This window comes from Flavobacterium sp. HBTb2-11-1 (assembly GCF_009826975.1).
GTDB lineage: Bacteria > Bacteroidota > Bacteroidia > Flavobacteriales > Flavobacteriaceae > Flavobacterium.
The window spans coordinates 1-40,643 of record NZ_WUMO01000014.1 but is presented as its reverse complement, the minus strand read 5'-3'; the positions used below and the strand labels follow the sequence as shown (position 1 = coordinate 40,643).

General features: G+C 32.7%; 40 protein-coding genes and 2 tRNA genes. 17 read left to right on the top strand and 25 right to left on the bottom strand.

Annotated elements, in window-relative coordinates:
* Positions 1-165 precede the first annotated feature (165 nt).
* Positions 166-795: an MCP four helix bundle domain-containing protein gene (locus GR162_RS21760; RefSeq protein ID WP_160783849.1), complete on the top strand. Its 630-nt coding sequence runs from the start codon at positions 166-168 to the stop codon at positions 793-795.
* 9 nt (positions 796-804) lie between these two features.
* On the opposite strand, the gene GR162_RS21755 is transcribed toward GR162_RS21760, so the two are convergent.
* The 7 genes from GR162_RS21755 to GR162_RS21725 form a co-directional block, all read right to left on the bottom strand.
* On the bottom strand, positions 805-1,218 hold the full coding sequence (locus GR162_RS21755; protein ID WP_160783848.1) for a nuclear transport factor 2 family protein: 414 nt from the start codon (positions 1,216-1,218) through the stop codon (positions 805-807).
* A gap of 5 nt (positions 1,219-1,223) precedes the next feature.
* Positions 1,224-1,745 (bottom strand): TetR/AcrR family transcriptional regulator, encoded by a 522-nt coding sequence (locus GR162_RS21750; RefSeq protein WP_160783847.1) that lies wholly within the window; start codon positions 1,743-1,745, stop codon positions 1,224-1,226.
* Between the two features lie 179 nt (positions 1,746-1,924).
* On the bottom strand, positions 1,925-2,767 hold the full coding sequence (locus GR162_RS21745; protein WP_160783846.1) for a DUF2911 domain-containing protein: 843 nt from the start codon (positions 2,765-2,767) through the stop codon (positions 1,925-1,927).
* A gap of 69 nt (positions 2,768-2,836) precedes the next feature.
* Positions 2,837-3,499, bottom strand: coding sequence for an HAD family phosphatase (locus GR162_RS21740; RefSeq protein WP_111376344.1), 663 nt, complete (start codon positions 3,497-3,499; stop codon positions 2,837-2,839).
* A gap of 167 nt (positions 3,500-3,666) precedes the next feature.
* Positions 3,667-4,380 carry a ThiF family adenylyltransferase gene (locus GR162_RS21735; RefSeq protein ID WP_160783845.1) on the bottom strand — a complete coding sequence of 238 codons (714 nt, stop codon included), beginning with the start codon at positions 4,378-4,380 and terminating at the stop codon, positions 3,667-3,669.
* Positions 4,381-4,515: 135 nt separating this feature from the next.
* Positions 4,516-5,160: a TatD family hydrolase gene (locus GR162_RS21730; RefSeq protein WP_160783844.1), complete on the bottom strand. Its 645-nt coding sequence runs from the start codon at positions 5,158-5,160 to the stop codon at positions 4,516-4,518.
* A complete protein-coding gene (locus GR162_RS21725) occupies positions 5,160-5,759 on the bottom strand; it encodes a DUF1684 domain-containing protein (RefSeq protein WP_160783843.1) in 600 nt (199 codons plus the stop codon). Before GR162_RS21725 ends, GR162_RS21730 begins: the two co-directional genes overlap by 1 nt.
* A gap of 99 nt (positions 5,760-5,858) precedes the next feature.
* On the opposite strand from GR162_RS21725, the gene GR162_RS21720 reads away from it, so the two are divergent.
* The 7 genes from GR162_RS21720 to GR162_RS21690 all read left to right on the top strand — a co-directional run bounded on the left by GR162_RS21720 (position 5,859) and on the right by GR162_RS21690 (position 12,754).
* Positions 5,859-7,076: an MFS transporter gene (locus GR162_RS21720; RefSeq protein WP_160783842.1), complete on the top strand. Its 1,218-nt coding sequence runs from the start codon at positions 5,859-5,861 to the stop codon at positions 7,074-7,076.
* Between the two features lie 166 nt (positions 7,077-7,242).
* Positions 7,243-7,611 (top strand): BlaI/MecI/CopY family transcriptional regulator, encoded by a 369-nt coding sequence (locus tag GR162_RS21715; protein WP_066034576.1) that lies wholly within the window; start codon positions 7,243-7,245, stop codon positions 7,609-7,611.
* 8 nt (positions 7,612-7,619) lie between these two features.
* Complete coding sequence (locus GR162_RS21710; protein WP_160783841.1) at positions 7,620-9,227, top strand: M56 family metallopeptidase; 1,608 nt, start codon at positions 7,620-7,622, stop codon at positions 9,225-9,227.
* Between the two features lie 30 nt (positions 9,228-9,257).
* Complete coding sequence (locus tag GR162_RS21705) at positions 9,258-9,626, top strand: BlaI/MecI/CopY family transcriptional regulator (protein ID WP_008468912.1); 369 nt, start codon at positions 9,258-9,260, stop codon at positions 9,624-9,626.
* A gap of 10 nt (positions 9,627-9,636) precedes the next feature.
* Positions 9,637-11,508 carry a M56 family metallopeptidase gene (locus tag GR162_RS21700; protein WP_160783840.1) on the top strand — a complete coding sequence of 624 codons (1,872 nt, stop codon included), beginning with the start codon at positions 9,637-9,639 and terminating at the stop codon, positions 11,506-11,508.
* Positions 11,509-11,704: 196 nt separating this feature from the next.
* Positions 11,705-11,848, top strand: coding sequence for a hypothetical protein (locus GR162_RS21695; protein WP_008468909.1), 144 nt, complete (start codon positions 11,705-11,707; stop codon positions 11,846-11,848).
* A gap of 60 nt (positions 11,849-11,908) precedes the next feature.
* On the top strand, positions 11,909-12,754 hold the full coding sequence (locus GR162_RS21690) for a DMT family transporter (RefSeq protein ID WP_160783839.1): 846 nt from the start codon (positions 11,909-11,911) through the stop codon (positions 12,752-12,754).
* A 79-nt stretch (positions 12,755-12,833) separates the two neighbouring features.
* Here the strand turns inward: GR162_RS21690 and GR162_RS21685 are convergent, their stop codons facing one another.
* Positions 12,834-13,388 carry a fasciclin domain-containing protein gene (locus GR162_RS21685; protein WP_160783838.1) on the bottom strand — a complete coding sequence of 185 codons (555 nt, stop codon included), beginning with the start codon at positions 13,386-13,388 and terminating at the stop codon, positions 12,834-12,836.
* Between the two features lie 213 nt (positions 13,389-13,601).
* Between GR162_RS21685 and GR162_RS21680 the strand changes: the two genes are divergently transcribed.
* Genes GR162_RS21680 through GR162_RS21670 form a run of 3 tightly spaced genes read left to right on the top strand, consistent with a single transcriptional unit; the run spans position 13,602 to position 15,205 of the window.
* Entirely contained in the window at positions 13,602-14,126 is a 525-nt protein-coding gene (locus tag GR162_RS21680) for a biopolymer transporter ExbD (RefSeq protein WP_160783837.1), read from the top strand.
* A 15-nt stretch (positions 14,127-14,141) separates the two neighbouring features.
* Complete coding sequence (locus tag GR162_RS21675) at positions 14,142-14,669, top strand: biopolymer transporter ExbD (RefSeq protein ID WP_066034570.1); 528 nt, start codon at positions 14,142-14,144, stop codon at positions 14,667-14,669.
* Between the two features lie 11 nt (positions 14,670-14,680).
* Complete coding sequence (locus GR162_RS21670) at positions 14,681-15,205, top strand: biopolymer transporter ExbD (RefSeq protein ID WP_160783836.1); 525 nt, start codon at positions 14,681-14,683, stop codon at positions 15,203-15,205.
* A gap of 145 nt (positions 15,206-15,350) precedes the next feature.
* On the opposite strand, the gene rpsA is transcribed toward GR162_RS21670, so the two are convergent.
* From rpsA to GR162_RS21635, 7 genes are all read right to left on the bottom strand, one after another.
* A complete protein-coding gene (gene rpsA, locus GR162_RS21665) occupies positions 15,351-17,126 on the bottom strand; it encodes a 30S ribosomal protein S1 (protein WP_008468903.1) in 1,776 nt (591 codons plus the stop codon).
* A gap of 424 nt (positions 17,127-17,550) precedes the next feature.
* Positions 17,551-18,927 (bottom strand): nucleoside permease, encoded by a 1,377-nt coding sequence (locus GR162_RS21660; protein WP_160783835.1) that lies wholly within the window; start codon positions 18,925-18,927, stop codon positions 17,551-17,553.
* Positions 18,928-18,996: 69 nt separating this feature from the next.
* On the bottom strand, positions 18,997-19,689 hold the full coding sequence (cmk, locus tag GR162_RS21655; RefSeq protein ID WP_160783834.1) for a (d)CMP kinase: 693 nt from the start codon (positions 19,687-19,689) through the stop codon (positions 18,997-18,999).
* A gap of 43 nt (positions 19,690-19,732) precedes the next feature.
* On the bottom strand, positions 19,733-20,338 hold the full coding sequence (locus tag GR162_RS21650) for a murein L,D-transpeptidase catalytic domain-containing protein (RefSeq protein ID WP_160783833.1): 606 nt from the start codon (positions 20,336-20,338) through the stop codon (positions 19,733-19,735).
* Between the two features lie 69 nt (positions 20,339-20,407).
* Positions 20,408-21,427 carry a type IX secretion system protein PorQ gene (gene porQ / locus GR162_RS21645; RefSeq protein ID WP_160783832.1) on the bottom strand — a complete coding sequence of 340 codons (1,020 nt, stop codon included), beginning with the start codon at positions 21,425-21,427 and terminating at the stop codon, positions 20,408-20,410.
* A gap of 140 nt (positions 21,428-21,567) precedes the next feature.
* Positions 21,568-24,021: an endopeptidase La gene (lon, locus tag GR162_RS21640; RefSeq protein ID WP_160783831.1), complete on the bottom strand. Its 2,454-nt coding sequence runs from the start codon at positions 24,019-24,021 to the stop codon at positions 21,568-21,570.
* Positions 24,022-24,282: 261 nt separating this feature from the next.
* Entirely contained in the window at positions 24,283-24,963 is a 681-nt protein-coding gene (locus GR162_RS21635; protein WP_160783830.1) for a hypothetical protein, read from the bottom strand.
* 163 nt (positions 24,964-25,126) lie between these two features.
* On the opposite strand from GR162_RS21635, the gene GR162_RS21630 reads away from it, so the two are divergent.
* From GR162_RS21630 to GR162_RS21615, 4 genes are read left to right on the top strand one after another with little or no spacing between them, the layout of a single operon-like run.
* Positions 25,127-25,681, top strand: coding sequence for an RNA polymerase sigma factor (locus GR162_RS21630; protein ID WP_160783829.1), 555 nt, complete (start codon positions 25,127-25,129; stop codon positions 25,679-25,681).
* A 14-nt stretch (positions 25,682-25,695) separates the two neighbouring features.
* Positions 25,696-26,229 (top strand): anti-sigma factor, encoded by a 534-nt coding sequence (locus GR162_RS21625; RefSeq protein ID WP_160783828.1) that lies wholly within the window; start codon positions 25,696-25,698, stop codon positions 26,227-26,229.
* On the top strand, positions 26,213-27,271 hold the full coding sequence (locus GR162_RS21620) for a hypothetical protein (RefSeq protein ID WP_160783827.1): 1,059 nt from the start codon (positions 26,213-26,215) through the stop codon (positions 27,269-27,271). Before GR162_RS21625 ends, GR162_RS21620 begins: the two co-directional genes overlap by 17 nt.
* 19 nt (positions 27,272-27,290) lie before the next feature.
* Positions 27,291-28,016 (top strand): head GIN domain-containing protein, encoded by a 726-nt coding sequence (locus GR162_RS21615; protein WP_160783826.1) that lies wholly within the window; start codon positions 27,291-27,293, stop codon positions 28,014-28,016.
* Between the two features lie 88 nt (positions 28,017-28,104).
* Here the strand turns inward: GR162_RS21615 and GR162_RS21610 are convergent, their stop codons facing one another.
* From GR162_RS21610 to GR162_RS21585, 6 genes are all read right to left on the bottom strand, one after another.
* Positions 28,105-29,430 (bottom strand): MFS transporter, encoded by a 1,326-nt coding sequence (locus tag GR162_RS21610; RefSeq protein WP_160783825.1) that lies wholly within the window; start codon positions 29,428-29,430, stop codon positions 28,105-28,107.
* A gap of 144 nt (positions 29,431-29,574) precedes the next feature.
* On the bottom strand, positions 29,575-30,384 hold the full coding sequence (locus GR162_RS21605; protein WP_160783824.1) for a M48 family metallopeptidase: 810 nt from the start codon (positions 30,382-30,384) through the stop codon (positions 29,575-29,577).
* A gap of 84 nt (positions 30,385-30,468) precedes the next feature.
* Positions 30,469-32,868, bottom strand: a complete 2,400-nt coding sequence (locus GR162_RS21600; RefSeq protein WP_066034561.1) for a glycoside hydrolase family 31 protein — start codon at positions 32,866-32,868, stop codon at positions 30,469-30,471.
* A 187-nt stretch (positions 32,869-33,055) separates the two neighbouring features.
* A complete protein-coding gene (glgB, locus tag GR162_RS21595) occupies positions 33,056-34,963 on the bottom strand; it encodes a 1,4-alpha-glucan branching protein GlgB (RefSeq protein ID WP_160783823.1) in 1,908 nt (635 codons plus the stop codon).
* Between the two features lie 75 nt (positions 34,964-35,038).
* Complete coding sequence (locus tag GR162_RS21590) at positions 35,039-36,319, bottom strand: glucose-1-phosphate adenylyltransferase (protein WP_160783822.1); 1,281 nt, start codon at positions 36,317-36,319, stop codon at positions 35,039-35,041.
* Positions 36,309-37,736 carry a glycogen synthase gene (locus GR162_RS21585; protein WP_160783821.1) on the bottom strand — a complete coding sequence of 476 codons (1,428 nt, stop codon included), beginning with the start codon at positions 37,734-37,736 and terminating at the stop codon, positions 36,309-36,311. The genes GR162_RS21590 and GR162_RS21585 overlap by 11 nt, the downstream gene beginning before the upstream one ends.
* Positions 37,737-37,852: 116 nt before the next feature.
* On the opposite strand from GR162_RS21585, the gene GR162_RS21580 reads away from it, so the two are divergent.
* A complete protein-coding gene (locus GR162_RS21580; protein ID WP_160783820.1) occupies positions 37,853-38,719 on the top strand; it encodes an alpha/beta hydrolase in 867 nt (288 codons plus the stop codon).
* A 45-nt stretch (positions 38,720-38,764) separates the two neighbouring features.
* Complete coding sequence (gene nth, locus GR162_RS21575) at positions 38,765-39,415, top strand: endonuclease III (RefSeq protein ID WP_160783819.1); 651 nt, start codon at positions 38,765-38,767, stop codon at positions 39,413-39,415.
* Here nth and GR162_RS21570 read toward each other — a convergent pair whose 3' ends face one another.
* From GR162_RS21570 to GR162_RS21555, 4 genes are all read right to left on the bottom strand, one after another.
* Positions 39,416-39,850 carry a nuclear transport factor 2 family protein gene (locus GR162_RS21570; RefSeq protein ID WP_160783818.1) on the bottom strand — a complete coding sequence of 145 codons (435 nt, stop codon included), beginning with the start codon at positions 39,848-39,850 and terminating at the stop codon, positions 39,416-39,418.
* Between the two features lie 14 nt (positions 39,851-39,864).
* Positions 39,865-40,317 carry a DUF1569 domain-containing protein gene (locus GR162_RS21565; protein ID WP_160783817.1) on the bottom strand — a complete coding sequence of 151 codons (453 nt, stop codon included), beginning with the start codon at positions 40,315-40,317 and terminating at the stop codon, positions 39,865-39,867.
* Between the two features lie 101 nt (positions 40,318-40,418).
* A tRNA-Leu gene (locus GR162_RS21560) sits at positions 40,419-40,507 on the bottom strand.
* A 6-nt stretch (positions 40,508-40,513) separates the two neighbouring features.
* Positions 40,514-40,586: transfer RNA gene (locus tag GR162_RS21555), tRNA-Phe, on the bottom strand.
* Between the last annotated feature and the right edge of the window lie 57 nt (positions 40,587-40,643).

Sequence of the window (40,643 nt, the reverse complement as noted above, 5' to 3'; positions counted from 1 at the left end):
GCGGGGTTCGCCACAAAAGATATAGCGGACAGCAGGTATCAGCTCCTAATTTTTCTTGATTTATAAAACTTTTCTTTATTAATAATTAAAAAACACTATTTTAGTAAACGGTAAAACTTCCAAAACAATAAATATTTTCTGTTTTTAATACTAAAAATCATCATCATGAAAGATTCAAAAAAATACAGCAACAAAACCAAAGCTGCTTTTATTCTGCTAATCGTGATGCTGATTATTTTGCTTGGAAATTTTAATACGCTTCGAAATTCCAAAAATGTAAATGATAATATCAATGCAATCTACAAAGACCGATTGGTTGTGGCACATTACATTTTTCAATATTCAAAAGAACTTCATTTTATAAAAGCTGAAGCTGAAAAATTAAATCTAAGCGATAATATTAAAAAAAATGAAATTATTCATACACTTGATATTATTCATGATATCGATGATTTATATGCTAAAACAGTTTTAACAAACAAAGAGAAACAGTATTTTGATATTTTTTTGCTTTCATGCAAAGAAATAAACAGACTAGTTGAAAACAAAAACTGGGATAAAATTGCCATTTCTAGCGAGAAAGCTTTAAAAACGCTCGAATCTCTTTCAGAAATTCAAATTGAAGAAGGAAAAGCAAAACTTGCGGCTGCAAATGCAATGTATAACAGAAACAATGTACTAGGCCAGCTCCAGATTGCGCTTCTTATTATTTTAGGAGGAATTACGTTTTATCTTTTGATTGTAAAGAAAATCAAGCAAAAAATAAAGATTCCAGAACCGCCTAGCATGAATTAGTTTGAGTTATTATTTAAATTTTCTGGTTTCTTCTGAGATTAAAAGATCATTTATACTGGCAAATCTTTTCTGCATCAATCCATTTGCATCAAACTCCCAGTTTTCATTTCCGTAGGCTCTAAACCACTTTCCATCAATATCCTGATATTCGTACTCAAATCGAACAGCAATTCGGTTTTCAGTATGAGCCCAATACTCTTTTTTTAATTTGTAATTTCTCTCTTTTTTCCATTTTTCAGTTAAAAAAAGAATGATTTCATCACGCCCGTTTACAAATTTATCTCTATTTCTCCATTCGCTATCTATAGTGTACGCTTTTGAAACCCTTTCAGGATCCTGGCTATTCCATGCATCTTCTGCCAATTGAATTTTTTCTATTGCTGTTTCGTACGTGAAAGGTGGCAATGGCAATTTCTGTTCCATAATAATTAGATTAAAGTTTGAATAATTTTCTTAGTTTGCTCAATAAGCTGATTTGATTTAAAAAGTTGACTTTCTATAATGCAACTCTCAAAAAGCAGATATACATGATCTGATAAAAGATTATCATCTAAAATTTCAGTGAAATAAACACGTAGATCAGCTTTATGGTTCTGAATTACATCTAAAATTTTAATATTATCTGGTTGAATTTCTGATAGAATATTTAAAAAACTGCAACCCCTAAAATTTTCCTTTTTATTCATATAAATTAGAAAATCGAAAGAAGCTAAAATTTTTAGTTTCTTATCCTCTTCTTTTGATGTAAACTTTTGTAATTCTTCAAACCAAAAAAGATGACGCTGATTTAAAAAGGCCACACACAAATCTTCTTTAGACTTAAAGTGCTGATAAAAACTTGCCTTTGCAACTTTTGCCTCTTCAATAATTTGATTGATGCCTGTCGCATTATAACCTTGCGTGTGAAATAAAGTAAAAGTCTTTTCTAAAATTCGTTCTTTAGGCTGCATCTTAAAATGTATTATTTTTTATATATCGCTCTAAACTAAAGCTAAACAATTACAAATGTAATAAAAACTCGAAACAAACAGACAAGTCTGTCTATATTTATTTTAAAAAAAATTCCAAAACCCGAAAGCTTTGGAATTTGTAATTTTTATAATTGGAATTTAATAATTCAAAAGAATTATTATCTGCTCCACTCAGCGATACTGTCTTTATTCAATTTTACGTAATCAGCATTGTTTGCCGCTTCTGCAGATGCTAAAGAAGCTTTTGCAGTTTCAATAGCTCCTTTTTTATCACCTTGTTTTGCTTGGATTAAAGATTTTAATCTTGACACATAATATGGTTTATCTGAACTCATGTCAAGAGCTTTGTCTATATAATTTCTAGCAGTTTCAATATTTCCATTTGATTGAAATAAATACTGAGATGCCGCAAAATAATCATTCCAAGTTGGACCAGCCAAAGCTTTATCAATACTTGCTGTAGCAATTTTAGCCGTCGGAACTTCAAACTTTAAAGCAACATGAGAGTTTTCCCAAGAAATATCTAAATAACCAAAGTTTGGATCTAAACCATTAATCCCGATTGTAAAAGTTTCAACAGGAGTTGGCAATGCATCTTCTTTTACTGTAGTTTTTAAAGCTACATAAGCATCGCTCCAGTTCTCTGGCAATCCCCAGTTGTCTGTAGAAAGATAAAAAATGATATCCCAGCTTTCTATTCTAGGAACTGTATAGATTGCATATTTTCCTTTCTTTAGCGTTTTTCCGTCAATGATAACATCATCGCTAAAGTTAATGATTGTATTTTCGTTAGCTCCAGTTCTCCATAGTTTTCCAAATGGAACTAAATTTCCGAACACGGCTCTTCCTCTTGCTCCCGGTCTTGAATAGGTAACTTCAACATCGGTTAAACCAACAGTCTGTTTGATATATCCTTTTGGACTTGCTTGCGGTGTTTTTACTTGTGCTTCTGATACTAATGGTCCTAAGATCAGGGCTAAAGCAATAAGTAGTTTTTTCATTATTTTAAGTTTTATTTTTATTCAAATTTACAAATTCAATTAGGTAACAAATGTTAAATTTTATATAATTCACCCCTTTAGCTGTGATATTTTTTCAGCATTTAATTCATTAAAATGCTCTATAACTAGATCAGCTTCAGACAAATCTTGAAGATGAGAATGTTCGCTTTTGTATCCTACACAATAAATTCCGGCACCTTTTGCTGCTTTTACACCATTTGTGCTGTCTTCAATAATGATACATTCTTCTTTTGGCGCAACCGACAATGAAGCCGCATGAATAAATATGGCTGGATTTGGCTTTGATTGCGGAAAATCTTCTCCGCTTACAATATGTGTAAAATATTGATGCAGATTAAATCTCGTAAAAACACGATCAATAGTAACTTTTGATGCCGAAGAAGCCAAAATCAATTGTATTCCATTATTGTACAAATCTTTAATCAGATCTTCAACACCTTCTAAAAGATATAAATCTTCTTTAGTATCAAAAGCATCATTAAAAATTGTTCTTTTTCTCTGGATCAAATCTTCAACTTCCTGCTCTACAGTTGGAAAATAGCTTTTTAAAGTCTGAAATGTATTTCGAGTAGAAAATCCTGTAAATGTGGTATACATTTCTTCAGGAACTTCGATATTCAATTCTGAAAATTGCAAATAGTATGCATAACGATGAACGGGTTCCGTGTCAACAATTACACCATCCATATCAAAAATTACTGTTTTAATCATTTTTTTTAAAGTTTCTGAGATTCTGAGATGCTAAGATTCTAAGGTTTCTCTCTTGTGTGTTTAACTTTGTCAAAGTTACTTTACGTTTTATTTATAAGTTCAAAAGAATTAAGATTAAGCGCTTCAGAAAAAAACTTAGCACCTTAGAATCTTAGTCCCTTAGAACCTTACTTTTTAAGCAAATATCTAATCACCGTTTCTGCAGCATGCAAACCAAATAATCCTGGCATATAGCTATTTGTTCCGTAAAAAGATTTTTTAAAGTTTTTACCGTCTGTTAATTTTAAGCTTTTTTCATCTTGAATTTCAGAAGAGAAAACTACTTTTAGCTTATTGATTTTAGCTTCTTTTAAACGCTTGCGAATAGTTTTAGAGAAATAGCAATTGATCGTTTTTGAAATATCGCTAACTTTTACTTTTGACGCTAACATTTTTCCGCCAGCTCCCATACTGCTAATGATTTTTACTCTTTTGCGTTTTGCTGCAATAATCAGATTTAATTTTGGAGTAATACTATCAATACAATCCAAAACATAATCAAATTCTGGAGAAACAATCTCAAAAGCACGTTCTGGAGAAAGAAATTCTTGAACACGTGTTAAATTCAATTCTGGATTAATATCCATCAAACGATCGCCTACAATTTTAATTTTTGGCTGACCAACTGTTGAATGTAAAGCTGGCAATTGACGGTTGATATTTGTGATATCTACAACATCTCCATCTACAATTGTCATGTTACCTACTCCTGCTCTCGCTAAAAATTCAGCTGCAAAAGATCCAACTCCTCCTAGTCCTACAACTAAAACATTAGATTTTTGTAAATTTTCTAATCCTTCTTTAGTAAACAAAAGCTCAGCTCTTTCTGTCCATTCTGCCATATATTCTATTTTTTATTCTTTTTGTTTCAAGTTTAATGTTTCAAGTTTTTTCTCGTTGTCACCCTGAGCGGAGTCGAAGGGCGTTCCAATTGAAATGAGGCTTCGACTCCGCTCAGCCTGACATTTCACATTTCATTATTCAAATACACTTCTATAATTACTTGAAATAATATCTTTTAATTCTTTTAAATTTAGTTCTTTATACTCAGAAGCCAATTCATAAACCTGCTTAATTGATTCTTCCATAATATCAGTTTCTAAGAAAAAACGATCATTCGGAACATTTTGAAAAACCGATTTCAAATCTGGATTTTTCACTAAATATTTTCCAAACGAAAGATAAAATCCTGCCGAAATTAATTGTTCCGCCAATTGATTATTTTTTGAAAAACCATGAATAATCATAGGAACATTTATCTTCATTTTTTTCTTAATCGCCATTACTTCTTGAAAAGCGGCAACGCAATGAATTACTACAGGTTTTTTAAATTTTTCTGCTAATACTAATTGCTTTTCAAAAACAGAAATCTGCAAGTCAAACGGAACTTCTATTCTTTTATCTAAACCGCATTCGCCTATTGCTAGACAATTTTTGGTTTGCAATTTATCTTCTATAATTTTCAACTCTTCATCAAGCCAATTTTCATCAATATACCACGGATGAATTCCTATCGAATAAAATGGAATTGACTCATCAAAATCTTTTGGATATTGATTGACCAACTCTAAAACAGATTCTTGATTGGTAAATTGATGCGTATGAAAATTAAAATATTCCATTAATGAAAAGTCTTTACACCAGCTTTAATTTCGATTTTTAAATCGTTTTCCTGCGGTACAAGCGGACAAGAATACTTGTAGTTATAAGCACAATACGGATTATATGCCTGATTAAAGTCTACTGCAATCGTATTTCCTTTTGGAATCTCTAAATCAATATAACGGCCACCGATATAACTTTCTTTACCAGTTGTTAAATCTGAAAAAGGCAGAAAGAGATGGTTCTTATATTTTTCCTGAACTATAAGATCCAGACTCTGATAAACTGCAAGCTGAAAAGCTTTTCCGTTTATTTTAAAATGCAAAGTTCCATACTTAGTATATTTTGGGGTACGAGTTCCTGAGGTTTTCATTTCAAAAACTTTTCCGCCTTTAGCTTTTACCAAAGTTGCGTTCACAAAATAAGTTTCAGAAATAGGAAAAAAATCTAAGCTTTTAAAAGTTTTTAAATCTTCTGCCATTAACGGACTTGTCTTAGGATCAGCATATTCGGAGTTGATTTTCTTTTGAAATTTTTGCGCATCACTTTTATTAAACTTTTTTTGTGCAAAACCAAAATTAAATACCAACAATAAAGCTAGGGCGTTTATAGTTTTCATCTTAGAAATTTTCTGCAAAAATAGTTCAAAAGTAACAAAACAACAACCACTTAACGAGACAAAGTTTGCTAACTTTGTGACGATAATCTATCACACAAAATGCTTAAAACTGCCCTAACCCACTACATCAATAACTTTCGAGGTTTTACCAGAGAAGTTTGGATCCTTGCCATCATTACTTTTATCAACCGCGCCGGAACAATGGTTCTTCCTTTTTTATCAAAATATTTAAAAGAAGATCTTCATTTTACCTACAATCAAGTTGGATGGATTATGGTCGCATTTGGTTTTGGGTCAATGCTCGGCTCTTGGTTGGGAGGTAAACTATCAGATAAAATAGGATTCTATAAAATCATGATTTTTAGTTTATTTACCAGTGGAGTTTCTCTTTTCTTTGTACAATATATCACTACTTTCTGGGCGCTTTGCGTTGCAATGTTTATCCTTATGACCATTGCAGATATGTTTCGTCCTGCCATGTTTGTATCCTTAGGAGCCTACGCTAAACCAGAAAATAGAACTCGTGCCTTAACATTGGTGCGTCTTGCCGTAAATTTAGGTTTTGCCGCTGGTCCGGCACTTGGAGGTTTAATTATTATGGGAATGGGATATTCTGGCCTTTTCTGGGTTGACGGAGCTTCATGTATTATTTCGATCTCGATTTTCGCTTTATTGGTAAAAGAAAAGAAAAAAGCCACTCATGACGATAAAACAGAAAGTGCTTCTGATGTAAAATCGGTTTTTCATGATAAGATTTTTTGGGTTTTCTTATTCGTAAGTTTTATTACGGCTATGATTTTCTTCCAGCTTTTTACCACTCTACCTTTATATCATAATGAAAAGTTTGGTTTAAGCGAATTCCAAACTGGTCTTTTAATGACTCTAAACGGTCTTTTAATATTCTCTCTCGAAATGCCAACTGTTGGGTTTTTAGAACGAAAAGCTTTTCCTAAAATTAGAATTATAATTGTGGGCTCTTTTGTAATGGCTTCAAGCTTCTTTTTGCTTCTTATTAATTTCTGGGCAGGAATATTGGTTGTCAGTATGATTTGCATTTCTATTGGTGAAGTGCTTACTTTTCCTTTTTCAAACGCATTTGCATTGAGCCGTGCGCCGCGCGGACAAGAAGGGCGCTATATGGCGCTTTATACCATGAGTTTTAGTCTTGCTCATATTGTAAGTTCTAAACTTGGCTTTGAGATTATTACCCGATTTGGCTACCAAATCAACTGGCTTTTTATGGCTTGCATTGGAGTTGTTGCAACGGGATGCTGCATTTGGATAAAAAATGCTTTAATCAACAAAAAAGCTTCATAAATAACTTTTAACTTTTTAAAACCTTATAATTCAATTTATTACCATTAAATTTGAATAGCTTTTCTGCGTCTAAAATCGAAAATAAACTTAATTTTTAGTTAAATAACTATTTTTATAGTTGTGTAACTAAAAAAATAGTTGTAGGTTTGAATTAAAATTAGAGAAGATGCAGAAGTTAACAAACAAAGAAGAAGAAATTATGATGATTTTATGGAAGCTGAAAAAAGCTTTTGTAAAAGAAATTCAAGCTGAAATCACAGAAGATCAGCCACATTACAACACATTATCTACTATTGTGCGTAATCTGGAAGAAAAGGGATATGTTGGCCATAATGCTTTTGGAAATACACATCAGTACTTTCCGATTGTACCGATTGAAGATTACAGAAAAGGATTTATGAAAACCGCAATCGATAATTACTTTAACAGTTCTTATAAAAGCATGGTTTCCTTTTTTGCTAAAGAAGAAAAGATTTCAGCTGACGAATTGCGTGAAATTTTATCGATGATCGAAAATAAAAAAGAAGATAAATAATTCAGATTATGGAAGCACTTTTCATCTACATTATCAAATCAAGTGGCTTAATGCTTTTGTTTTATTGCGCTTACTTTTTCTTATTGCGCAAAGAAACATTCTTTAACAGCAACAGATGGTTTCTTTTGTCAGGTTTAATTGTATCAGCAATTTTACCATTAGTGACTTATACGAAGGTGATATGGATAAATGCTGCTCCCCAGTTTAATACCGATTTTCAGAATTTTGTATCAAACGCATCTCAAGATGAATCTTCAGAATTTAATTGGAATTATGTTATTCTTGGTCTTTACACCGTTGGTCTTTTGATATTCTTGATAAAACTGGCTATTGATTTTTACAGTTTAAATTCCATTATTAAAGGAAAAAAAATCAAACAGCAAGCCGATTTCAAATTTATTGATATAAACGAAAACATTGCTCCTTTCTCCTATTTTGAATATATAGTTTACAACTCATCACTGTATACGCCTTCAGAATTAGAGAGCATTCTTGAACATGAAAAAGTGCACAGCGATCAAAATCACACGTTAGATGTGCTAGTTTCAAGAATATTCAGCATTATTTTCTGGTTCAATCCGATTGTTTGGCTTTATAAAAAAGCCATAATGCAAAATCTGGAGTTTATTGCCGATAGCGAAGCGGCAAAAAAAATTCAAGATAAAAAAGCATATCAGTACACTCTTTTAAAAATAACAACACACGAAAATTGTGTTGCCATCACCAATCATTTTTATCAATCATTAATCAAAAAACGAATCGTCATGTTAAACAAAAATCAATCAAAAAGAAGGAATTACTGGAAGTATTATGCTGTAATTCCTGCTCTTGTTGCATTTGTATTATTATTTCAGATTGAAGTAGTTGCAAAAGAAAGACAACCAAACGCAAAAGTAGTTTCAACAGAAATTGAGTCTGTAGATGTGTACAAAATCTTGAAAAATTCAACAGATGCAGAACTAAAAGAGATAAAAGAAAAGTTAAAGAAACTGCACAACATCAACTTTGAAGTTTCTCAAATCAAAAGAAACTCAGAAAACGAGTTAACTTCAATTAAAGTTGACATAATTAATGGAAGTGACAAATCTCAATCTATACAAACGGGAGGAGATAAAACCATTAAAGATTTTGGGATAATTGTCATAACAGACAAAAATGGAAAGAAAAAAGCTGGCATTCAAACTTCTGATGAGAAAATCACTATCAGCAAAAAAGTTTCTATGGATGGCAAAACTAATAAAAATTCGGAAAGAAAAACTATAACTACTAATACAGAAAGCAATGTTAACACTAATTCTATTACTAGTACAAAAACTAACAGTGATACTAATACAAATATTAGCACTACTGTAATAATAAACAAAGACAACAACACTAAAGTTATTACGACTGGCACAAGTACAGCGGTCGCTGTTTCTAATGGCGCAAAAACTAATGTAAAAATAAGCTCTTCACTTGTAATTGTAAACGGAGAAGAAATGCCTGCTGGTTTTGATGTAAAAAGTATTCCAAATGACAATATCGAATCTGTAAGTATTTTTACAGGAGTTAATGCAACTGAAAAATACGGAAGCAAAGCCGCAAATGGAGTAATTGAAATTGAAACTAAAAACTAAATCGTTTTATATTTTTTTAAATAGAAAAAAATGCAAAAACTAACCAACAAAGAAGAAGAAATCATGCATATTTTATGGAAGCTGAAAAAGGCTTTTGTAAAAGAAATCCAAGCAGAGATTTTAGAAGATCAGCCGCATTACAACACTTTGTCTACTATTGTTCGTAATCTGGAAGAGAAAGGTTATGTCGCACACAATGCTTTTGGAAATACGCATCAGTATTATCCAGCTGTAAGCATAGAAGATTATAGAAAAGGTTTTATGAGTACGGCTATTGACAATTATTTCAATAGTTCTTATAAAAGTATGGTTTCATTTTTTGCCAAAGAAGAAAAAATTTCGGCAGATGAACTACGTGAAATCTTAGATATGATCGAAAATCCAAAAGAAGGTAAATAATCAAAATAGTATGGAAGCACTTTTCATTTTTATCCTAAAATCAAGCGGGTTGCTAGCAATGTTTTATTTTGCTTACATTTTTTTACTTCGCAAAGAGACTTTTTTCAACAGCAGTCGCTGGTTTTTAATTGCTGGTTTAATTACTTCTGTTGTACTGCCTTTTGTAGTTTACACAAAAGTGATTTGGGTCGAAGCCCCGCCTGCGCTTGCTCCTGCTCCAATTATTACAACTACTGAAAATGCTGTAAAAAACATTCCGACTTCAACTCAAGAGGCCATTGTTTATACACCTCAATACAAACCGACAACTGTTACAGTTGTTGAAGAGGAAAATTTTGAAGTCAACTGGAGTTTATTCCTAGCTGCAGTGTACGGAATTGGTTTCCTAGCATTTCTAATCAAATTTGCTCTTGATTTTTATAGTTTAAACTCTGTTTTGAAAGGAAGAAAAATTGAACAGCAAAATGATTTTAAATTTATTGATGTGGATGAAAACATTGCTCCCTTCTCCTATTTTGACTACATTGTATATAACTCATCACTATATACAGCTGCAGAATTAGAGAATATTTTAGAACATGAAAAGGTCCACAGTGATCAAAAACACACCATAGATGTTTTAATTTCTAGAATTTTCTGTATCCTATTTTGGTTTAATCCAATTGTCTGGCTTTACAAAAAAGCAATTTTGCAAAATCTTGAATTTATTGCAGACAGCGAAGCTTCCAAGAAAATTGCAGACAAAAAAGCTTATCAGTACACGCTTTTAAAAATAACAACGCACGATACGTGTGTTGCCATCACCAATCATTTTTATCAATCATTAATCAAAAAACGAATTGTCATGTTAAACAAAAATCAATCAAACAAAAGGAATTATTGGAAATATTCAGCAGTAATTCCGGCCCTTGGAGCATTTGTTCTTTTATTTCAGATAAGGACTATTGCCCAAGAAAAGAAACAAGATGAAGTTGCAGTTGTGAAAAGAGACACTGTTAAAGATTCTGATGAAACTATCAAGATAACAAAAAATACGACCGACAAGGAATTAAACGAACTTCCTGGAAAGTTAAAAGCGAATCATAATCTTGACGTTGAAATTTCAGATGTAAAAAGAAATACCAAAGAAGAACTAACTGCTATTCAAATCAAAGTAAAATCAGATTCTGGCAAAAAGCAGACTATCAAAATTGACGGAGATAAAGCCATAAAAGATTGCGAGCTGGCAATTGGGACAGATGAAAATGGGGCAAAATCAATAAACATTAACACAGACAAAAACTTTAAAGCGCCTGTAATAATTCGAAACGAAAGAGTTATTGTCCGCAATCATGGAGAATCAGATGTTGCCGCTCCTGTACCTCCGACGCCGCCAGCATTTCCTGCCGGGCCACTGCCTCCTGCACCTGCAGTTGACATGTCAAAAATGCCAAAACCTCCAGTTGCTCCTAGGAATCCAAAAGATAAAGTAGCGATGCAGAAGTTTGAGAAAGAAATGGAAGAATTTGAAAAGAAAATGGAAAAATTCCAGCCAAACCTTGATGCTATGTCTGCTTACGGAGATGCTGTCAACGAAATCATGTCTAAACGTGAAGCGATTTATGAGAAAGAAATGGCTAAATACGAGATTGCAATGGAAAAGTTCAATGCTCAAATGGAAAAATTCAACTACGACTTTAAATTTAGCTTTGGAGACGATTCTCAAGACTATGAAAATAGTATGAAACAGTACGAACAAGATATGAAGCAATATGAGCTTGATATGAAACAGCATAAAGAAAATATGAAGCAGCATGCTAAAAACATGAAGCAACATGAAAAGGAGATGAAACAGCATGAAAAGGAGATGAAAGAAATGGAAAAGCAAAACAAAAAAGCTTAGTTGTTTCATTTTAAAATAAAGAAAAACCAGTGTTTAAAGCATTGGTTTTTCTATTTAAAATTCCAATAGAACTAAATAACTCATAGAGATGAAAACCTGATTCTCAGAATTTAAATACTCATTTCATTTTATTGCTGAAAGACTTTGTTTTAAAGACAAAGTCTTTTTTTTATATCTTTGACAAAACAAATCTACCATGTATAAATTATTAGCTAAACTAAATAAACTACTTTTGCCAAGCTTTACCAAACAAGGTCTGGATATTTCGAAAGCAAAGAAATGGCAGATGGCAATTATTGGTTATCGCGCCTATGTTACCAAAAGAGCATTAGGCAATTAATTTAGAATACAATTTATTTATCCGGCAGAAATAAGCCTATTATTTTCTGTCTCACTTTTTATGAAAAACAGAGAAATAAGCCTTCCTCCTGTTCCAGCAGTATTATTAGCGATTATTAGTGTGCAATGTGGCGCAGCAATTGCAAAAACACTTTTCCCAACAATTGGCGCAGCTGGTACGGCATCTATACGTATTGGCGTTTCGGCATTAATTTTATTATTGGCATACAGACCCAATCTAAAAGCAATAACCTCACAACAGTGGAAAATTGTAATTCCATATGGCTTGTCTCTAGGCGCTATGAATTTAATTTTTTACATTGCAATAGAAAGAATTCCAATTGGTGTAGCGGTAACTTTAGAATTTGTTGGACCATTATTACTTGCAATTGCAGGTTCAAAACGTCTAGTAGATTATTGTTGGGTTTTACTTGCGGCAATTGGCATCTTATTAATTGCGCCTTGGACAAATGATCGTTTAGATCCAATCGGAATTATATGTGCTCTCTTGGCAGGAGCTTTTTGGAGCGGATATATTGTTTTAGGAGGCAGAATTTCAAGAATAATGAACGACGGTTATGCAGTAACGACAGGAATGCTGTTTGCGGCGCTTTTAGTTTTACCCTTTGGACTTTTAGACGGCGGATTAAGCAATCTAACACCAAAATTATTCGGAATGGGTGTTGCTCTCGCCCTATTATCAAGCGCAATTCCGTTTACCTTAGAAATGAAAGCTTTAGGAAAACTTCCTCCACGCACTTTTAGCATTTTGATGAGTTTAGAACCAGCTGCCGCTTCTATCTGTGCTTTTATTTTTCTTAATGAAAGTTTGAATCTTTATGAAATTTTAGCTGTAATTTGTGTTGTAATCGCCTCAGCAGGAAGTACTTTGACTGCTAAAAAATAATTTTAAAAAATCTTAAAGTAAAAATTCCAAATCCCAATATACTTGAGATTTGGAATTTTTAAGTTGGAATTTGAACCTATTATTTTTTAGGAAGCAGTACTGCATCAACAACGTGAATTACTCCATTTGATTGATTTACATCTGCGATAGTAACTTTTGCTTTATTACCATTTTCATCCGTAATGTATAAGTCTTTCCCTTTCATCCAAGCTGTCAGCGTTCCACCATTTACCGCTTTTATAGTTGCTTTTCCTTTACCTTCTTTTATTGCTTTTGCAATATCAGAAGCATTCCATTTTCCAGTAGCAACATGATAAGTCAAAATGTTTCGAAGTTGCTTTTTATTCTCTGGTTTTAATAATGTTTCTACGGTTCCTTTTGGCAATTTATCAAAAGCTTCGTTTGTAGGAGCAAAAACAGTAAAAGGGCCTTTTCCTTTTAAAGTCTCAACTAAATCAGCGGCTTTAACAGCTGCAACCAATGTTGTATGATCTTTTGAATTTACAGCGTTTTCAATAATATTTTTGTTTGGATACATAGCTGCACCACCAACCATCACTGATTTTTGTGCATTTGATGTAAATGCAAATCCTAAAGCTAAAACTGCAAGGGCTAAAAATTTTCTAGTTTTCATATTTAAATGATTTTAAGTTATAAGCTCATTTACGGTTATAAACTTGTTTTGGTTTTCACATGAAACTAATCTTATGTAAAAAAGCGCAGATTCTCTTTTAAATTTCCAGCAAAACAAGGCGTTAACTTAATTTAATTTTTCTTTAAAAAATTTAAAAATATTTGATTTTTGCATTTCTTTTATTGTTAAATTTAAAAACAAAAATCAGCAATTATGAAAAATTTAGCTCAAAAATTCAGAGATAGAAAATTAAAATCAGGAGTTGATTTAACTGCAATGGTTAGTATTTCTTTTTTACTTATTTCATTTTTTATGATTGTTAACGAATTATCAAAACCTCCAAAAATGAATTTGTATTTGCCAGAGAAATATGCTTGTCTAGAAAATATTGGATGTGTCAAAGCTGATCAAATGTTTACAATATTATTAGATAAAAATGGTAAAATGATTACTTATTCTGGTCTATTGGAATTTCCATTGGAGAAACCAAAAGAGTTTAAATTTCAAAAAAATGATATAAGACGAGAAGTTTTTCGCAAAAAGAAAGAAATTAAAGATTATATGATTTCTGAAGGAAAGCCAATGAGTGGTGTTGTCGTTATTATAAAACCAAGCAAGTATTCAAACTATGGCAGTTTAGTAAATATAGTGAATGAAATGAAAATTGCCAATATTGAAACCTATTCAATAGTTGACGATTTTACTGAAGAAGAATCGAAATTACTAGCCTCTAATTAAACAAACATAAAGTCTATGAAAAATTTACCTCAAAAAATCAGAAGTAGAAAGTTAAATTCAAGAGTAGATTTAACTGCAATGGTTAGCGTTTCTTTTCTACTAATTATATTTTTTATGGTTGTTGGAGAATTATCGAAACCAAAACTTATGCAACTGTATTCTGGAAGAGGAGGTTGCGGTCCTGAGCCTGAATGTAATAAACCTGATGAAAATATTGTTTTAACTTTATTGCTTGATAAAAACGACAAAATAATAACTTACCATGGCTTACTAGCATTTCCTATACAAGCCCCTAAAGAAGTTAATTATCAGAAAAATGGAATACGAAAAGAGCTAATGGAGAAAAATAAAATGGTTTTAGAATATTCAGCAAGACTTGGCAAGCCAGGAAGAGGAGTTACAGTAATTATAAAACCAACAGAAAAATCTAATTATGGAAATCTTGTTGATATATTAGATGAGATAAAAATGGCTAATATAACTTCTTATGCAATTGTCCCTCAGTTTACACCAGAAGAATCAAAATTACTAGCCTCAAATTAAATATAAAGTCTATGAAAAATTTGCCTCAAAAAGTCAGAAGCAGAAAGTTAAATTCAAGAGTAGATTTAACTGCAATGGTTAGTGTTTCTTTTTTGCTGATTATATTTTTTATGGTTGTTGGGGAATTATCGAAACCAAAAGCGATGAATATAGATTTTCCTGATAAGGATTGTGATGATTGCCTTCCAACTTACGTTGAAGAAAATCTATCTCTCACAATTTTATTAGATAAAAACAATAGAATAATTTCTTATTCAGGAATAATCCCTGTTCCTTCTAATACTTCTAAAAACATTGAGTATGGAAAAAATGGGATCAGAAAAGAATTGCTTAAAAGAAATAAAATAGCTTTAGAATATTCCGCTAAACAAGGTAAACCAGGAAGAGGAATTGTGGTAATGATTAAACCAAGCAGAAATTCAAATTATGGAAATCTCATAGAAATTCTTGATGAATTAAAAATAGCAAAAATAAATACTTATAATATTGATCCAGAATTTACTTCCGAAGAATCAAAATTATTAGCCTCAAATTAAAATCTTCAAATATTATTTTCAAAAAAAAAAAGATTCTCGACTCTACTCAAACTGACAGTGAAGAAATAACTTGAAGTTAAAATATTACAAACAAAAAAAAGTCCCGCATTTCTGCGGGACTTTCTATTTTAGATGAAACTAAGAATTATTTTTTCTCAGTTTTTTCCATTTTAGCTTTAAGAGCAGCTAATACATCATTGTTATCACCTAAAGTCGCAGCTGGTGCGTTTGTAGATGCAGATGCAGTAGTTTCAGCAGCAGCTTTCACGTTTTTCTCTTCTTCTTCTCTGAAGATAGCAGTGTGAGAAGCAACTACTCTTTTAAATTCTTTGTTGAACTCGATTACTTTGAAATCAGCTGTATCACCTTTTTTCAATTTCTTTCCGTCTTCTTTTTCAAGGTGACGAGTAGGAATGAAAGCAACGATATCATCTCCGAATTCTACAGTAGCTCCTTTGTCAACGATTTCAGAAATTTCACCTGTGTGGATAGTTCCTACAGCGAAAGAATCTTCGTATTGATCCCAAGGATTAGCAGTAGTTTGTTTGTGACCTAAAGATAATTTACGTCCTTCAACATCTAATTCTAATACTACAACATCAAGTTTCTCTCCAACGTTTACAAACTCAGATGGGTGTTTGATTTTCTTAGTCCAAGATAAGTCAGAGATGTAGATTAATCCATCAATTCCTTCTTCTAATTCTACGAAAATACCAAAGTTTGTGAAGTTTCTAACGATACCTGTATGTTTAGAACCTACTGGGTATTTAGAAGTAATGTCAGTCCATGGATCTTGAGTCAATTGTTTGATACCTAATGACATCTTACGATCTTCTCTGTCAAGAGTTAAGATAACTGCTTCAACAACATCTCCAACTTTCACGAAGTCCTGAGCAGAACGTAAGTGAGTTGACCATGACATTTCAGAAACGTGAATTAAACCTTCAACACCTTCAGCAACTTCGATAAATGCACCGTAATCAGCGATTACAACTACTTTACCTTTCACTTTGTCACCAACAGTTAAGTTAGCATCTAAAGCATCCCAAGGGTGAGCGTTTAATTGTTTCAATCCTAATTGAATTCTTGTTTTCTCATCATCGAAATCAAGGATTACAACGTTTAATTTTTGGTCTAATTCAAGAACTTCACTTGGGTGGTTGATTCTGCTCCAAGAAAGGTCAGTAATGTGAATTAATCCGTCAACACCACCTAAGTCAATGAACACACCATAAGAAGTAATGTTTTTAACAACACCTTCTAATACTTGTCCTTTTTGTAATTGACCGATGATCTCTTTTTTCTGTACTTCAATATCAGCCTCGATAAGAGCTTTATGAGATACAACAACGTTTTTGAATTCGTGGTTGATTTTTACCACTTTGAATTCCATCATTTTGTTTACATATACATCGTAGTCTCTAATTGGCTTAACGTCAATTTGAGATCCAGGTAAGAACGCTTCGATTCCGAATACGTCAACAATCATACCTCCTTTAGTTCTGCATTTAACAAAACCGTTAACGATTTCTCCAGTTTCATTAGCTGCAATAACTCTATCCCAAGATTTGATAGTACGTGCTTTTCTGTGAGATAATACTAATTGACCTGTTTTATCCTCACGGATGTCGATTAATACTTCTACTTTGTCACCTACTTTTAAATTTGGGTTGTAACGAAATTCGTTTAAAGAAATAACACCTTCAGATTTAGCATTGATATCAACGATAACGTCTCTATCTGTAATTCTAACTACAACTCCTTCAACTACTTCTTCTTGATCTGTAGCGATGAAAGTTTTTGATACTAGTTCTTCAAACTCTTGCAAGTTTTTCTCATCTACTGCATCGATTCCTTCTTGGAAGTTGTGCCAGTTAAAATTTGCTAAAAACTCTTCTTGTGATTTTGTTTGTTCAGACATGCTGATAAAAAAATTTGTATTCTGTTTTTCTCGAGTTTCTCCATGCGATAGAAAATACAGAAGTTGTTTTACATAAATGGTTGATCCCTAATAGAAACTCTTCTCTGCCAAAAGGTCTGCAAAATTAATACATTTTTCTGAATTAACAAAACAAAACCGATATGATTATCAGCCATTTATTTAAGAAGCACAAGATTTAATGTTTTTATGACGTTTAGTCCCGCTATCCGTTGCAATCTTTTGTGTCTCGTTAAAGAAACAAAACACAAAAGGATTTCCACTTCTGTCGGGGCTAGATTAGAAAGTCTCGTTTTCATAAGAACCTTAAAAAACGAAACCCGACAGGTTTTAAAAACCTGTCGGGCTTACTATGTGCAACTATCTTTGTTGTAGTTTTAAAATTCAACAAAGATTATTTCTAATATTAATGACTCAAATTCTCAATCTCTTTCGGATCATGTTTGTGTTTAAACAAAACAGCAAAAGCAATTGCAATTACCAAAGCATAAAGTGCAAACGAAAGCCAGATAGTATGCCAATCTTTCATTAAAACTGGATTTGTAAAAATTCCATCTGCAGAAATTGAATTTCCTTGACTCCTTACAAATTCTACCATCTTTTCATTAGAAGCATCTGTTTGTAAAAATCCTGCTAATTCTGTAGTATTAGCAAACGATTTTGTAAAGAAACGATCAATTGCCCAACCTGAAGTTAAACTTCCTAAAACCGCACCTACTCCATTGGTCATCATCATAAATAAACCTTGCGCAGAAGAACGAATTTTAGAATCGGTATTGCTTTCAACAAATAAAGAACCTGAAATATTAAAGAAATCAAACGCCATTCCGTAAACAATACAAGAAAGGATAATCATCCATAAACCATTTACGGGATCTCCAAAAGCAAATAATCCGAAACGTAAAACCCAAGCTAGCATACTAATCAACATTACTTGTTTGATTCCGAAACGTCTTAAGAAAAATGGAATCGCCAAAATAAACAATGTCTCAGAAACCTGAGAAATTGACATAATAATAGTCGAATATTGAATCACAAACGAATCTGCATATTTAGGAAAATGTTTAAATTCATCCAAAAACACATCTCCATAGGCATTTGTTAATTGAAGCGCTCCTCCCAAAAACATAGAAAAAACAAAAAACAAAGCCATTTTGTAGTTTGCAAACAATTTGAAAGACTCTAAGCCAAAAGTTTCAATCCAAGTTGCATTTTCTTTAATCAAACGCTGTGGTTCACATTTTGGCAACGTAAAAGCATAAATTCCAAGAATTAAAGCGCCTGCTCCAGCAATATAAAACTGATATTCAGTTGCTTTGCTACCACTCAAATTTGTAATCCACATGGCAACAATAAAACCAATTGTGCCCCAAACACGAATTGGCGGAAAATCTTTTACAATATTTTTATTGTTTAACTTAAGCGAAGTGTAAGATATAGAGTTACTCAAGGCAATAGTTGGCATATAGCAGCACATTGCCAAAAGCATAACTATAATAAAAGTATCTGGTGTAGTAACTTGTGCAATTCCAAATAAAACTGCTGCGTATAAAATATGAAGAATTCCGTAAAGCTTTTCAGCATTTACCCATCTGTCGGCAATAATACCTGTTAGAGTTGGCATAAAAAGAGAAGCGATTCCCATAGTTCCGAAAACTAGTCCAAATTGAGTTCCTTCCCAGTTTTTTGTGCCAAACCAATAATTTCCAATTGTTATAAGCCAGGCTCCCCAAACAAAAAATTGAAGAAAGCTCATTAAAATCAATCTGTTTTTAATCCCCATATAATTAAAATTGTTCTTTAGTAAAAATGAAGCGGTAAAACTACCATTTAAAATAATATCTGCAAAAAATTATGCTGTTTTAACAACATCATTCACTAATTCAAGAACTGCAGCAAATTGTTCTTCTCTACTTAAGTAAGAATTATCAATCTCTATTGCATCATCAGCAATGACTAAAGGAGAATCTGCACGGTGTGTATCCATATCGTCTCTTTCGATAACATTTTTCAAAACATCTTCATAAGACACATTATCTCCTTTTGCTTGTAATTCGTCAAAACGTCTTTGTGCGCGAGTTTCAGCGCTTGCTGTCATGAAAATTTTAAGTTCTGCATTTGGAAAAACAACCGTTCCAATATCACGACCATCCATAACAATAGCTTTGTTGGTTCCCATTTCTTGCTGCTGCTCTACTAACTTGGCACGAACCTCTGAAACTGCTGCTACTTTACTGACATAGTTAGAAACTTCAATAGTTCTAATCTGCTTTTCTACATTTTCACCATTTAAATACATTTCTGCAAAACCTAAATCAGCATTAAATCTAAATTCAAGTTTAATATCAGCTAATGCTTCAATCAAAGCTTCTTTCTTAAAAAAATCAGCTCCAATCAGATTATGCTGCATGGCAAAATAAGCAACAGCACGATACATCGCTCCTGTATCTACATAGACATATTCCAGCTCTTTTGCTAATTGTTTGGCAAGAGTACTTTTGCCTGTAGATGAAAATCCGTCGATGGCAATGGTAATTTTTTTCAATTTTATATTTTTAAATTTTTTATTCTTTTAAATACAATTGGTTTTAATAATAAATACTCATTAAAATATCCGATTCAGAACTATCAATTAATCGTGATATTCTATCAAAGTATTTTTTATTAACCATAGGACAGCCAAAACTATTGCAAATGTAGCCATCTTTCTCTTCATATGGAACATCATAATAGTAATGAAAAACGATATCTCGTTTAAAAGCATTACTATTGGTTGTATCTAGTCCATACAGTTTATATGCTTTGCCAAACTTTCCGTAATAATGCTTTCCAATATAATATTTTCCTAATGAAGTGCTTAATGAATTGGGAACGTTGCTAAAACGAAGTTTTCCTTTAACTCCAGTTTCAGAACCAGAACCGTGAGCAACCAAACCTTTATCAATAATTTTATTTGCTTTTAAATCATAAACAAAAAAACGATTCTTTCCCGAGCTAATCTTCATATCAATAAAAAAAGCAATTTTATTATTGTATTGAGGATTTTTACTAATCAGCTTTTTCACATCAGCAATTTGACATTCAATTCTTTTATTTTCAGAAGTCAATGAAGCAATTTCTTTACTATCAGATAACAGCAAATACCCCACAAAAAATGCGAGAATAAAAAGGAATGCGATAATTAGTTTTTTCATTGATAATGGGATTCACAAAAAACTTTTTATTATTGGATACCAAATATATTCAATAAAAGTCTCATGTACTTATTGAAAATTTAAGGTCAAACCAAAAAGACTTGTATTAGCCGCCAATGTATATCTGGAATATGAATAATTAAATTTCAACTTATTCATTCTTAAACCAAAACCTAATGAGACACCCGAAAAATTACGTTGTTCTTCAACTCGTAACTCTTCGCCTCTTCTAAAATTATATCCGATACGGAAATTGAATGCTTTTTTAGGAAAAAGCTCCACGCCAAAAGCCACGTGTCTCAAAGCATTATTCACAAAAGAAACTTTCTCAGCACTTGTAGATCCGTCGATTTTAGTTTCTCCTCGATTAGGATTCGAAAAAGAGATATTCCATTGCTGCAAATTTTCTAACGAAAGATGCCAACGAATTGGTACATGTTCTAATTCCTGCGAAACTCCCGCTACGATTTCAAAAGGAAGATTTTCTTTAATTCCGGAGTAAGTAGTAAACTGTGTCCCCATATTTCTAAACACAAGAGCAAAATTCAGGTCATTCATTTCATTTACATAGAGAAATCCCAAATCAACAGCGCCACCAATCGAATTATAGCTTTCAAGAGATGAAGTTATCAGTTTAGCACTTGCTCCTATATAAAAGTCTGTAAAAGGGACATTGTATGCATATCCAAGCGATAAAGCACCTTCACTTCCTGTAAAATTTGAAGTAGCCTGGCCATTTTCGTCATAACCTTCAAATGTACCGTAGTTTACATAAGTAACGCCAGCATAAAAAGTCTGAACATGTCTGTCATAGGTATATGCGTACGATGCTGTTCCGTATGAAGCTTCGCCGTAGTAACTTCCGTAATTCAATGCTAAATGATTATCCATGTCTGCATTTATAAGTGCAGGATTTGACATGGCTTGATTAACATCTTCATCATATATCGTAATAACATCTCCTCCTAATGCAGCTTGTCTTGGCGAAGTGGTTAGATTTAAAAACTGATAGGTGTAGCGCCCTCCAACTTGTCCGAAAGAATGCGAACAAATTAAGAATACAAAAAATAAAACAACTTTTTTAAGCATTTGTTTTTGGCGTACCTATATGGCATAACGCAACTGCAAATATAAAATTATATAACACTTAAAATAAAGTCCAATAAAAAAATTCCAAATCCCAATAAGAAAATTGGAATTTGGAATTTTATATTTTAAAGTTTTTAAATTTACTTTAATTCTTTAGCGTTTTTTACTTTCTGATCAGTTAAAGCTACTGCCAAAACTTCACTCATTTCTTTCACATAATGAAAAGTCAAGCCTTCTAAATACTCAGCTTTAATTTCATCAATATCACTTTTGTTTTCGTGGCAAAGAATAATTTCTTTGATTCCTGCTCTTTTTGCCGCTAAGATTTTTTCTTTAATTCCACCAACTGGAAGCACTTTTCCGCGAAGCGTAATTTCTCCAGTCATAGCCAAGCTTTTCTTTACTTTTTTCTGAGTTAAAAGTGAAACTAAAGAAGTAAGCATAGCAATACCAGCGCTCGGTCCGTCTTTTGGAGTAGCCCCTTCTGGAACGTGCAAGTGAATGTTATATTTCTGGAAAAGCTCAGTGCTAATACCTAATTTCTTCGCATTTGCTTTAATGTATTCTAATGCAATTGTAGCAGATTCTTTCATTACAGTTCCAAGGTTTCCTGTAATGCTCAATGAACCTTTTCCTTCAGAAATTAAAGATTCGATAAACAAAATATCTCCTCCAACACTTGTCCAAGCCAAACCTGTAACTACACCCGCCACATCATTATTTTCGTATTTATCGCGCTCTAATCTTGGCACACCCAAAATCGCTACGATATCTTCATCTGTAACTTTTTTGTTGTACTCCTCTTCCATTGCAACCGATTTGGCTGCATTTCTAATTACTTGTGCAATCTTAGTTTCCAAGTTACGAACGCCAGATTCTCTAGTATAACCTTCAATGATTTTTTCTAATTGTTTTTTGCCGATAGTCAAATCTTTTGCAGTTAAACCGTGCGCTTCTAACTGTTTTGGAAACAAATGCCTTTTAGCAATTTCAACCTTTTCTTCAATCGTGTAGCCTGACATTTTGATTACTTCCATTCTGTCACGCAAAGCAGGCTGGATTGCAGACATATTATTTGAAGTCGCAATAAACATTACTTTAGACAAATCATATCCCATTTCAAGGAAATTATCATAAAAAGCGTTGTTTTGCTCAGGATCTAAAACCTCTAATAAAGCTGAAGATGGATCGCCGCTATTGCCGCTTGATAGTTTATCAATCTCATCTAAAATAAATACAGGGTTTGATGTTCCTGCTTTTTTTAAACTCTGAATGATGCGTCCTGGCATCGCTCCGATATAAGTTTTTCTATGTCCACGAATTTCTGCTTCGTCGCGTAAACCTCCTAAAGAAATACGCACATACTCACGTCCTAAAGCTTCTGCAACAGAACGACCGATAGAAGTTTTTCCAACTCCCGGAGGTCCTGTTAAGCATATAATTGGAGATTTCATGTCATTTCGCAATTTCAAGACTGCCAAATGCTCAATCATTCTTTTCTTTACTTCATCAAGACCAAAATGATCTCTATCTAAAACTTTCTGTGCATGTTTCAAATCAAATTTATCTTTAGAATATTCGCCCCAAGGCAATTCTAAAAACAGCTCTAAATAATTACGCTGAATTCCAAAATCTGGTGACTGCGGATTCATTCTGCGCATTTTAGACAATTCTTTTTCGAAATGTTTCTGCGTTTTTTCGTCCCATTTTTTGGTTTTCGCCTTCTGCCCCATTTCATCCATTTCCTCTTCCTGCGAAACGCCTCCCAATTCTTCTTGAATGGTTTTCATCTGCTGGTGAAGGAAATATTCTCTTTGCTGCTGGTCTAAATCAAAACGAACTTTTGACTGAATGTCATTCTTCAATTCTAATTTTTGAAGCTCAACATTCATATAACGTAAAGTTTCTAAAGCGCGTTCTTTCAATCCGTTTATCGATAAAAGCCCTTGTTTTTCTTTTACAGACAAATTCATGTTTGAAGAAACAAAGTTTATCAAAAACGATTGACTTTCAATATTTTTAATTGCAAAAGTAGCTTCAGAAGGAATATTTGGACTTTCCTTAATAATCTGGATTGCCAATTCTTTTACAGAGTCTAAAATCGCTGTAAATTCAGTGTCATTTTCGTCTGGACGTTCTTCTGCAACCTCTTTGATTGTTGCTGTCATGTACGGCTCTTCTAAAACAATTTCGTCAATTTCGAAGCGTTTTTTCCCTTGAAGAATTACCGTAACGTTCCCGTCAGGCATTTTAAGTACACGTAAAATACGCGCTACAGTTCCTACTTTATGAATATCATCTTTTGATGGATCTTCATCTTCCTCATTAATTTGAGATACAACACCAATAATTTTTCCGCCTGCGTTAGCATCATTAATTAGTTTGATAGACTTATCTCTTCCGGCAGAAATCGGGATAACAACCCCAGGAAACAATACCGTATTTCGTAAAGGTAAAATTGGAAGCGAAATAGGAAGTTCTTCATTATTCATTTCCTCCTCGTCTTCTGGTGTCAACAATGGAATTAATTCTGCCTCTGAGTCAAATTCTTGAAGTGACAGATTGTCAATAGTAAGTATTTTATGGTTTGACATAATAAAATATAAGTCGTTTTGTCATTAAATTTCTCATACTATCTGTAAAAGGAGTATTGCTTATTGAAGCTTTTCGTGAAAACAGGTTTCGTTTTTCAATTACAAGATAGGGCATAAAAATAGACAATCATTATGCCAAAACAAACTTAAACTACAAATTATTCCAATTAAGTAATTTCAAAATACAATCGATTCTAAAGTTTAGAAAATAAAAAACCCGAAAAAAGATTTTCGGGTTTTAAAATATATTATTTCTGGCACTTACTTCAAAGAATACGAAACGAGTTCTGAAGTAGCTCCTGATGATTCTAATTTTACAATTCCAACATCTTTAGCGATCCAATAGTAAGTATCAGATGAAGAAGTTTGCCCTTGCGTTGAAGCTTCTATATGAAATTTAAATTTAACAACGTTATTATAAGTTACCTCTTTCACTTTTATACTTCCTTTTTCTAAAATGGTTCCAGTATATTTTACATTCATTTTAATAGCTGGAAAATTAGGTATATTGAAAGTTGTTTCTTGTGAATAGCTTCCTTCCCAAGTTTGATTTACTTCTAAATAATCTTTAAAAATGATAAATTCGTAACCAGTCATTTTACCAGTTATTCCTTCTGTATTATAAGTAAGTTCATCTATACTAATATAATAATCCCCTTTAACTTTCTTTAATGAGGCACCTGCTATCGCTGAAACGTCTTCATTTCCCCCTAAAAGTTGGTTGAATTTATAATAGGTATTTCCATCTTTATTGGATGAACTTTCAATTTTCACAGTGCTTTCTGACCCATCTTGGTCAAATACCCATTGATTTCCCACTTTTGAAGGCCAGTAATCTCCTGTTGATTCTCCGGCACTTTCTTCAGAATCACTGCTGCATGAATTGAACATAAGTCCTGTCATAACAAACAGGATTGCAAAGCATTTGTTTAGTTTTCTCATAATTGAATTTGTTTTTGGTATTAAAATTTTATGTGAAATTATAGCAATGAATGTATTATACCTTACGGCATTACGTAAAATCAAAAAATATTTTTTATTTTTTTATCAAAACTGTAACAAACAAAAAAAAGCCAAGTCTTTATTAAAAACCAAAAGCCACTACTTGAATATAAACAACCAAAATATCGAAGAACTGATTGCGCTTTGCAAAAGCAATAATCAGAAAGCGCAATTTGAAATATACAATCGCTATTGTAAGGCGATGTATAACGTGGCTTTTCGTATTGTAAAAGACGAACATTTTGCACAAGACGTCATGCAGGAAGGTTTCTTAAAAGCTTTTACAAAAATCAATGACTATAAACAAGAAGTGGCTTTTGGAGCATGGTTAAAAAAAATAATCATCAATTATAGCATCGATTTTTACAAGAAAAATAACTCTTTTCATGTAGAAGATTTAAGCAAACAGCTTTATAAAATCGAAGAAAACGACGGAATTATTTCTGAAAATATTGACTTAAACTCTCTAAAAGTAAAACAGGTTTTAGATACAATTCTGCAGCTGAAAGATAATTACAGAATGGTGCTGACGCTTTTTTATATAGAAGGTTATGATCAAGAAGAAATCTGCGAAATTTTAAACATCACATACGCAAATTGCAGAACAACTTTGAGCAGAGCAAAAGATAGTTTGAGAAAAAAATTGGAAGAAATATAAAATGAATTGGAATTATGAAAAATGAAAAAGACAACTTAGACGAATTATTCAACAGATTTGAAAACCAATGGGATATTCAGGAATTAAATCCGGATCATCAGATGGATTTTCTTCAAAAACTAAACAAAAAAGAGCCTAAGAAAAGATACTGGTTCGTGACTGCTATTGCAGCCTCGATTGTATTGATGCTTGGAATATCTCTTTTTTATAAAAATGAAAAGCCAAAAGAATTCAAATTTGCTTCTAAAGAGACTAAACGCACCGATTCTATTTTCAACATTCTGATTGACAACGAACTGGTTAAATTGAAAGAGAAAAATTCGCCAGAAAATCAGCAGATTATTAATGACGCTATGAAGCAGATGAAAACTTTTGACGCCGATTATCAAAAAATCATAAATGAATTGCAGAAAAATGGTGAGAACAAACAGATTATCTATGCAATGATTAGTAATCTGCAAACGCGCATTTCTTTTTTACAGACTGTTTTGAAAAGAATTGAAGACAACGAAAAACTAAAAAACACCTCTAATGAAAAAACACTATAACTTACTCATCTTATTTCTTTTGATTCCTCTTTTAGGATTTTCAAATGATGACGCTTTTATAACGAAACAAAAAACAATTAAAAAAACGTATATCGTAAACTCAAACGCAGGAATTGATGTAGATAATAAATACGGCAACATTACTGTAACTACTTGGGATGAAGATAAAATTGATCTTGATATTACGATTAAAGTTAACGGTCCAAACGAAAATTGGGTAAACGAACGCTTAAACAGCATTGATGTGAATATCACTGCTCTTAAAAGCATGGTAACTGCAGTAACTACGTTAGGAAGTTCTAATCTCAAAAGCAAAGGAAGCAATAACAGTTTTGAGATCAACTATGTTATTAAAATTCCGAAGAATGGAACCATTAAACTTGCTAATAAATATGGGAATATTTCTGTTCCAAATGCAGAATCTTCTACAGATATAGACTGTAAATACGGAAAAGTTATTTTGGGAAGATTAAGCGGATCCAACAATCAAATTTCAATTCAATACTGCCAAAATTCAAGTATAGACTATATAAAAGCAGGAAATATTGATGCTAGATATTCTAATCTTAAAATTAATGGCTCTGGCAATTTAAATTTAGATGCAAATTATACAGATGTTAACCTTAATGATGGCCAAAACATTAAAGCAGATTGCAACTATGGAACGCTTAAATTTCAAAAAATCAATTCTCTAAACGGTTCTGGAAATTATTTGACCTTTATTATTGGGGAAATCTCAAGCAATTTTAGCTATGATACCAATTACAGTAAAATCAGTGTTGGAACTGTAACTGAAAAAGCTGGAAATATTACAGTAAACTCTGGATATACTGACATTACGATTGGCTACGTTCCAAACTATGCTTTTGACTTTGATATATCAGGAAAATATACAAATATAAAACACGATAATTCGTTAGAGATTTCTGTTACTGAAATTAAAAGCAACAGCAAAAGAATTGCAGGCTTTTACAAGAAAAAAGGTCAGAACAAAATCAATATTACTTCCAATTACGGGAATATTTCGCTAACAAAAAAATAATCATCTAAAAATCAAAACAATGAAAAAGTCAATTTTATTACTAGCATTTGCACTTTGCACAATTAGCAATATCAATGCGCAAGACAAAATCAAACTTCAAGGAAACGGAAAAGTAGTTTCTGAAACTAGAACCACTGGAGATTACGACGGGGTTAAAATAGCTGGTTTCTTTGATGTAGACCTCGTGTCCGGAAAGGAAGGGAAAATTACAATCAAAGGAGAAGAAAATTTATTATCTGCAATCAAAGTAGAAGTTGAAGATAAGTCGTTAAAAATTTATGTTGAAAAAGGAACTCAAATACGTACAAGCTCAGGCAATAAAATTCAAGTTACCGTTCCATTTGAGAAAATTTCAGAATTGAGTTTAGCTGGCTCAGGAGATATTCAGTCGAAAGATGTCATTAAAAATGATAATCTAGCACTAAAATTAGCAGGTTCAGGAAATTTAACTCTTCCAGTTGATACTAATAACTTAGAATTGCATGTAAGCGGCTCCGGAAATATTCATTTGAAAGGAACTGCAGACAAACTTACAACCAAACTTTCTGGTTCTGGCGATATTGACGCTTCGAACTTAAAATCTAAAATTGTAGAAGCAAATGTTTCTGGATCAGGAAATAGCAAAGTAACTTGTGCCGAAAGTATTACAGCTAGAGTTGCTGGTTCTGGAAATATAAAATATATAGGAAATCCTGAGAAAAGAGATGTAAAAGTTTCTGGATCTGGAACTATTACAAAAGGTTAATTTTCGAAAAAAATATCACGAATTACAAAAGAAATCATTCAAACAATCCTTGCAATTCGTGATATTGGTTGTTGCAAAAGACGTTTCATTAATTTGAAACGTCTTTTTTATGTACTCTTCTTAAAAGGAAAATTGACGTTACAAAGAATATCGCCAAAATCACAATAGCCGCACGCGGACTTCCAGTAATCTGATCAATAATTCCGTAAACACACATTCCAATTACAATTCCGACCTTTTCAGCCACGTCATAAAAACTAAAGAATGATGCTGTATCTTCTGTTTCAGGCAATAATTTAGAATATGTCGAACGTGATAAAGCTTGAATTCCACCCATTACAAATCCAACAATGGTTGCCATTACATAAAAATGTATTGGCAGTGTGATAAAATAAGCTAATGCACAAAATACAGCCCAAATTCCATTTATAAATATTAAAGTCGGAACGTTACCAAATTTTTCAGATGCTCTTGAAGTTAAAACTGCACCCAAAACAGCTACTAATTGGATAATTAAAATACAAATAATCAAACCAATTGTGCTTTGTTCTTTGGTTTCCCACTGAATTTCCTGTGCTCCAAAATAAGTGGCCACAAGCATTACAGTCTGAACGGCCATACTAGAAACGAAAAAACCTCCTAAATAACGTCTTAGCGGAATAATATCTTGTAATAAGCTCCAAACCTTCTTTAGCTCTTTAAAGCCGTTAAATATTACAGATTTTGTCAGCTTTTGCCCTGTTTCTTTACTGCCTTTTGGCAAATAATAATAAGTATATTGGCTAAATAAAATCCACCAAACTCCAACCATTACAAAAGAATAACGCATTGCTTTCATTGCAGCTTCTCCATCAGTACCTGATATTCCAAAAAGCTTTGGCTTCATAATCATGGCTAGATTGATGATTAGCAAAATAACACTTCCAATGTAACCTAAAGAATATCCTTTTGCACTAATTCTATCTTGCTGTTCTTCAAAAGCGATATCTGGCAAATATGAATTATAAAAAACCAAACTTCCCCAGTATCCTAATAATCCAAGGAAATAAAATGCTAGTCCAACATAAATATTTTCAAGATCAAACCAATACAACCCCATGCATGACAAAGCTCCCACATAACAGAAAAATTTCATGAAGGATTTTTTGTTACCAACATAATCGGCAATACCCGATAATAAAGGAGAAATAAAAGATACAACCAAAAAGGCCGCTGCTGTGATAAAACTAATTAATGCTGAATTTTTTAGGTGAAGACCAAAAACATCAATGTAATGATCACGATCACTGAATAACGCTTCATAAAAAATTGGAAACACTGCCGAAGCGATTGTAAGTGTGTAAACTGAATTTGCCCAATCATAAAATGCCCAAGCATTTAAAAGCTTCTTATCTCCTTTTGGTAGGTTTTTCATAGAAATGGTTTGTTAAATAGGCTACGAATTTATCTATTTTTTATGATAATCAAATACAAATTATCTAATTCGTTCATTAATAAATTATAAACAAAAAAGCCATTCGTAATGAATAGCTTTTCTGAATTATCCTAAAAATATATTTTATTTAATAGTCCCTACTTTTAATGAAATTGCTTTTGCTTCGGGAATTAAAGCTTTAATATTTGCAATTCTTGTAGCATCAGAAGGGTGAGTGCTCATGAATTCTGGAGTTCCTGAACCACCTGATTTCGCCGCCATTCTGCTCCAAAAAGCTACAGCATCATCTGGATTGTAACCTGCAATTGCCATCAAAGTCAAACCAATTTTATCAGCTTCACTTTCGTTGCTTCTGCTAAATGGAAGCATAACTCCTACCTCAGAACCAATTCCGTATGCTTGTGCAAATATCTGCTGGGTCGCTTCAGATTTTCCGCTAGTTGCTGCTCCTAAAGCTGCACCTCCTATTTGCTGTAGTTGTGCCGCAGACATTCTTTGCGCACCGTGATTTGCTAATGCGTGAGAAACTTCATGCCCCATTACCGTTGCCAAACCTGATTCGTTTTGTGTAATTGGCAGAATTCCAGAATAAACCACAATTTTGCCTCCTGGAAGGCACCATGCATTTACTTCTTTATTATCAACCAATTTATATTCCCAGCGATAATCTTTTAAGTATTGTGTCTGACCTAAATAATTTAAGTATCTCTCCGCAGCTGCCTTTATTTTAAACCCTACAGTTTCAACAAGTTTTGCATCTGCAGTTCCAGTAATAACTTTGTTTTCATTTAAAAACTGGCTGTATTGCTGAAAAGAAGATGGAAATAATTCGCTATTCGAAACAAAATTCAAATTTTGTTTTCCCGTAATTGGATTTGTTGCGCAACCCATAATAAGTGCTCCAAAAACCCCTAAAAACACATATTTTTTCATAATTCGAGCTATTTTTATAACAAAAATACGATTAAAAAAGATAAAATGTTTTATACGATAAATCAAAAAATTATCAAAATTTGACTATTCACCAATAATGTGAAGCTCATTAAACTCTTTATCAACCAGTAAGAAATTATTTTGCTCGAAACTAATTTCGTCAAACTCAATTTTTTCATTGTCAATTTCGATTTCCGTAACTTTAAATGGAAGTCCAATTAAATTGATTTTATATTTCGAGTATGGTGTTTCGTATTTTCCTTCTTTGTGAACCTGAATAATAAGTTCCTTTTCTTTCCCTATATTTCTAAATGACAAATAGCTATAACGTCCTTTTTTATAATCATAACCATCTTGAGCATCTTCGTAAACTGCCGACTGCTCTTTACCATTTTTATAGTAAACGTCAAGTATCAATTCATCAAATTCTAACTCGCCCACATATTGCTGAACTGGATATTTAGGAATAATGGCACCTGCTTTTACAAAAACAGGAATTTCATCAAATTTACTATCAATCCAAATCTCTCTTCCGCCAATAAAAAGTTCATTTGTCCAGTAGTTATACCATTCTCCTCTAGGAATATACATACGTCTACCTACAGCATTAGGTTCAAGTATTGGACAAACTAAAATTTGATTTCCAAAGATAAATTCATCGTTGCGATAATGCGTCTGCGTATCGTCCTGATCAAAGTAAACTAGCGGTTTTAACATCGGAACTCCTTCTTCAATATATTGCCAAAACATAGTGTATAAATAAGGAAGCAATTGATAGCGAAGGCTAACAAATTTTCTAGTGATATTAATCACTTCTTCGTCAAATGACCACGGTTCCTGGTTTCCGTGATCTCCAGAAGAGTGCGTTCTACAAAACGGATGAAAAACGCCTAACTGAATCCAACGGGCATACAACTCGCCTGAAGGCTGTTCTGCAAATCCTCCAATGTCAGAACCAGTGAATCCCATTCCCGAAATGGACATTCTCTGCACTTGTATATTTGCAATCCACAAATGCTCCCAAGTGGCCACATTATCTCCTGTCCAAGAAGAAGTATATCGCTGTGCTCCAGAATAAGCCGATCTTGTAATTACAAACGGACGTTTCGGATAAGCAAATCGTTTAACTCCATGATAAGTTGCTCTTGCCATTTGTGTTCCGTAAATATTATGTGCTTTTCTATGACTGCACGGATTTCCATCATAAAAATGACGCACATCCATCGGAAATGTTTTATTTGGAACTTCCATTACTGCAGGTTCATTCATGTCGTTCCAAACTCCCTTTACGCCTATTTCCGAAACTAATTCTTTAAATAAACCTGCCCACCATTCTCTAACTGCGGGATTTGTATAATCAGGAAAATTACATTCGCCTGGCCAAACTTTTCCTTTCATATAAGGTCCATCAGCTCTTTTGCAGAAATAATCTTTTTCTAAAGCTTCTTTATAAACCCAATAATCTTTGTCAATTTTAATTCCGGGATCTATAATTACAACAGTTTTAAAACCATCTTCGGCTAATTCAGCGACCATTTTCTTTGGATCTGGAAAATAGTTTTTGTTCCAAGTAAAACATCTAAAACCATCCATATAATCAATGTCCAAATAAATGGCATCACACGGAATTTGAAGTTCCCTAAATTTTGATGTGATTTCTTTTACTTTACTTTCTGGATAATAACTCCACTTACATTGATGGTACCCTAAAACCCAAAGTGGCGGCAATTCTGGTTTACCCGTTAAATCGGTGTAAGTGGTTACAACGTCCTGCATTTGAGGGCCATAAATGAAATAATAGTTCATTTCGCCACCTTCTGCCCAAAAGCTGGTAATATTTCTTCTTTCTTGACAGAAATCGAAGAAAGTTCTAAAGGTATTATCAAAAAATATTCCGTACGATTGTTTGTTGTGCAAGCCAATGTAAAACGGAACAACTTTATATAAAGGTTCCTGATCTTTTTGGTAAGCATATTGATCTGTAGCAAAATTTTCTACTCTTTTGCCTTTAAGATTCATTTGAGTCGCTTTATCCCCAAGACCGTAATAACATTCACCGTCTTTAGAATATTTACTCATTTTTACAATGTTTCCGCCATATTCATAGCTTTCCTCCCAATGAAAACCAAGTTCATCTTCCAGAATTAGAAAATCGTTTAAATCATAAATGGAGAGACGAAGATCTGCTTTTTGGATTTTACATTTTACTTTGCTAGTCCTAATCTGGAAATAGGTTTCTTCTTCCGTAAGTTCTAAAAAATTATAACCGTGAAGCTGGCTTTTATCGATAGCATACGAAAAGTCATTACTGAAATAACCTTTTGTAGTAAAACGAAATCGGATTAAACTATCGCGAAGAATTGTAACTTTTAAAATTACTTTGTTGTCGGTATTAAAGAAAATAGAATCTCCTTCATGTTCATAAGAGACAATTTTTGATGGGTATAAATCGCCTTTGTATTCTAATGATGTGTTTGTAATCATATCTCAAATGAATTAATTTAACATTTTCCTTCTATTCAAACATACAAAAAAAGTTCGTAATACCCTATGAATAAAAGGTTTATTCACGAAAACGTTTTTTCTGAATGAGTTTCAAATTACAAAACAAAAAAACAGCAATTTGATAATTTTGAAACGATATAATGACAAAATCTTAGTTGCAGATTTTTTATTCAATCAAAGAATATACAGTAACACTTAAAGGAGGTAAAATTAATGCGACAGAAAAATCTCTCCCATCATAAGCAACTGTTTCTATTTTTAATGCGTTAGAATTTTCAACACCGCTTCCACCGTAAATTGTGGCATCGCTATTAAAAATCTCTTTCAATTTGCCTTTTTTAGGAGTACCAATTCTATAATTTTCTCGAACAACTTCAGTAAAATTGCACACCACAATCAAATTCTCATTAGGATTATTCCCTTTTCGGATGTAAGATAAAATCGCATTTTGGTGATCTGAATAATTAATCCATTCAAAACCATCTCCACTAAATTGCTTTTCGTACAACGCAGGCTGAGATTTATACAATTGATTCAAATCTGTAATCAATTTTTTTATTCCAGAATGAAAACCATATTGCAGCAAATGCCAGTCTAAACTTTGTTCGAAATTCCATTCAGAAGTTTGACCAAGTTCAGCTCCCATAAACAGAAGTTTTGTGCCAGGGTGCGTAAACATATAACCATATAGCAATCTTAAATTTGCAAAACGTTGCCATTCGTCACCAGGCATTTTATAAATAAGGGAATTTTTGCCGTATACCACTTCGTCATGCGAAAATGGAAGCATAAAATTTTCAGTAAAAGCATACGTCATCGAAAAAGTCAATTCATTCTGATGATATTTTCTGTAGATGGTTTCTTTTTGAAAATATTTTAAAGTATCGTGCATCCAGCCCATCATCCATTTCATTCCAAAACCTAAACCTCCTATAGAAGTGGGTCTTGAAACCATCGGAAAAGAAGTGCTTTCTTCTGCAATAGTTTGAATTCCATCAAAATTAGAATAGATTACTTCATTAAATTCTTTAAGAAAGCTAATGGAATCAAGATTTTCTCTTCCTCCAAAAATATTGGCTTCCCATTCTCCATCTTTTCTAGAATAATCCAAATAAAGCATAGACGCTACAGCATCAACTCTAAGTCCGTCGATGTGATAATTTTGAAGCCAAAAAACAGCGTTACTAATTAGAAAGGCCCGAACCTCATTTCTTCCATAATTGAAAACCAAACTTTTCCAATCTGGATGATACCCTTTTCTGCGATCTGGATGTTCATATAAATGCGAACCATCAAAAAAGCCTAAACCATGAGCATCATCAGGAAAGTGCGATGGAACCCAGTCTAAAATGACTCCAATTCGTTCCTGATGCAATCTATCGACCAAAACCATAAAATCCTGCGGTTTACCAAAACGCGAAGTCGGTGCAAAATATCCTGTAAGTTGATAGCCCCAAGAAGGGTCATAAGGATATTCCATAATTGGCATAAACTCAACATGCGTAAAGCCTGTTTCTTTTACATATTTTACTAAATCATCTGCAAGTTCGAGATAAGTCAAAAACCGATTATGTTCTGCTCTTCTCCACGACCCCAAATGCACTTCATAAACCGAATAGGGTTTATCCAATGCATTATAATTTTGACGTTTCTGCATCCAATCTTCATCCTTCCACTTATAATCCAAATCCCAGACAACAGAAGCAGTATGAGGCGGTTTTTCGCAGTAAAGCGCAAAGGGATCTGCTTTTTCGGTAATTACACCATTTATATTAGATTGGATTTTATATTTATAAAGCGTTCCTTTTGAAATATCAGGAATAAATCCTTCCCATATTCCAGAAGAATCCCAACGCACATTTAGATTATGTTCGCCTTGAATCCAATAATTAAAATCGCCAACAACAGAAACCGACTGCGCAGTTGGGGCCCAAACTGCAAAGTAAACACCTTTAACTCCGTTCACCTCAGTTAAATGAGCTCCTAATTTTTCATATAATCTGAAGTGTTTTCCAGCTTTGAATAAATCTATATCAAAATCGGTAAAAAGAGAGTGTGCTATTACTTTAGTCATGTTTGGTTTTTATGGCGATTGGAATTTGGAATTTAGATTTTGGAATTTAGAATTTCTATATTGTTTTTTCAGGTTTTACTCAATTCTAAAGTTATCTGAAAGCGTTACACCTTTTTTGACAACGACAATACCATCTTTTATACTATACAATTCATTAGTAAAATTGTCTAAATGTTTTCCTCCGCTAATGTGAACATTGTTTCCAATACGCACATTTTTGTCGATCAAAGCATTTTTAATAAAGCAGTTTTCGCCAATTCCAACGTGAATTTTATTAATACTGCTTTCATGGTTCATTTCGTCAAGATCTTGATAGAAATCATTTCCCATGACGTAACAGTTCTCCAAAACGGTCCCCTCTCCAATTCTGGAACGAATTCCAATTACAGAGCTTTTGATCTCTTTAGCATTAATAATACAACCTTCCGAAATTAAAGATTGATTGATAATTGAATTTCTAAATTTAGATGGTGGCAGTAATCTTGGTCTCGTAAAGATTTTATTCTCATTATCGAACAAATTAAACTCTGGAATATCTGCTGTTAGACCAATATTCGCTTCAAAAAACGATTCAATATTTCCAATATCAGTCCAATATCCTTCATATTGATAACTTAAGATTTTGTGTTTACCAACCGACTGCGGAATAATTTCTTTACCAAAATCTTTTGTTTCTTGGTCAGCCATTAATTCTACAAGCAATGACTTATTGAAAATATAAATCCCCATCGAAGCCAGATACTTTTTGCCTTTCTCCTGCATTTGCTCGCTCACTTCAGATTCCCATTCTGGCAATAAAGAAGCATGAGGTTTTTCTATAAACGCATGAATATTGTTTTCGTTATCGGTTTTAAGAATTCCAAATTCAGGAGCATCTTTAGCGTTTACGGGTAAAGTGGCAATTGAAATTTCAGCATCAGCTGCAATATGAGCTTCGAGCATTTCGTTAAAATCCATTTGATATAATTGATCGCCAGAAAGAATTAAAGCGTGATCAAAATCGTGTTTCAAAAAATGCGACATACATTGTCTCACAGCATCAGCCGTTCCCTGAAACCAAGTTGGATTGTCTGGAGTTTGTTCAGCAGCCAATATATCAACAAAAGACTGGCTAAAAATGCTAAAATTAAAAGTGTTTTTAATGTGAGCATTTAAAGACGCAGAGTTGAATTGTGTTAAAACGAATATTTTAAAAATATCAGAATTGATACAATTAGAAATCGGAATATCAACCAAACGATATTTTCCTCCAATCGGAACCGCCGGTTTTGATCTTGTTTCTGTCAATGGAAATAAACGTGAACCTTGTCCACCTCCTAAAATAATGGCGACTACATTTTTCTTTTTAAATTTCATCTTGCTGAATTATTAAGTTGTATATTTCGATATATTCTTGGCAAACTCTTTCCCAGGAATGATCTGCTAACATTCCTCTTTTTAAAACCTTATTGAAATTTATTTTATCCTCATACAACCTAACAGCACGATTTATTGAATAGCATATATCAGCCACAGAAGCTTGATCATGACAAACTCCATTTCCTTCATCACCAAAATCAATAACCGTATCTCTCAACCCTCCAGTTCTTCTAACAATCGGAATTGTTCCGTAACGCATCGCATACATCTGATTTAACCCGCATGGTTCAACTCTAGAAGGCATTAAAATATAATCTGAACCTGCATAAATTAAATGTGCCAATTCTTCATTATAACCTATAAAAACATTATAATTTCCTTTATAATCATTTCGCAACTGAGTCAGCTGGGATTCAATTGAAGCATTTCCTGACCCCAGAATCAAAATATTAATTTCTTCGAAATGTTCTGACAAAGCCAAAGCGGAAGCATGCGGAAGCAAATCGCCTCCTTTTTCTTCAAACAATCTTCCAATAAAGCTAAACAGTGGCTTTGAAGGATCTAAATCAAATTCTTCACACAGTTTTTCTTTATTTTTCTGTTTTCCTATTTCAAAATCTTCAATCGAATAATTTTGTGCAATCACGTGATCTTTTATCGGATTCCAAACTTCAATATCAATTCCGTTTAAAATTCCTTTGGATTTGTTTCTAACAGAATTAAACAATGATTCTAAACCATTTGCCGAAATATTAATTTCATTTAAATAACTTGGAGAAACTGTAGTCACAGCATTTGCGCATTTAATTCCTACAGCTAGAGAGTTAATTGAATTACTCCATTCTAAAAATCCAACATGTTTTAAATCAAATTCTGGCAAATAATATAACTTATCAAAACCAAACCATCCTTGATACAAACCATTATGAATTGTTATGGCAGTTTTTACATTCTTCAAATTCTCATATTTATAAGCAAATTGCAGCAAAAACGGAATAACTCCAGTATGATGATCATGACAATTAATAATATCTGGAATTTTATTTCGTGCTATAATCCAATCGAGTGTAGCAATCTGAAAAGACAAAAATCTTTCTATATCATCTTCATAGCCATAAACATTCGGACGATTGAATAATTCATTAATTTCTATCAAATACAGTTCATAACCTAATTTATCTGTTGTTTCCTTTAAAACGCTGAACGGAAAATTAAAATCTCCTAATTTAACTGTACCCCAATGGACACATTCAAAATCATTTTCGTGCCTAAACTTTGTGTCGTAACAAGGAATTACAACTCTAAGTTCATGTCCAGCAGACTGCTGATATTTTGGCAATGCACCAACTACATCTCCCAAGCCTCCAACTTTTGCCACAGGATAGCATTCTGCACTAATATGAAATATTTCCATTTAAGAAATTAATTTATGATTATAGATAAGAAGCAATCATTTAAATACTACTTTTATGTTTTCTAAATTTAGCAAAAAACAAGCAAAAACCCTTAGTTTAAATAAGTTTTATTGAAATGGCAAAAAAGGCAACTAATCCTACTAAATCATTAAAAATTCCTAAGATTATTATAATTTCTGCGAAAATTTGCGCATTTATTTCGACAAATTTGGTTACAAAATTTGCAGCAAAAATCTTTACAACACCTATAAAACATAAAGTTCCCAAACGGGAATTAGAAATGGATGCTAAAAGCATTCAAAAATTAATTTACATTCCTGAAATCGATAAAAGCGTAGTTACGTACACCTACGGGCAAAGTCCGCGCAAAGTATTATTGGTTCACGGCTGGTCTGGAAGAGGAACTCAACTATTTAAGATTGCTGATGAACTTTTAGCAAATGGCTATTCTACAGTTAGTTTTGACGCACCAGCACATGGAAAATCAAAAGGCAAGACCACAATAATGTCTGAATTTATAGCTTCTATATTAGAAATAGAAAAACAATTTGGCCCTTTTGAAATTGCGATCGGACATTCTTTAGGGGGTATGTCAGTTCTTAATTCTATTAAAGATGGGCTTAAAGTTGAAAAAGCAATAATTATAGGAAGCGGTGATATTGTTCAGGATATTTTAGATGAATTTACCTTTAAATTAGGATTGAAGAAAGAAATCAGCATTCATTTAAGAGATTATTTTGAAAATATGTATCAGGTTAAAATGGATGATTTTTCAGCATATAAGGCTGCCAAAAAAATAAAAACTCCTGTTCTAGTCATACATGATAAAGATGATCCTGAAGTTTCTGTGAAAGCTGGATTACATATCCATGAAAACCTTGAAAATGGTTCTTTATTTTTAACTGAAGGCCTTGGTCATCGAAAAATACTCGGCAATCAAAATGTTATTAAAAAAATTCTTGAATTCATTAAAATCAGTTAACTTTATAATTAACTATATCAATTTCAACATTAAAGAGAATCAAAAATGGATTTATTTGGAGAAAATGCAGATTGGGAAATTAAATTAAAGCCCATTTTAAAAAAATATAAAGGAAAGAAACATCCTCTGGAATATCATAGCATTTATCAATTGCTTGTCATGGTTATTCTCTCTGCGCAAGATTCTGATGCCAATATAAATACTATAGCGCCAAAATTATTCGAAAAATATCCAACATTAAAAAGTATATCTCAAACGGACCTAGAGACTTTTACATCTTATGTAACTAAAGTCCGTAATCATTCTACAAAAGCAAAATGGATTTTAGAAATTGCTAAAATCATTAAAAATGATACCGATATTCCTTTAAACATGTACGATCTTACTGCTTTAAAAGGAATTGGGAGAAAATCTGCGAATGTCATTTTAAGAGAAGCCAATAAACCTGCGGAAGGCATTATTGCCGACTTACATGTTATACGCGTTGCTCCCAGAATCGGAATTATAAAGGAAAGCAAGGACGGAAATAAAGTAGAAAAAGACTTAATGCAAGTCCTTCCAAAGAATATTTGGTCAGAAATCGGAATGGCAATTTCGTTTCATGGCCGAGAAATTTGCAGACCAAAACCTAAATGCCCTGAATGTGTCTTAACCGATATTTGCTTGTACTATAATACTGTGGTAATCAAAAACTAATTATCTTCTTCTTGTATCAATCAAGTATATAATTTTCCATTCGTCTTTTTCTTTAAATAAAGTAAAAGTATTTACTCCAGAATGGCTGAACTTTTCATTTAAATAAAATTCATAAGGAGCCCAGACGTGAGCCATTGATCCATCAATCTGAATATTGTAACTTAATATTTTTTCATGAAATTTCATGTTTAGAGGAATCGATGCAATAGATTTATAAAATTCTTTTGCACTTTCATTAGACAGTTTATTCCCTTTAGTGGTGCTTTCGCTGATGGATTGCAATATCATTTTATCAGCACAAACTAATTTAATCTTTGATGAATCCCTCTGATGAAACCCTTCAAAAAAAGATTCAATGCATTTTTGAACTTCTTGTTTCTGAGCATTACATGATAGTCCTAAAAGAAGAAAAAAGATAATAGTGTAACTTTTCATCGCGATAATATAGTTTAAACGCCAAATTGAGAGAAATGATGATCTAAATGTTTTGCAAACATATTATTCCATTCTTTAGAAGACAATTTTCCAAAAGAAAGAGATTCTTTACCTTCAAATTCTTTTTCTCCTAATGTTTGTGTTTTTTGAATATAAGAAACTAACCTACTCTTTTCCAATTCAAAATCACGATCACCTTTAATAATAAATTGTGGAGCTGTACTAAGGTTTCTTGGATAAGGAGATTCACTCACTACTTTACCTTTAGCCAAAAATTTTAGTAGAAGTTTCATAAAAACATTTGGTTTAGGATGAATAGTATCATAAACCATTTCATATGTAACATTGCAGTGAGCTAACATCTGATCAACCGACATTTTACCCCAAAGTGGCTGTGTATGAGGTGTAAGCTGATTAACTCTACTTATAAATTGATCACAATCATCCTTAAGAAAAACATTTTGCATAGCTTACAAATTTAATTTACTAAAGTAAAAATATAAAAATTAACGTGTTAACTCAATTTAATGCAAAAAAAAACTCCAACTAGCAAAGCTAATTGAAGTTTTGGTACTCAGAGCGGGACTTGAACCCGCACGAACATTGCTGTTCACTGGATTTTAAGTCCAGCGTGTCTACCAATTTCACCATCCGAGCATGATGTGGTACCTCCAGGGATCGAACCAGGGACACATGGATTTTCAGTCCATTGCTCTACCATCTGAGCTAAGGTACCATTTCCACTTATATCACTATAGGTGAAGATTAGAATAAAAAACCCCGTTATAAAACA

What these genes read in the sequence shown, in the direction of transcription:
- GR162_RS21620 (WP_160783827.1), top strand. Translation starts at nt 26,213, where the DNA reads ATGAAAAAACACTATAACTTACTCATCTTATTTCTTTTGATTCCTCTT.
- GR162_RS21600 (WP_066034561.1), bottom strand. Translation starts at nt 32,868, where the DNA reads ATGATTACAAACACATCATTAGAATACAAAGGCGATTTATACCCATCA.
- GR162_RS21750 (WP_160783847.1), bottom strand. Translation starts at nt 1,745, where the DNA reads ATGCAGCCTAAAGAACGAATTTTAGAAAAGACTTTTACTTTATTTCAC.
- GR162_RS21570 (WP_160783818.1), bottom strand. Translation starts at nt 39,850, where the DNA reads ATGAAAAGTTACACTATTATCTTTTTTCTTCTTTTAGGACTATCATGT.
- GR162_RS21720 (WP_160783842.1), top strand. Translation starts at nt 5,859, where the DNA reads ATGCTTAAAACTGCCCTAACCCACTACATCAATAACTTTCGAGGTTTT.
- GR162_RS21670 (WP_160783836.1), top strand. Translation starts at nt 14,681, where the DNA reads ATGAAAAATTTGCCTCAAAAAGTCAGAAGCAGAAAGTTAAATTCAAGA.
- GR162_RS21650 (WP_160783833.1), bottom strand. Translation starts at nt 20,338, where the DNA reads ATGAAAAAACTAATTATCGCATTCCTTTTTATTCTCGCATTTTTTGTG.
- GR162_RS21730 (WP_160783844.1), bottom strand. Translation starts at nt 5,160, where the DNA reads ATGGAATATTTTAATTTTCATACGCATCAATTTACCAATCAAGAATCT.
- GR162_RS21605 (WP_160783824.1), bottom strand. Translation starts at nt 30,384, where the DNA reads ATGAAAAAATATGTGTTTTTAGGGGTTTTTGGAGCACTTATTATGGGT.
- GR162_RS21635 (WP_160783830.1), bottom strand. Translation starts at nt 24,963, where the DNA reads ATGAGAAAACTAAACAAATGCTTTGCAATCCTGTTTGTTATGACAGGA.
- GR162_RS21740 (WP_111376344.1), bottom strand. Translation starts at nt 3,499, where the DNA reads ATGATTAAAACAGTAATTTTTGATATGGATGGTGTAATTGTTGACACG.
- nth (WP_160783819.1), top strand. Translation starts at nt 38,765, where the DNA reads ATGGATTTATTTGGAGAAAATGCAGATTGGGAAATTAAATTAAAGCCC.
- GR162_RS21715 (WP_066034576.1), top strand. Translation starts at nt 7,243, where the DNA reads ATGCAGAAGTTAACAAACAAAGAAGAAGAAATTATGATGATTTTATGG.
- GR162_RS21660 (WP_160783835.1), bottom strand. Translation starts at nt 18,927, where the DNA reads ATGGGGATTAAAAACAGATTGATTTTAATGAGCTTTCTTCAATTTTTT.
- GR162_RS21580 (WP_160783820.1), top strand. Translation starts at nt 37,853, where the DNA reads ATGGCAAAAAAGGCAACTAATCCTACTAAATCATTAAAAATTCCTAAG.
- GR162_RS21745 (WP_160783846.1), bottom strand. Translation starts at nt 2,767, where the DNA reads ATGAAAAAACTACTTATTGCTTTAGCCCTGATCTTAGGACCATTAGTA.
- rpsA (WP_008468903.1), bottom strand. Translation starts at nt 17,126, where the DNA reads ATGTCTGAACAAACAAAATCACAAGAAGAGTTTTTAGCAAATTTTAAC.
- GR162_RS21760 (WP_160783849.1), top strand. Translation starts at nt 166, where the DNA reads ATGAAAGATTCAAAAAAATACAGCAACAAAACCAAAGCTGCTTTTATT.
- GR162_RS21735 (WP_160783845.1), bottom strand. Translation starts at nt 4,380, where the DNA reads ATGGCAGAATGGACAGAAAGAGCTGAGCTTTTGTTTACTAAAGAAGGA.
- GR162_RS21625 (WP_160783828.1), top strand. Translation starts at nt 25,696, where the DNA reads ATGAAAAATGAAAAAGACAACTTAGACGAATTATTCAACAGATTTGAA.
- GR162_RS21710 (WP_160783841.1), top strand. Translation starts at nt 7,620, where the DNA reads ATGGAAGCACTTTTCATCTACATTATCAAATCAAGTGGCTTAATGCTT.
- GR162_RS21690 (WP_160783839.1), top strand. Translation starts at nt 11,909, where the DNA reads ATGAAAAACAGAGAAATAAGCCTTCCTCCTGTTCCAGCAGTATTATTA.
- GR162_RS21610 (WP_160783825.1), bottom strand. Translation starts at nt 29,430, where the DNA reads ATGAAAAACCTACCAAAAGGAGATAAGAAGCTTTTAAATGCTTGGGCA.
- lon (WP_160783831.1), bottom strand. Translation starts at nt 24,021, where the DNA reads ATGTCAAACCATAAAATACTTACTATTGACAATCTGTCACTTCAAGAA.
- GR162_RS21685 (WP_160783838.1), bottom strand. Translation starts at nt 13,388, where the DNA reads ATGAAAACTAGAAAATTTTTAGCCCTTGCAGTTTTAGCTTTAGGATTT.
- GR162_RS21725 (WP_160783843.1), bottom strand. Translation starts at nt 5,759, where the DNA reads ATGAAAACTATAAACGCCCTAGCTTTATTGTTGGTATTTAATTTTGGT.
- GR162_RS21705 (WP_008468912.1), top strand. Translation starts at nt 9,258, where the DNA reads ATGCAAAAACTAACCAACAAAGAAGAAGAAATCATGCATATTTTATGG.
- GR162_RS21680 (WP_160783837.1), top strand. Translation starts at nt 13,602, where the DNA reads ATGAAAAATTTAGCTCAAAAATTCAGAGATAGAAAATTAAAATCAGGA.
- GR162_RS21565 (WP_160783817.1), bottom strand. Translation starts at nt 40,317, where the DNA reads ATGCAAAATGTTTTTCTTAAGGATGATTGTGATCAATTTATAAGTAGA.
- GR162_RS21755 (WP_160783848.1), bottom strand. Translation starts at nt 1,218, where the DNA reads ATGGAACAGAAATTGCCATTGCCACCTTTCACGTACGAAACAGCAATA.
- GR162_RS21700 (WP_160783840.1), top strand. Translation starts at nt 9,637, where the DNA reads ATGGAAGCACTTTTCATTTTTATCCTAAAATCAAGCGGGTTGCTAGCA.
- glgB (WP_160783823.1), bottom strand. Translation starts at nt 34,963, where the DNA reads ATGACTAAAGTAATAGCACACTCTCTTTTTACCGATTTTGATATAGAT.
- GR162_RS21585 (WP_160783821.1), bottom strand. Translation starts at nt 37,736, where the DNA reads ATGGAAATATTTCATATTAGTGCAGAATGCTATCCTGTGGCAAAAGTT.
- porQ (WP_160783832.1), bottom strand. Translation starts at nt 21,427, where the DNA reads ATGCTTAAAAAAGTTGTTTTATTTTTTGTATTCTTAATTTGTTCGCAT.
- GR162_RS21615 (WP_160783826.1), top strand. Translation starts at nt 27,291, where the DNA reads ATGAAAAAGTCAATTTTATTACTAGCATTTGCACTTTGCACAATTAGC.
- GR162_RS21590 (WP_160783822.1), bottom strand. Translation starts at nt 36,319, where the DNA reads ATGAAATTTAAAAAGAAAAATGTAGTCGCCATTATTTTAGGAGGTGGA.
- GR162_RS21695 (WP_008468909.1), top strand. Translation starts at nt 11,705, where the DNA reads ATGTATAAATTATTAGCTAAACTAAATAAACTACTTTTGCCAAGCTTT.
- GR162_RS21675 (WP_066034570.1), top strand. Translation starts at nt 14,142, where the DNA reads ATGAAAAATTTACCTCAAAAAATCAGAAGTAGAAAGTTAAATTCAAGA.